The organism is Pseudomonas sp. PS01303 (genome assembly GCF_029959385.1).
GTDB classification, from domain to species: domain Bacteria; phylum Pseudomonadota; class Gammaproteobacteria; order Pseudomonadales; family Pseudomonadaceae; genus Aquipseudomonas; species Aquipseudomonas rustica.
Genome location: NZ_JASCPK010000012.1, coordinates 1 through 57,143, shown reverse-complemented (window position 1 = coordinate 57,143; position 57,143 = coordinate 1). Strand labels below are relative to the sequence as shown.

Sequence of the window (57,143 nt, the reverse complement as noted above, 5' to 3'; positions counted from 1 at the left end):
GCGCGGGCACTTCGCGCGGTTGTTTTGCGAAGGCAGCCTGAGCGCGTTTGGCGCTGAGTTTCATATCCGCCAGATCAACCATTCCTGCACTCGCGAGAAGGGCAGCGTGCGCGGTTTGCATTATCAGAATGCCAACGCGCCGGAAGCCAAACTCATCACTTGCCTGCGCGGTGAAGTGTGGGATGTGGCGGTGGATTTGCGCCCCGATTCAGAAACGTTTTTGCACTGGCACGCCGAGCACCTCAAGGCTGGCGATGGTCGCGGTCTGCTGATTCCTGCCGGGTTCGCCCACGGTTTTCAGACGCTGACTGAGGATGCTGAATTGCTTTACCTGCACAGCGCCGATTACGCGCCGGAGCACGAGGGCGGTTTGTCGGTGAACGACCCACGGCTGGCGATTGCCTGGCCGTTGCCTGTCAATAATTTGTCAGCGCGCGATTCCAGCCATCCTGCGCTCGATCAACACTTCGCTGGAGTGCGTCTATGAACTGCCGTGGGTGCGCCGCACCGCTGAGCCTGCCGTTGATCGACCTCGGCACCTCGCCACCGTCGAACGCTTATGTGCACGCTGATCGCCTGGAACAGGCCGAGCAATGGGTACCGTTGAAGGTCGCCGTGTGTCAGCAATGCTGGCTGGTACAGACCGAGGATTACACCCGCGCCGACAGCCTGTTCGACGCTGAGTACGCCTACTTCAGTTCGTTTTCCAGCACCTGGCTGGCGCACGCCGAGCGTTACGTTGCCGAGATGGTCGAGCGCTTTGGCCTGACCGCTGACAGCCGCGTGGTGGAAATCGCTGCCAACGACGGCTACCTGCTGCAATACGTCGCCGCGCGTGGCATTCCGTGCCTTGGCGTTGAGCCGACCCGCAGCACCGCGCAAGCTGCACGAGAAAAAGCTCTGGAGATTCGCGAACTGTTCTTCGGTCGCGACACCGCTGCGCAGTTGAACAGCGAAGGCTGGGGTGCCGACTTGATGGCGGCCAATAACGTGCTCGCGCACGTGCCGGACATCAATGATTTCCTCGCTGGTTTCGCCACGCTGCTCAAGCCGAGCGGCGTTGCTACCTTCGAATTCCCGCAACTGCTGACGCTGATGGCCGGCGCGCAGTTCGACACGCTGTATCACGAACACTATTCCTACCTGTCGCTGACCGCCGTGCAGACACTGTGCGAGCGCAACGGTCTGCAAGTGTTCGACGTCAGCCAACTGAACACCCACGGCGGATCTCTGCGCGTGTTCGTCCAGCGCAAGGACAGCGAACGTCGCCCCGTACAACCCGCAGTGCAGCAGCAGTTGCAGGCCGAACTCGATGCCGGGGTCAAAACCGCCGAGTACTACGCGACCCTCGCGCCCGCCGCTGAACGCATCAAACATGAACTGCTGCGCTTTCTGTTGCAGGCCAAGGCCGACGGCAAACGCGTGGTTGGTTACGGCGCGGCGGCCAAGGGCAACACGCTGCTCAACTACGCCGGGGTCAAACCCGACTTGCTCGCCTGGGTGGCTGATGCCAATCCGCACAAGCAGGGCAAGTTTTTGCCCGGCAGCCGCATTCCGATTGTTGCGCCGGAACGCATTGAAATCGAGAAGCCGGATTACGTGCTGGTGCTGCCGTGGAACCTGCTGGACGAGATCACCCAGGCGTTTGCCGGCATCCGTGCCTGGGACGGTCGTTTTGTCATTGCCATTCCTGAGTTGATCATCCGATGAGCCGAATTCACTACACCAAACCGAGTGTGGGCGAGCTCGAAGCCCAGTACGTGCTCGACGCCGTGCAGAATGGCTGGGGCGAGCGCTGCTACGAATACATCAACCGTTTCGAAAAAGCCTTCGCCGAGCACATGGGCGTGCCGTATGCGATCGCCACGTCGAGCTGCACCGGCGCCTTGCACATGGGCATGGCCGCGTTGAATGTCGGGGTTGGCGACGAGGTCATCCTCGCGAACACCAACTGGATCGCCTCGGCGGCACCGATCACTTATCTGGGTGCGACCCCGGTGTTCGTCGACGTCTTGCCGGACAGTTGGTGCCTCGACCCAGAACAGGTTCGCCGCGCCATCACCCCGCGCACCAAAGCGATTCTGGCGGTGCACATCTACGGCAACCTTTGCGACATGGACGCGTTACTGGCGATCGGCCGCGAGTTCAACTTGCCGGTCATTGAAGACGCCGCTGAAGCCATCGGCTCGCAATGGCGCGGTGCGCCGGCGGGTTCGCTGGGTGCGTTCGGGGCGTTCTCGTTTCATGGCACCAAGACCATGACCACCGGCGAGGGCGGTATTTTCGTCTGCTCCGATAAAGCCTTGTACGAGCGCGTGCTGACCTTGTCAAACCACGGTCGCGTGGCCGCCAGTACGCGGCAATTCTGGCCGGATTTCGTCGGCTACAAATACAAGATGAGCAATGTGCAAGCCGCCATCGGTTGCGCGCAAATCGAGCGTGTCGACGCATTGATTCAGCGCAAACGCGCGATCTTCGACAACTACGCGCAGGCCCTCGCATCACTGCCGGGCGTGTCGATGAACCCGCAACCGGCGCACGCGCAAAACGGTTACTGGATGCCGACGGTGGTGTTCGACGAAGCCACCGGCATTACCCGGGAAACGCTGATCGCTGCGTTCCAGGCCGCGAATATCGACGCGCGGGTGTTCTTCTGGCCGTTGTCGGAATTGCCGATGTTCTGCGATGTGCCTGTGCATACGCCGGTGGCGTTTTCGTTGCCGGGCCGTGCAATCAACTTGCCGAGCTACCACGACATGACCGACGCCGATCAGCGCCGGGTCATTGATGTGGTGCGCACTGTTCTTGAGGGAAAACTGTGAAGGTCTATCTACTGGGCGCCGCCAATCCGGAAACCCTGCGCATGATTCAGGCCATTCAACGCGCGGTGCCGAATCAGCAGTTTTTCTTCCTCGACAACGATCCTGCGAAGCAAGGCACGCTGTTTTACGGCTTGCCAGTGGTCGGCGGAATTGATCGCGTGGCGGAGCTCAAGGGCGACGACGTGCGCTTCGTCAACCTGATCACCGGCAGCACCACCACGCGCTATCAGACCACCTGCAGCATCGTCGAAGCCGGCGGCCAGTTGGGCAACTTCATCCACCCGTCGATCGACCTGACGATGACGCGTATGGGCGTCGGCAACTACTTGCAGGAAGGCGTGCAGCTACAAGCCGAAGTGAGTATTGGCGACAACAGCAGCATTCACATGGGCGCCCTGATTGCCCATGAAAGCCATGTCGGCAACTCGGTGTTCATTGCTCACGGCGTCAGTGTCTCGGGTTGCTGCGAGATTGGCGACGGCACTTTTATCGGCACCAACGCGAGCATCCTGCCGCGTATCCGCATCGGTCGCTGGGCGACGATCGGCGCTGGCGCGGTGGTGACCAAAGACGTTCCGGATTACGCGGTCGTGGTCGGCAACCCCGGCAAAATCATCAAGACCAACCCTGATTCCTTTCAAGACGGCCGGGTTTTCAAATAATCCGTCGCTCACAAATTCTGGAGTGCGCAATGAATCCTCATGAGCAGTTTCGTGAAGAAGTAAAAGACAACATCGCCGGTCTGCAACAGGACAAGGCGCTGCAAGCCACCTCGCAGGACTGGATCAACGACACCGCCAAACACAAGTACACCTACAACTTCAGCTGGATGGGCCGGCCGATCATTCAGTTCCCGCAGGACATGATCGCCATGCAGGAAATCATCTGGGCGGTGCAGCCGGACATCATCGTCGAAACCGGTATCGCCCACGGCGGCTCGCTGGTGTTTTACGCCTCGATGCTGGAATTGATCGGCAAGGGTGAAGTGCTCGGCGTCGACATCGACATCCGTCAGCACAACCGTGAAGCAATCGAGAATCACCCGATGGCCAAACGCATTCAGATGATTCAGGGTTCGAGTATCGACCCGGCGATCGTTGCGCAAGTGCGTCAGCGGGTCGAAGGCAAGAAGGTTCTGGTGGTGCTCGATTCCAACCACACCCACGAATACGTGCTGGAAGAGTTGCGCGCCTATGCGCCGATGGCGTCGGTCGGCAGCTACTGCGTGGTCATGGACACCGTGGTCGAAGACATGCCGGCGGACGCCTTCCCGGATCGTCCTTGGGGCAAGGGTGACAATCCGAAAACCGCGGTGTGGGCTTACCTGGAAGAGAACCGTGATTTCGAGATTGATCAGGCCGTTCACGGCAAGTTGCTGATCACCGTGGCACCGGACGGCTACCTGCGTCGCGTTCGTTAATCGACAGACATCGTTGAGTTTTTTCGGCTACTCGCCGGTTGGGGAATTTTTATGCAAGGCACGAACACTTCTGAACATGGATTGGCACTCAACGAACAGTTGACTGTTGTGTTGATGACCCACGAGCGCCCGGCGTTTCTGCGACGCGCAGTGAAGTTCTACAGCAGCTTGCCTTGCAGGATTCTCGTCCTGGATTCCTCGGCCGAAGCGCTGGCGGGTCTCGCCGATGCTTACCCGAATGTCGATTACGAACATTTGCCGCAATACGGTTACTGGGGCATTCGCGCGAAGCTGGCCTATGGCGTGGATCAAGTGACGACGCCGCTGATGGTCTTTGCTGCCGACGATGACTTCCATGTGCACGATGCGCTGCACGAAGCCGTCGCGTTCATGCAGGCCAATCCGGACTACAGCTTCTGCCATGGCTACAGCATGATGTACCTGTCGCTGGCCAACAGCGTGAGCTACTACCGTCGCGATAAAAAAGTCTGTGAAGACTACGCGTCGGACACCGCTCAGGAACGCGTGCTCGAGTATCTGTATCAGTACCTGCCACCGTTTTACGCGGTTCAGCGCACCGCCAATCTGCAAGAGTGGTACCGCTTGCTGCCGCACGAAACCTCGTTTCAGTGGCAGGAAATTGGCCACACTTACTACCTTCTGGCGATGGGCAAGGCACGGATTCTGCCGATCCCGTATGTGGTGCGGGAGCTCAACTATGAGCATTCCGATCACAACACCGAGATTTACCATTCGCTGGCGTACACCGACGCGAAAAACGTCGCCGACCGTGAAGCCTTCGCCGGGTTTCTGGCCGGGCTGCCGACCCAGATCAAGCATGAGAATCCGCAACAGGCCAAACAGTCGGTCATGGACAGTTTCGAAGCCTTGGCCGACAGCCTGCGCAACCGCCGCTCACTGACCGCCGAGCTGATCATCGAGTCGAACTGGACTGATATCGAAGCCGGCCCGCAGCGGCGTTTTGGCCCGAAACAGTACGTCGAGATGCCGTTCTACAATCAGCCGTTCTTCGATCAACTGGCCTGGTACGAAATGCTCCTGCATTCGATGCCGGCCGGACGCACTCAATTGCAGAATCTGGAAGGCATCTGGGCGCGTCAGCGCAGCCTGATGCAGGCGCGCAACAACGATACCCCGGAAAGTGTGCTCGACCGTTTGTGGCAGGCGCACGACGCCAACATTTTCAATCGTCAGGTCATCGCTCGACTGATTCCCCAATTGCAATTGCTCGGCGAAGAGGAAGACGCGCAAAAACTGCGTGAGTGGTTCGCTCGCCTCGAAGCGGTGTCGCAGCAAGGCACGGATCAGGTCTTCGACAAGATGCTCACCGGTCGCTTGCTCGACTGGCTGGCGGCGCGTCAACCGAGTGCTGAACAATCGGCGGCCATTGCCCAGCACCTGGCCGCAAATGACGGCGGCCCGCAGTTTGGTATTTTCCTGCTGGATCTGGATAACGACATCGACCAATTGCAGGTCACGCTGGACAGCCTGCTGGAAGGTCACAGCAAAGCGTTCAAAGTCGTGGTGTTCACCACCGGAGAACCGCCGGCGGCGACCACGGCGCAGAACACGCTGCACTTTGTCCGCGTCACGCAAAGCAACTTCGTCGACAAGCTGAACCAAAGCGTCAATCAATCACCGTGTGACTGGCTGTTGCTGGCCGAAGCGGGCGACGAATTCACTTCCGGTGGTCTGCTGCGTGCAGGCCTGGAACTGCTCTCGGCCACTGAAGTGCGCGCCGTCGCTACCGACGAAATTCAGCGTACCGTCAGCGGTGCGTTGGTCGATGTATTCCGCCCGGGCGTCAATCTTGATTTGCTGCAAAGCGTCCCTGCACTGATGGCGCGTCACTGGCTGATCCGCCGCGACGTGCTGATTGAGGTGGGTGGTTACCAGCCTGACTTCAGCAAAGCGCTGGAATTTGATGTGCTGCTGCGCCTCATCGAGCAAGGTGGCCTTGGCGGTCTGGCACACCTCGACGAACCGCTGCTGATTGCGCGGGCGGTGGTGCTGGAAGAAAACGCCGATGAGCGTCAGGCACTGCTGCGCCATCTGGGCAATCGCGGCTATAAGGCCAAAATCGCTTCGGCGCAGCCTGGCACCTACCAGGTCGATTACCGTCACACCGAACAACCGCTGGTGTCGGTCATTCTGCCGGCCGGCGATGATTTGCCCGCGCTGCAACGTTGCCTGGAAGGCGTGCTGCTCAGAACCCGTTACACCCGCTATGAAGTATTGATTGTGGCCAGCAGCGATGTGTCGGCAGCCGTCAGCGACTGGCTGGGCACCCTGACTCACAGCAAAGTGCGCGTGTTGCGTACCGAGCAACACTTGAACGAAGCCGCGTTGTGTAACGCAGCCAGCCAGCAGGCCGCAGGCGAGTTCCTTGTGTTGTTGGCGGCTGATGGTGAAGTCGTCAACCCGAACTGGATCGAATCGTTGCTCAATCATGCGTTGCGTCCGGAAGTCGGCATCGTCGGCGCCAAACTGGTCGACCGCGACGGCAAGATTTCCCAGGCCGGTTTGATTCTTGGACTGAACGGCGGTGTTGACTCAGCCTTTATTGGTGAAAAACACACCGCAGAAGGTTATATGCAGCGTTTGCTCGTCGAGCAGAACTACTCGGCTGTGTCGAAGGCTTGCCTGATGGTGCGCAAAGAATTGTTCAACGCGCTCGATGGGCTGGACGCTGTGAACTTTGCCGACGGTTTCAGCGATGTCGACCTGTGCCTCAAGGCCGGTCAGGCCGGTTACCTCACCGTGTGGACGCCGCTGGTGCAAGTGCTGCACACCGGCGAGCTGCCGCAAGCTGCTGAAGCGCTGCAAGCCTTGCGTGAAAAATGGCACGACGCCTTTGCACAGGACTCGGCTTACAACGCCAACCTGGCCCTGAGCGGCAAGGGTTTTACCTTGGGTGAAAAGGCTTCGATCAACTGGTCGCAGTTAATCGCTTGAGTCGGCCGAACCAGGATCAGGAATCAGCACATGTTCAACGGTAAATCGATTTTCATCTCTGGCGGCACCGGTTCGTTCGGGCGCAAATTCATCGCCCGCCTGCTTGAGCAATACCAGCCCAAGCGCGTGGTGGTGTTCTCCCGCGACGAACTCAAGCAGTACGAGATGCAGCAGACGTTCAACGCGCCGTGCATGCGTTACTTCATTGGTGACGTGCGCGACGCTGACCGTCTGCGCCAGGCCATGCGTGGCATCGATTACGTGGTGCATGCGGCAGCGCTCAAGCAAGTGCCGGCGGCGGAATACAACCCGACCGAGTGCATTCGCACCAACGTCAATGGCGCGGAAAACATCATCGCCGCCGCCATCGACAACGGCGTGAAGAAAGTCGTCGCGCTGTCCACCGACAAAGCGGCCAGCCCGATCAATCTGTACGGCGCGACCAAGTTGCTCTCGGACAAATTGTTCGTGGCTGCCAACAACATTGCCGGTGAGCAGGAAACCCGTTTTGCCGTGGTGCGCTACGGTAACGTCGCCGGTTCGCGCGGTTCCGTGGTGCCGTTTTTCAGCAAGTTGATTGCTGACGGCGCGACTGAGTTGCCGATCACCGACGAGCGCATGACGCGCTTCTGGATCACCCTCGATCACGGCGTGCAGTTTGTCCTCGACAGCTTCGCGCGGATGCATGGCGGCGAAGTGTTTGTGCCGAAAATTCCGTCGATCCGCATCGTCGATCTGGCGTTGGGCATGGCCGAGCATCTGCCGCATAAAAACGTCGGCATTCGTCCGGGCGAAAAACTCCATGAGCTGATGGTGCCGCTGGACGATGCGCGGATGACCCTGGAATTCGCCGATCACTACACGATTCAGCCGTCGATTCGCTTCACCAGTGTCGACGTCGATTTTGCTGTCGACAAACTCGGTGAGCAGGGCCGGGCGGTCGGTGAGGACTTCGAATACCGTTCCGACACCAATCCGCACTTCCTGTCGGTCGGGCAGATCGCCGACTTGCACGCGAAGCTGTCGGCATGATCCCGTACGGTCGGCAGAGTCTCGACCAAGCGGACATCGATGCGGTGGTCGAGGTGTTGCAGTCCGACTGGCTGACCCAGGGCCCGACCATCGCGCGTTTCGAGCAAGCGCTGGCCGAGCGCTGTCAGGCCGATTTCGCCGTGGCGGTGTGCAATGCCACGGCGGCGCTGCACATTGCCTGTCTGGCCGCAGGACTGGGGCCTGGCGATCGTTTGTGGACGACGCCGAACACCTTTCTCGCTTCGGCCAACTGCGGACGCTACTGCGGCGCCGACGTCGATTTCGTCGACATCGATCCGCTGACCTGGAACCTCGATGCCTTCGCGCTCGAAGCGAAACTCGATCAGGCCGAACGCGACGGTACGTTGCCGAAGGTTTTGGTCGCGGTGGCGTTTTCCGGGCAGAGCTGCGACATGCGCCGCATTGCCGAACTGGCCGAGCGCTACAACTTCACCGTGATTGAGGATGCCTCGCACGCGGTGGGCGCGTCGTACGCCGGGCGTCCGGTCGGGTGCGGTGAGTTCGCCGCGATGACGGTGTTCAGTTTCCATCCGGTGAAGATCATCACCAGCGCCGAGGGCGGCATGGTGCTGACCAACCGTCCGGCGCTGGCCGAACGCTTGCAGCGCCTGCGCAGCCACGGCATGACCCGCGATCCGCAGCAGATGAGGGAGGCCAGTCACGGCCCGTGGTACTACGAGCAGATCGAGCTCGGTTTCAATTACCGCATCACCGATCTGCAAGCCGCGTTGGGTCTGTCGCAACTGGCGAAACTCGACGACTTCATCGCCCGCCGGCGTGAGTTGGCCGCCCGCTATGACCGCTTGCTCGCGTACCTGCCGTTGACCTTGCCAAGCCCTCAGCCAGAGGCGGAGTCGGCGTGGCACCTGTACGTGGTGCGCGTGCAGACTGATCGCGTCAATCTTAGCCACCGACAGATCTTCGAAGGGTTGCGCGCGGCCGGGGTCGGGGTGAATCTGCACTATATTCCGCTGCACTTGCAGCCTTACTATCGCGACCTGGGTTTTGCCGAGGGTGACTTTCCCGAGGCCGAACGTTATTACGCGCAAGCAATCAGTCTGCCGCTGTATCCGCTGCTGACTGACGCACAGCAGGACTATGTGGTCGAGCAACTGCGACGGCTGCTTCTTGAGGAGTAAACCCACGTGAGCTGCGTTGCGATCATCCCCGCCCGTGGTGGCAGCAAGCGCATCCCGCGCAAGAACCTGAAACCGTTCGACGGCGTGCCGATGATCGTTCGCTCGATCCGCACGGCGCTGGATTCGGGGTTGTTCGAGCGGGTCGTGGTCAGCACCGACGACGCCGAGATTGCCGACGTGGCGCGGGCTCACGGTGCTGATGTGCCGTTCCTGCGTCCGGCGGAACTGGCCGACGATTTTGCCGGCACTGCGCCGGTGATCGTGCACGCTTTGCAGCAACTGCCGGATTTCGATTACACCTGCTGCGTCTATGCCACGGCGCCGTTGTTGCAGGTGCGTTATCTACGTCAGGGGCTGGAATTGCTTGAGCAGAATCCGGACAAATCCTTTGCCTTCTCTGTGTGCAGTTTTGGCTTTCCGGTGCAGCGTGCATTGACGCTGGACGGGCAGGGCGCTTTACAAGCTTTGTACCCGGAGTTTCGCAACACTCGCTCGCAGGATATGCCTGAGGCCTATCAGGATGCCGGGCAGTTTTACTGGGGCCGCAGCGAAGCCTGGTTGCGCGGCGAAGTGATGTATTCGCCGGCCAGTCTGCCGGTGATTTTGCCCCGACATCTGGTGCAGGACATCGACACGCTGGAAGACTGGAAACGCGCCGAATACCTGTATGCCGCGCTGAAGGCTGGCGGGGAATTATCGTGAGAGTGCTGATCCGTGCCGACGCCTCGCCGACCATCGGCAGCGGCCACATTGCCCGTTGCCTGACGCTGGCGCGAGTACTGCGCGGGCAGGGCAGTCACGTCGCGTTTGCCTGCCGGCGCTTGCCGGGGCATCGGCTCGATGCGCTGAGCGCCGAGGGTTTCGAGACCTTCGCGCTGCCTGAACGCTATCCCGATGAAGACCCGCAGCAAGCCATCGAAGCGATGTTGCCGTGGCAGGCCGACATCGACGCGCTGGCGCAGCTGCTGGACGGTCACACCGCGTTCGACTGGATTATCGCCGATCACTATGGGCTCGATCATCACTGGCAAACCGCTGCCCGGCGCTGGGCGCCACGCATTGCGGCGGTCGATGATCTGGCCACGCGGCGCTACAGCGTCGATCTGTTGCTCAATCAGAATTTGTCCGGCCTCAGCGAAAATTATCAGCCGCTGCTGCCTGCCAATTGCCGCACTTTGCTCGGTCCGCGCTATGCGATGTTGCGCGAGGAATTCAATGCCCCGGCCATCGAGATCAAGCCGCAGGCGCAGCGACTGCTGGTGAATTTTGGCGGTTTCGATGCCGCTCGCCAGACTCATCACGCGATGTTGGCGCTGGCCGATTTTGCCGAGCTTGAAGTGGATTTTGTCGCCGGCGCCGACAACCCGGCCTGGACGCAAATGCAGGCGCTGGCCGAGACGCGGCCGCACTGGCGGCTGCACAGTTTTGTCAGCGATTTTCATCAGCGCATGCTTGCAGCCGATTTGTTTATTGGCGCTGGTGGCGGCACCAGTTGGGAGCGCGCGGCGCTCGGCTTGCCGACGATTTGCATTGCGGTGTCGAACAATCAGCAGGTCAACGGCGAAGTCATGGCGGCGGCGGGTGCGCATGTGTTCATGGGCGCCCGTGAGCAGGTCAGTGTCGAGCAGTTGCGCGACGCGATCGGTTTTGTCGTTGGCAACCACTATTTGCGGCAAAGTCTGGCCGAGCGCTCGCGGCAACTGGTCGACGGTCGTGGTGCGTTGCGCGTAGCGACAGCGCTGGCTGGCGCGGTGCTGAAACTGCGCCCGGTGACGCTGGACGATGCGCAGTTGTTGTTCGACGGGCGCAATGCCGAGGCGGTGCGACGCTGGTCGCAGAAAACCGATGTGATCGACCGCGAGCAGCATCAACACTGGTTGAGCGCGAGCCTGCGCAATCCGCAGCGACTGCTGTTGATTGCCGAAGGCGACGACGGCCCGGTCGGCGTGTTGCGTTACGACTTGCGTGGTTTTGAGGCCGAAGTTTCGCTGTATCTGTTTGAACAGCGTCTGGGCCTCGGTTGGGGCAGGGCGCTGCTCGCTCGCGGTGAGGCATTCGTCACGGCGCACTGGCCGCAACTGACTGCCATCACCGCGCAGGTTGCGCCCGCCAATCGCCCGTCATTGAATGTCTTTCGTGACGCCGGGTATCTGCAAAGTGCCTGTGCGTTCACCCGTGTCTTGAAGGAACACCCGCATGCCTGATTTCAAGATTGGCGATCGCCTGATCGGTGCCGACGCGCCGCCGTTCATCATCGCCGAGATGAGCGGCAACCATAACCAGTCGCTGGACGTGGCCCTGCAAATCGTCGAAGCGGCGGCGAAGGCTGGCGCGCATGCCTTGAAGCTGCAAACCTACACCGCCGAGACCATGACGCTGGATATCGCCGAGGGTGAGTTTTTCATCAAGGATCCGGGCAGCCTCTGGGCCGGCACGTCTTTGTATGACCTGTATGAGAAGGCGCATACACCATGGGAATGGCACGCGCCGATTTTCGCTCGGGCTAAAGAGTTGGGCATGCTTGCGTTCTCGACACCGTTCGACGACAGCGCTGTGGATTTTCTCGAAAGCCTCGACGTACCGGCCTACAAGATCGCCAGTTTTGAAAACACCGATTTGCCGCTGATCCGTCGCGTCGCGGCCACCGGCAAACCGCTGATCATCTCCACCGGCATGGCGAGCATCGCCGAACTCGACGAAACCGTGCGCGCTGCGCGGGAGGCGGGGTGCAAGGATCTGGTGCTGCTCAAATGCACCAGCACCTACCCGGCGACACCGGCAAACAGCCACGTGCGTACGATTCCACATCTGCGGGAATTGTTCGGCTGCGAAGTGGGGCTGTCTGATCATTCGATGGGCGTTGGTGTATCGGTGGCAGCGGTGGCGCTGGGCGCGACGGTGGTGGAAAAACATTTCACCCTCGACCGCGCGGCCGGTGGCGTCGACGCCAGTTTCTCGCTGGAACCGGCGGAGATGGCCAGTCTGGTGGTGGAAACCGAACGCGCCTGGCAGGCGCTGGGTCAGGTGCATTACGGCGTGACCGAGGCTGAGCGCAAGTCAGTGGTCTATCGCCGTTCGCTGTACGTCACCGCTGATATGGCCGCTGGTGAGCCTTTCACCACCGCCAATCTGCGCGCCATTCGTCCGGGTCTCGGGCTGCCGCCCAAGCACACCGACGCCGTTCTCGGCCGCTGCGCGCGCACGCCGATCAAGCGCGGTACGCCGCTGGACTGGTCGCTGATCGAATAGACCGATCTGCAATCGATTCGGCATTTATCGTGACTTGCGAGTCATAACGCGCATCTTCACTGTATTGTATTAATCGGTGAGATGGCGCCTGACCCGTTATCGGTGGCAGTGATAGCCCTTTGCGCTCCCCGTGGCTGCCCGTTGTGGCGGCCGTTTTCTGTTTGTCAGCGCCCCTCGAAATCCTTGCGAGCGGTGGTCTTGGGCTGTTTTTTATTGGGAAGCCGTAATGATTGGCATAAAAAGCATTGCGAGCTACGTTCCTGTAGCCGGCGTGGACAATTACGCACAAGGTGCAAAATTCGAAAAGGATGAAGAATTCATCCTTGGCAAAATCGGTTCGGCGTTTCTGCCGCGCAAAGACGCTGATCAAGAAACTTCCGATCTGTGCGTGGAAGCAGCCAATGCGCTGTTTGCCAGCAACCCTGAACTGAAGCGTGAATCGATCGACGCGCTGATTGTCGTCACCCAGAACGGTGACGAAGAAGGCCTGCCGCACACTGCCGCGATCGTCCAGGACAAACTCGGCCTGCCGACCAATGTCGCTGCGTTCGATATTTCCCTGGGTTGCTCCGGTTACGTCTACGGCATCTACGCGATCAAGGGCTTTATGGAAGCCGCCGGCCTGAAGAACGGTCTGCTGATCACCGCTGATCCGTACTCGAAAATCGTCGACCCGGAAGACCGCAACACCACCATGCTGTTTGGCGATGCCGCCACCGCCACATGGATGGGCGAAGATCCGACCTGGGCGCTGGGCAAGGCCAAGTTCGGCACCGACGGTTCCGGTGCGCCGCACTTGAAAGTCACCGATGGCGTGTTCTTCATGAACGGTCGTCAGGTATTCAACTTTGCGCTGCTGAAAGTCCCGGCGCACTTGCACGAGTTGCTCGACGATTCTGGCCTCAAGGCTGATGACATCGACGCGTTCTGCATTCACCAGGGCAGCGCGGCAATCGTTGATGCCGTGGCGCGACGCTTCGAAGGCGAGCCGGAGAAGTTCATCAAGGACATGGTCGAGACCGGCAACACCGTGTCGTCGAGCATTCCGCTGCTGCTGGAAAAACACGTGATCGATTCCGACTGGCAGCGCATTGCGCTCAGCGGTTTCGGTGTGGGTCTGTCGTGGGGCTCGGCGATTATTTATCGTCCTTGAGCCACACAACGGCCGATACAAAAATAGCGCTCAAGGGTTAACCTTGAGCGCTATTTTTTTGCCTGAAACGGAGTGCGAGGCGTCATGAGCGAGTTTTTCCAGGCCAATGCCGAAGTCCTGCAACGACGCTGGCCGGCGCTGTTCGAGCGCTTGATGGCTGAGGACAGTTCGGCCATCGAGGCTGAGCTGACGCAAGGGCTGGGTTCGACGCTGAGCGTCAACGGCATCCAGCTCACCAGCCGCCATGACCGCACGCATGAGGCGTGGATTCAGGCCGCCAGTCTTCCGGACAAAGCGCAACTGCACGTCTACGGCACCGGCCTCGGCGATCTGCCGGGCGTGTTGCTGGAGCGCTCAAACCTTGATCGTCTGTACGTGCATATCCTCAATGGCGCGTTGTTTGCGCTGGTGCTGCAACTGATTGATCAACGGCAGTGGCTGGAAGATCCGCGCGTGGAGCTGTTTTACGCGGGCGATCTTTCCGATATCTGTACGCCGTTTTTTGCCCTGCCGGCCGAGATGCTGCTGGCGGATGACTTCAACGCGAAGATCCGTGATCGGCTGGTCAATGAAGTTCATCTGACTTTCAACAACCGCGAATTCGACGTGCAGTCGCCGATTATTCAACAGCGGTTGCAGGATTGTTTGCCGGTACTGCTGGGCGATGAGGATGTGGCGCAATTGTTCGGCACCTGCGCCGGCCGCGAGGTGTTTGTGATCGGTACTGGCCCGACGCTTGAGAGCCATTTCGAACGGTTGGCGGTGATTCGTCAGCAGGCTGATCGTCCATTGTTTATTGCCGTGGATACCGCTTATCGGCCGTTGCGCGAACATGGGATCGTCCCGGACATGGTGGTGAGCATTGATCATCGCATAGGCTTCCGCCATTTGCCGGTGGAGGAATCGGCCGGGATTACTTTGGCGTACCTGCCGATGAGCGATCCCGAAGTTCTGACGGCCTGGAAGGGCAAGCGCTACGGCGGTTATTCGGCAAGTCCGGTGTACGCCGGTTTGCGCGAGCAACATCCGCGGGCGCTGCTGCATGTCGGTGGCAGCGTGATTCATCCCGCCGTCGATCTGGCGGTGAAGATGGGCGCCGCGCGCATCACGCTGTTCGGCGCTGACTTCGCGTTTCCGAATAACAAAACCCACGCCGGCTGGAACGACGGCGATCTGGGGCCGGGCGTGAGTCAGTCACGGCACTGGGTGCTGGACGGGAATGGCCAGCGCGTCGCCACGCAGCTCAACTTTCGCGGTTATCTGTGTGTGCTGGAGCGCTACATCGCCGCGCATCCGCACGTGCAGTTCTATAACAGCAGTCGTGCGGGCGCCTTTATTGCCGGCACGCAGTTCGATCCGGAGTTCGTGCAATGACCGCTATCGATAAATGCATGGACGAGTGCCGCCAGTGCGCCGGACTGTTTCGCCTGGGCCGTGATGTCGAGGCCGCGCTGGTCATGGTTGACGTGTTCGAAGGCGCGCAGCAGGCGCTCATGTCGGCATCGACCGATGTCCAGCAAACCTGGGCGAGCTTGCTGACGCAAATCCTTGAATGCCAAGAGCGTCAGGACTGGTTGGGCCTCGCCGATTTCATGGAGTACGAACTGATCGAATTGCTGCAAAGCACGCAGCGCTGAAGGCGACCAACGGCGCTGGCCCGCTGCTTTGCGCCGCAGTCGATTTTATGACGTCATTTTTTCGTGGATGGGGCGCGGCTAAGCCCTTGTTTTCTCGGGGGTGGCAGGGTGATGGCAAATTTTTTTCAAAAAGCCCTCAAGCAACCTGCAAACCCGACGATAACTATTACGAAGGTTCTCTAGGCCATACCCGGCGGTTGCCAGGGCCGGAAGCCGCAGTACCCAACCAACGAGGAATTCGTCATGGCTTTAACAGTAAACACCAACACCACATCGTTGAACGTTCAGAAAAATCTGAACCGCGCTTCCGACGCTCTGTCGACTTCGATGCAACGTCTGTCTTCCGGCCTGAAAATCAACAGCGCTAAAGATGACGCCGCTGGCCTGCAGATCGCTACCCGCATGTCCTCGCAGATCCGTGGTAACACCCAGGCCATCCAGAACGCCAACGACGGTATCTCCGTTGCTCAGACCGCTGAAGGCGCTCTGCAAGCTTCGACTGACATTCTGCAGCGTATGCGTGAACTGGCTGTTAAAGCACGTAACGGTACCAACGGCACTGCTGACCAGACCGCTACCAACGCTGAATTCGCTCAGATGTCTGACGAAATCACCCGTATCTCGGCTTCGACCAACCTGAACGGCAAAAACCTGCTGGACGGTTCGGCTGGTACTGTGACCCTGCAAGTGGGCGCAAACACTGGTTCGGCTAACCACATCGACCTGGTACTGAGCGGCAAGTTTGACGCTGCAAGCCTGTCGGTAGGTAGCGGTACTGTTGTTCTGACCGGTGCTACTTCCGCAGCCGCCGCTTCGAACATCGACAACGCGATCACCGCAATCGACGCTGCAATTGCAACCATCAACAGCACGCGTGCTGCGCTGGGTGCTTCGCAAAACCGTCTGACCAGCACCATCTCCAACCTGCAGAACATCACTGAAAACACCACCGCTGCTCAGGGTCGTGTACAGGACACCGACTTCGCCGCAGAAACTGCTAACCTGACCAAGCAGCAAACTCTGCAGCAAGCTTCGACTTCCGTACTGGCTCAAGCCAACCAACTGCCTTCCGCTGTACTGAAGCTGCTTCAGTAATTCCGGATCGAGTTTAAGCGGGGGAGTGCGCTTGTCGTGCTCTCTCGCTTTTTTACGTTAAGAGGTGATGGGCATGGACATGAGCGTAAAGCTTAGCGTGTCTTATCCGGCTCCCAAGCCCGCAGCCCCGGTCTCTGACAAGCCGTCAGAAGTACCTAAAGTTGCCAAGGCTGACGCGCCGGTCGCTGACAAGCACCAGGACACGGACGATGCCAAGTTGAAGCTGGCGGTGCAGGAGATCGAAAAGTTCGTACAGTCGATCAAGCGCAATCTGGAGTTCTCGATCGATGAGCATTCTGGAAAGGTTATCGTCAAAGTGATCGCAAGCGAGACGGGTGAAGTCGTTCGACAGATTCCCTCCGCCGAAGCTCTAAAGCTGGCAGACAGCCTGGCCAACGCCAGTCACGTGTTGTTCGACGCCAAAGTCTGATAGCTGGCATGAATCGTGTTTGTTCGTTCTCAGGACGCCGGTAGCGGTCAAAAGAATGGCAACAATCTGAAGGGAGATGCACATGGCAAGTCCAATTTTACCGGGTTCCGGACTGGGTTCCGGCCTGGACATCGGCGCGATCGTGACTGCGCTGGTTAACGCCGACAAGTCTGCCAAACAGACGCAGATCGACACTCAGACGAAAACCAACTCGCTGAAGATCTCCGGTGTCGGTTCGCTGAAGAGCGCACTGGCGGCTTACCAGAAGTCGATGGCCGACCTGAATAAAGCGTCGAGCCCGGCCTTTGCCGGTTTTACGGCAACCTCGGATACACCTGCAGTACTGGGTGCAACGTCCGACAAGACCGCCGTACCGGGTACTTACAGTGTTGTCGTGAAGAACCTGGCCACCGGCTCGAAAGTTGCCAGCGCCGCATTTGCCGGCGGTGCCGCCAGTGCCATTCCGAGTGGTACTCTGAAAATCAGTCAGAATGGCACTGATTACCCTGTCACGATTCCAGCCAATGCCACGCTGCAAAGCACTCGCGATGCAATCAACACCGCGCAGGCAGCCAACGGTATTTCTGCCAACATCGTCACCGACAGTACCGGTTCCTCGCGTCTTGTGATCAGTTCGAACAAGACTGGCGCGGGCATGGATCTGAGCACCAGCGGCATTGCCGGTCTGGAAATCGATGGCACCCAGGTGATGGGTTCCACGCCTGCTGCGGGCGCGTCGGGCGCCGTTAGTGCGCGGTCGATGGATGCCACCCTGACCATCGACGGCTTGACCGTGACCAGCAAGACCAACACCGTCACCGGCGCCATCAGTGGTCTGACGCTGAACCTCAACACAGTGAGCCCGGGTACACCTGGGTCGCAAACCCCGGCGACCGTTTCCGTGGCGACCAACACGGCGGGTATCCAGACGTCGCTGCAGACCTTCATCGACGCCTACAACACGCTGAAGAAAACCGTCGATACCTTGTCCAAGGCGACACCGGACGCGGACGGCAATCTAACCGTTTCAGCCGCTTTTACCGGTGACTCGCTGCCGCGTTCGCTGATGGCGGATGTGCGTGCGCAGTTGACGGATAACGGCGCTGGCGGGCAATTGGCCGTGCTGTCGCAGATGGGTGTTCTGACCGACAATAAAACCGGTTTGTTGACCCTCGACACCTCGGTGTTCAACAAGCGTATGGAAACACCGGGCATGGCGGGCCAGGTGCAGCAACTGTTCAGCGGTACCGACGACAAGAACGGTCTGTTGGCGCGTATGACCGCTGCAGTCGACCCGTACGTCAAAACCGGCGGCCTGCTCGATCAGCGCAGCTCCAACCTGACGAGCCTGTCGTCGAGTCTGCAGAAACAGCAGACCGCCCTCGACTTGCACGTGACCAGTCTGACGGCAACATTGACGGCCAAGTACAACGCCATGGACTTGTTGGTAGGGCAGATGAAGGCAACGGCGAGCAACATCACGTCGTTCTTCAGCTCGCTCAATGCTCAGCAATCCGCGAAGTAACAGGTAAGAACGACAAAAACCCGGCTACGCTTTATCGGCGTGCGCCGGGTTTTTGTCTTTTCATCTAAAGTTTTCAGACTCGTTGGCGATACATTGGTTATACGAGTCATTGTGGCAATGAGGTAAAACATGAACCCGATGTTAGCCCTTCGGCAGTACCAGAAAGTCGGTGCGCACGCACAGACCTCCGAAGCGAGCCCGCACCGCCTGGTGCAAATGTTGATGGAAGGTGGCCTGGCCCGTATCGCTCAGGCCAAGGGTGCCATCGAGCGCAAGGACATTCCCGGCAAGTGCACCTCGATCAGCAAAGCGATCGGTATTGTCAGCGGCCTGCGCGAAGGTCTGGATCTGGAAAACAGTGCCGAGGCGCTGGCCGATCTGGACGGTCTGTACATCTACATGATGAAACGCCTGGCCGAGGCGAACATCAGTAGCGATCCACGCATTCTTGATGAAGTCGCCGGGCTGCTGACGACGGTAAAAGAGGGCTGGGATGCCATCGCGCCTACGCCTGCTCCGCAGTTCTAAAGGAGAGCACCATGAGTCTTGTATTGCAGCGAATTGCAAACACCCGGGAATCGTTGATCAGTGCGCTGGCAGATCGCAACTGGGAAGCCATTGGTGAGCTGGATCTGGCTTGCCGTTCCTGCATGGAAGACGTCATGGCGGAAGCTTCGCTGGACGAGGAGGCGTTGCGCGATAATCTGGAAGAGTTGCTGCATGTTTATCGGCAGCTGCTTGAAGTGGCCATGGGCGAACGCCAGGCGATAGTCGATGAGATGTCGCAGATCACCCAAGCGCGGAACGCGGCAAAGGTTTACCATCTGTTTGGTTAATTAACCTTCAGTTAATCCAGAGATGTGCGCCATAAATTTGACTGTGCACGGTTTTTTGACTTAACTAGTGGCTGTTTTCAGATTTCGGGCGTCTACAGGCACAGAGTGTCCTGCAAGCGTCTCGCTTGCCCCCATTTTCGGGCATTGAGTTGACCAGGGAAGTTGCTATTGCATGTGGCGTGAAACCAAAATTCTGCTGATCGATGACGATAGCGTCCGCCGCCGCGACCTGGCGGTGATTTTAAATTTTCTCGGCGAAGAAAATTTACCCTGCGGCAGCCATGACTGGCAGCAGGCAGTCGGCTCTTTGTCGTCTAGTCGTGAAGTCATTTGCGTACTGATCGGGACGGTTAATGCTCCTGGCGCGCTTTTGGGCTTGTTAAAGACACTCTCAAGCTGGGATGAGTTCCTTCCCGTTTTGCTGATGGGCGATAATTCTTCCGTCGACTTGCCGGAAGACCAGCGCCGCCGGGTGTTGTCGACCCTGGAAATGCCGCCGAGCTACAGCAAATTGCTCGACTCCCTGCACCGCGCCCAGGTCTATCGCGAGATGTACGACCAGGCTCGCGAGCGCGGTCGCCATCGCGAACCCAACCTGTTCCGCAGCCTCGTCGGCACCAGCCGTGCGATTCAGCACGTGCGCCAGATGATGCAGCAAGTCGCCGATACCGACGCCAGCGTGCTGATCCTTGGCGAGTCCGGCACTGGCAAGGAAGTGGTTGCGCGTAACCTGCATTACCATTCCAAGCGTCGCGACGCGCCGTTCGTACCCGTCAACTGCGGGGCGATCCCGGCAGAGCTGCTCGAAAGCGAACTGTTCGGCCACGAGAAAGGCGCCTTCACTGGCGCGATCACCAGCCGTGCCGGCCGTTTTGAACTGGCCAACGGCGGGACGCTGTTCCTCGACGAAATCGGCGACATGCCGCTGCCGATGCAGGTCAAACTGTTGCGCGTCCTGCAGGAACGCACCTTCGAGCGCGTGGGCAGCAACAAGACCCAGAGCGTCGACGTGCGCATCATCGCCGCGACCCACAAGAATCTCGAAAGCATGATCGAGATCGGCACCTTCCGCGAAGATCTCTACTATCGCCTGAACGTGTTCCCGATCGAGATGGCGCCGCTGCGTGAGCGCGTCGAAGACATCCCGCTGCTGATGAACGAACTGATCTCGCGCATGGAACACGAAAAGCGCGGCTCGATCCGTTTCAACTCGGCGGCGATCATGTCGCTGTGCCGTCACGGCTGGCCGGGCAACGTCCGCGAACTCGCCAACCTCGTTGAGCGCATGGCGATCATGCACCCGTACGGGGTGATCGGCGTGGTCGAATTGCCGAAGAAATTCCGCTATGTCGACGACGAAGACGAACAGCTGGTCGACAGCCTGCGCAGTGATCTCGAAGAGCGCGTGGCCATCAACGGTCATACCCCGGACTTCACCGCCAACGCCTTGCTGCCGCCGGAAGGCCTGGATCTGAAGGACTACCTCGGTGGTCTCGAACAAGGCCTTATTCAGCAAGCGCTGGACGACGCCAATGGCATCGTGGCGCGTGCGGCCGAGCGTCTGCGTATTCGCCGCACCACGCTGGTGGAGAAGATGCGCAAGTACGGCATGAGCCGTCGCGACGGAGACGAACAGGCGGAGGATTGACGCCTGTTTTTCAACTGCTTCATTTATAAGCAGTTTTTTTTAGGCACGGGTATTGCTACATCCCTCGCAACGTTCCGTTTAACTGACGGTCAGCCACGCGAGAGACCACAATGCCCCACGCCGCCCCGATCTCTTCTGCCTCCCGATCCGAGGCATCATCCTCGTCCGTAGAGCAGGCCAGCCGGCAGGGTCTTGAGCAGTCGTTCGCGCTGTTCAATCAGATGTCGAGCCAACTGACCGACTCTTACAGCATGCTTGAAGCGCGGGTCACCGAGCTCAAGGGTGAACTGGCCGTGGTCAGCGCTCAGCGCATGCAGGAACTGGCGGAAAAAGAACGCCTGGCCAACCGTCTGCAAAATCTCCTTGATCTGTTGCCCGGTGGCGTCATCGTCATTGATGGTCACGGCATTGTCGTCGAAGCCAATCCGGCCGCGATCGAGTTGCTCGGCCTGCCGCTGGAAGGCGAATTGTGGCGCCACGTCATCGCCCGCTGCTTCGCGCCGCGTGAAGACGATGGCCATGAAATCTCTCTGAAAAACGGTCGACGCTTGTCGATTGCCACCCGCTCGCTGGATGCCGAGCCGGGGCAATTGGTGCTGCTCAACGATTTGACGGAAACCCGTCATCTGCAAGATCAACTGGCGCGCCACGAGCGTCTGTCGTCGCTGGGGCGCATGGTTGCTTCGCTGGCTCATCAGATCCGTACGCCGTTGTCTGCGGCTTTGCTGTACGCCAGTCATTTGACAGAGCAGGAACTGCCGGTCGCCACTCAACAGCGTTTCGCCGGGCGCCTGAAAGAACGCCTGCACGAGCTGGAGCATCAGGTGCGCGACATGCTGGTGTTCGCCCGTGGCGAGCTGCCGCTGACCGATCGCCTGACGCCGAATGCCCTGATGCAAGCGCTGCAAGCCGCCGCGCTGACCCATGTGCAGGATCTGCCGATCCGCTGGCAGTGCGACAGCCATGCCGGCGAGTTGCTGTGCAACCGCGACACGCTGGTCGGCGCGCTGCTGAATTTGATCGAAAACGCCATTCAGGCCAGTCCCGGTGACGTGCGCCTGAAAGTGCATTGCTACGCCCGCGACAACACGTTGCGCATCAGCGTCAGTGACAGCGGCAGCGGCATCGAACCCGCTGTTCTGGCGCGTCTCGGCGAACCTTTTTTCACGACTAAAGTGACCGGCACTGGCCTCGGCCTGACCGTGGTCAAAGCGGTCGCCCGTGCGCATCAGGGAGAATTGCAGCTGCGTTCGCGAGTCGGGCGCGGCACGTGCGCGCAGGTGATCCTGCCGCTGTTTTCCGCTGTACAAGGAGCTGAGTGATCGCCATGGGCATCAAGGTTTTGCTGGTCGAGGACGACCGCTCGTTGCGCGAAGCGCTGACCGACACGCTGTTGCTGGCCGGGCATGATTACCATGCGGTCGGCAGCGCGGAAGAAGCGTTGACGGCGGTGGCGCGTGAGGCGTTCAGTCTGGTGGTCAGCGACGTCAATATGCCTGGTATGGATGGTCATCAGTTGCTCGCGCTGCTGCGCGCTCGCCAGCCGCAATTGCCGGTGTTGCTGATGACTGCCCACGGCGCAGTTGAGCGCGCAGTCGATGCGATGCGTCAGGGCGCGGCGGATTATCTGGTCAAACCGTTTGAGCCCAAGGCCTTGCTCGATCTGGTCGCGCGGCATGCGCTGGGCAATCTCGGCGCGTGCGAAAGCGAAGGGCCGATTGCGGTCGAACCGGCCAGTGCCCAGCTTCTTGAGTTAGCGGCACGCGTCGCCCGCAGCGATTCCACCGTGCTGATCTCCGGTGAGTCCGGCACCGGTAAAGAAGTGCTGGCGCGCTACATTCACCAGCAATCCCATCGCGCCAATCAACCGTTCATTGCGATCAACTGCGCGGCGATTCCGGACAACATGCTCGAAGCGACATTATTCGGGCACGAGAAAGGCTCGTTCACCGGCGCCATTGCCGCTCAGGCCGGCAAGTTTGAACAGGCGGACGGCGGCACCATTCTGCTCGACGAAATATCCGAGATGCCGCTGGGCCTGCAAGCCAAACTGCTGCGCGTCCTGCAAGAGCGCGAAGTCGAGCGCGTTGGCGCGCGCAAGCCGATTACCCTGGATATTCGTGTGGTCGCGACCACTAACCGTGATCTGGCCGGTGAAGTGGCGGCGGGGCGTTTCCGTGAAGACTTGTTCTATCGGTTGTCGGTTTTTCCGCTGGCCTGGCGGCCGTTGCGCGAGCGCACCGCCGACATCCTGCCGCTGGCCGAGCGCCTGCTGGCCAAACACGTCAATAAAATGAAGCACGCGGCGGCAAAACTCTCGCCCGAGGCACAGGCGTGCCTGACCGGGTACCCGTGGCCGGGCAATGTCCGTGAGCTGGATAACGCCATTCAGCGCGCCTTGATTCTGCAGCAGGGCGGTTTGATCCAGCCGCAGGATTTCTGCCTGTCCGGCGCGGTGATGTTTGCCACATTGCCGACGCCAGCGCCCGCTGCGCCGGTGATTCGTGAAGTCGAGATCGAGGCGGATTCCGCCGGTGCCTTGGGCGATGACCTGCGCCGCCGGGAGTTTCAGATGATCATCGACACCCTGCGCAGCGAGCGTGGCCGGCGCAAAGAGGCGGCGGAAAAGCTCGGCATCAGCCCGCGCACCCTGCGCTACAAGCTGGCGCAAATGCGTGACGCCGGGATGGATGTCGAAGGTTATCTGTTCGCCACTTGATCCTGCGCAATGCTGTGAAATAGCTTTTCTGAAAAGGGTGTCCATGAGCTGGCACCCTTGTTGCTAATACCTGTGTACCCGCCGAGTGAGTGTCAAAAAATTGCGGGCCGCCCAAGAGAGTAGACCATGAGCCAAGGTATTGAATTTAATCGGTTGATGATGGACATGAAGGCCATGAAAATGGACGCCATGTCTTCGCCGAAGACCACTTCCGCTGTGCCGGAAATGGCGGGCAGCAGCTTTTCCGACATGCTCGGTCAGGCCATCAACAAAGTCAGCGATACCCAGCAGGCGTCCACTCAGTTGGCCAATGCTTTCGAAGTCGGCAAGACCGGCGTCGACCTGACTGACGTGATGATCGCTTCGCAAAAAGCCAGCGTGTCGTTCCAGGCTCTGACCCAGGTGCGCAACAAACTGGTTCAGGCGTATCAAGACATCATGCAGATGCCGGTTTAAGGACGAGATTGAGTCATGGCAGAAGCAGTCGCCGATAACGTTCCGGCCAAGGCCACCCCGATAGACGGCAAACCGCCGCTGTTCGGCTTGTCCTTCCTGGAAAACCTCTCCGAGATGACCATGCTGCGTCAGGTGGGCCTGTTGGTCGGCCTGGCAGCGAGCGTGGCGATTGGCTTTGCCGTGGTGCTGTGGTCGCAGCAGCCGGATTACCGTCCGTTGTACGGCAGCCTTGCCGGCATGGACGCCAAGCAGGTCATGGACACCCTGGCCGCCGCTGACATTCCTTACAACGTCGAACCGAACTCCGGTGCCTTGCTGGTCAAGGCCGAAGACCTGTCCCGTGCGCGGATGAAACTCGCAGCCGCTGGTGTCACTCCCAGCGACGGCAATATCGGTTTCGAAATCCTCGACAAGGAACAGGGTCTGGGCACCAGCCAGTTCATGGAAGCGACCCGTTATCGTCGCGGCCTCGAAGGCGAACTGGCACGCACCATTTCCAGCCTGAACAACGTCAAGGGTGCCCGCGTGCACCTGGCGATTCCGAAAAGCTCGGTGTTCGTCCGTGATGAACGCAAGCCAAGCGCTTCGGTTCTGGTCGAGCTGTACTCCGGCCGTTCGCTGGAGCCGGGTCAGGTGATTGCGATCATCAATCTGGTGGCGACTTCCGTTCCCGAGTTGAGCAAATCGCAGATCACCGTCGTCGACCAGAAGGGCACCTTGCTCTCTGATCAGGCGGAAAACTCCGAAATGACCATGGCCGGCAAGCAGTTCGATTACAGCCGCCGCATGGAAAGCATGCTCACCCAGCGCGTACACAACATTCTGCAACCGGTGCTGGGCAACGATCGCTACAAGGCTGAAGTCTCGGCCGATATCGATTTCAATGCCGTCGAATCCACCGCCGAGCAGTTCAACCCGGATCAACCGGCGTTGCGCAGCGAGCAGTCGGTCAACGAACAACGCACCGCAAGCAATGGCCCGCAAGGTGTGCCGGGTGCCCTGAGCAATCAGCCGCCGTCGCCAGCCTCGGCGCCGCAGACCACCGCCAACGCCGCTGCTCCGGCTGCGATGGTGCAACCGGGTCAGCCACTGGTGGATGCCAACGGTCAGCAGATCATGGATCCGGCCACCGGCCAGCCAATGCTCGCGCCGTACCCGGCAGACAAGCGTCAACAATCCACCAAGAACTTCGAGCTCGACCGTTCGATCAGCCACACCAAACAGCAGCAGGGTCGCCTGAATCGTCTGTCGGTGTCGGTGGTGGTCGACGATCAGGTCAAGGTCAACGCGGCCAACGGTGAAACCACCCGCGCGCCGTGGACCGCCGACGAATTGGCGCGCTTCACTCGTCTGGTGCAGGACGCCGTCGGTTTCGACGCCAGCCGTGGCGACAGCGTCAGCGTGATCAACATGCCGTTCTCCGCTGAACGCGGTGAAGTGATTGCCGACATTCCGTTCTACTCTCAGCCATGGTTCTGGGACATCGTCAAACAAGTGCTGGGTGTGTTGTTCATCCTCGTGCTGGTGTTCGGCGTGCTGCGTCCGGTGCTCAACAACATCACCAACGGCGGCCGCAGCAAAGAGCTGGCGCTGGGCAGTGATGTCGAGCTCGGTGGCATGGGCGGTCTGGATGGCGAACTGGCCAACGACCGCGTCAGCCTCGGTGGTCCGCAATCCATTCTGCTGCCTAGCCCGAGCGAGGGTTATGACGCGCAGCTGAATGCAATCAAGAGTCTGGTGGCAGAAGACCCGGGTCGCGTGGCCCAGGTCGTGAAAGAGTGGATTAACGCAGATGAGTGATAACCGAGCCGCCAGCGTCAAACTGAACAAGGTCGACAAAGCCGCGATTCTGCTGCTGTCCCTGGGTTCGACCGATGCCGCACAAGTGTTGCGCCACATGGGCCCGAAAGAGGTTCAGCGGGTTGGCGTGGCCATGGCGCAGATGGGCAACGTCCATCGCGAGCAGGTCGAGCAGGTGATGAGCGAGTTCGTCGACATCGTCGGCGACCAGACCAGCCTCGGCGTCGGCTCCGATGACTACGTGCGCAAAATGCTCACGCAAGCCTTGGGCGAAGACAAGGCCAACGGCCTGATCGACCGCATCCTGCTCGGTGGCAACACCAGCGGCCTCGACAGCCTGAAATGGATGGAGCCGCGCGCCGTTGCTGACGTGATCCGCTACGAACACCCGCAGATTCAAGCGATCGTGGTGGCCTACCTCGACCCCGATCAGGCCGGTGAAGTGCTTGGCAACTTCGACCACAAAGTGCGTCTGGACATCATCCTGCGCGTGTCGTCGTTGAACACCGTGCAGCCAGCGGCATTGAAAGAGCTGAACCAGATTCTCGAGAAGCAGTTCTCCGGCAACTCGAATGCCTCGCGCACCACCCTGGGTGGCATCAAGCGTGCGGCGGACATCATGAACTTCCTCGACAGCTCGATCGAAGGCCAGCTCATGGACTCGATCCGCGAAGTCGACGAAGACCTGTCCGGTCAGATCGAAGACCTCATGTTCGTGTTCAACAACCTCGCCGATGTCGACGACCGTGGCATTCAGGCGTTGCTGCGCGAAGTGTCTTCCGACGTGCTGGTGCTGGCCCTCAAGGGTTCGGACGAAGGCGTCAAAGAAAAGATCTTCAAGAACATGTCCAAGCGTGCCGCCGAACTGCTGCGCGACGACCTCGAAGCGAAGGGCCCGGTGCGCGTCAGCGACGTCGAAACCGCGCAGAAGGAAATCCTCACCATCGCCCGCCGTATGGCCGAAGCCGGAGAAATCGTCCTCGGTGGCAAGGGCGGCGAGGAAATGATCTAAGCCCATGGACAAGCATGACGAGTCTGTGACGGATCTGATCCGCGCCCGCGATGTTCGTGGTTTCGAATCCTGGGCGCTGCCGAGCTTCGACCCGCCAAAACCGGAACCTGAGCCAGAGTCCGAGCCTGAACCGCCGGAAATGGAAGAAGTGCCGCTGGACGAAGTCCAGCCACTGACCTTGGAAGAACTCGAAAGCATCCGTCAGGAGGCTTACAACGAGGGCTTTGCCATTGGCGAAAAAGAAGGTTTCCACAGCGCCACCCTAAAGGTGCGTCAGGAAGCCGAGGTCGCTCTGGCGGCCAAACTCGCTAGCCTTGAACAGTTGATGGCCAACCTGTTCGAGCCGATCGCCGAGCAGGACACGCAGATCGAAAAGTCGCTGGTCGACCTCGTGCAACACATCAGCAAACAGGTGATCCAGCGCGAACTGGCCATCGATTCGACTCAGATCGAACACGTCATGCGCGACGCCCTCAAGCTGTTGCCGCTGGGCGTCGACAATGTGCGTCTGTACGTCAATCCGCAGGACTTCGAGCAGGCCAAAGCCCTGCGCGAACGTCATGAAGAAACCTGGCGCATCGTTGAAGACGAAGCGCTGCTGCCGGGCGGTTGCCGGGTCGAAACCGCGCACAGCCGCATCGACGCGAGCATCGAAACCCGCGTCGGTCAGGTCATGGCCAAACTGTTCGATCAGTTGCACGAACAGGCGTTGCACCCGGCAGACGCGGATCTGAGTCTGGATATTCCCGAAGACGTAAAACCGGCGGCCACTGCTGAAGAGCCGCTTGCGGACGCCAACGATGCGCCTTGAACGCACCAGTTTCGCCAAGCGCTTGAGCAGCTATGCCGAGGCCGTCGAAATTGCCGGGGCGCCGATTCTCGAAGGTCGCCTGCTGCGCATGGTTGGCCTCACCCTCGAAGCCGAAGGCCTGCGTGCTGCCATGGGCACGCGCTGCCTGGTGATCAACGACGACAGCTATCACCCCTCGCAGGTGGAAGCGGAAGTCATGGGTTTCTCCGGCAGCAAAGTCTTTCTGATGCCGGTCGGCAGTGTCGCCGGCATCGCCCCGGGCGCCCGCGTGGTGCCGCTCGCCGACACCGGACGTTTGCCGATGGGCATGAGCATGCTCGGTCGCGTGCTGGATGGCGCCGGTCGTGCGCTGGACGGCAAGGGCGGGATGAAAGCCGAAGACTGGGTGCCGATGGACGGCCCGACGATCAACCCGCTCAACCGTGACCCGATCAGCGAGCCGCTGGACGTCGGCATCCGTTGCATCAACGGTTTGCTGACGGTGGGGCGTGGTCAGCGTCTCGGTCTGTTCGCCGGTACTGGCGTTGGTAAATCCGTGCTGTTGGGCATGATGACCCGCTTCACCGAGGCCGACATTATCGTCGTCGGGCTGATCGGTGAGCGCGGTCGAGAAGTTAAGGAATTCATCGAGCACAGCCTCGGTGAAGAAGGTCTCAAGCGCTCGGTGGTCGTCGCCTCTCCGGCGGACGATGCGCCGCTGATGCGTCTGCGCGCAGCGATGTACTGCACGCGCATCGCCGAGTATTTCCGCGACAAGGGTAAGAACGTCCTGCTGCTGATGGATTCGCTGACGCGTTTCGCTCAGGCCCAGCGGGAAATCGCTCTGGCCATTGGCGAGCCGCCAGCGACCAAGGGTTATCCGCCATCGGTGTTCGCCAAGTTGCCGAAACTGGTGGAGCGCGCCGGTAATGCGGAGAAGGGCGGTGGCTCGATTACCGCGTTCTACACCGTGTTGTCCGAAGGCGATGACCAGCAGGATCCGATTGCCGACTCGGCGCGAGGCGTGCTCGACGGCCACATCGTATTGTCGCGGCGTCTGGCCGAGGAAGGTCATTACCCGGCCATCGATATCGAAGCGTCGATCAGCCGGGTGATGCCGGCCGTGGTCTCGGTTGAGCACATGCAGCGTGCGCAGTATTTCAAGCAGTTGTGGTCGCGCTATCAGCAGAGCCGCGACTTGATCAGCGTCGGCGCTTACGTGGCCGGTGGCGATCGCGAAACCGATCTGGCGATCTCGCTGCACCCGCAGTTGGTGCGCTACCAGCGTCAGGGGCTCAACGACAAAATCAACATGGGCGAAAGCCAGGCTTATCTGGAAACCCTGTTCGCCCCAGCGGCGGGCGGGTAACCCGTCATGGCTGCCGTCAGTCGAGCCGCGCGTCTGGCGCCGGTGGTGGACATGGCTGAAAAAGCCGAGAAAACCGCCGTGCAGCGCCTCGGTTACTTTCAGGGCCAGGTGAAGGTGGCCGAAAGTAAACTCGCCGACCTTAATGCCTTTCGTCTGGATTATTCCGAGCAGTGGATCGTGCGCGGCAGCACCGGCGTGACCGGGCAGTGGCTGCTGGGTTTTCAGGGGTTTCTGGCGCAACTCGATACGGCTGTTGATCAGCAGCGGCAGAGTTTGAATTGGCACCAGAACAATCTCGATAAAGCGCGCGAGGCCTGGCAACAGGCGTTTGCCAAGGTCGAAGGCTTGCGCAAACTGGTGCAGCGCTACCGCGAAGAAGCCCAGCGGCTTGAAGACAAACGCGAGCAGAAATTGCTCGACGAATTGTCGCAGCGCCTGCCACGGCATGAACCCTTCTGAAAATGCACTTATCCTCCTTGTGGGAGCGATCCTGCTCGCGAATGCAGTCGGTCAGTTAACTCAAATGTTGAATGACCCGGCGCCTTCGCGAGCAGGCTCGCTCCCACACTGGTTCTATGTAGTTCCTTGCCCCGAGGTCAGTCAGATGCTAAACCTTGTACACGTTCGTCAATGACAAGGAAGCCAGTCAATGTCAGTCGTTGCAGAAGTCTCACCGGATGGGAAAAAGCTCAAAATCTCGGTCAAAGGCCGATTCGATTTCGGCAAACATCAGGAATTTCGCAATTCCTATGAACGGGTCGACCCCGAGCCAAACTCCTATGAGCTGGATCTGAAAGAGACCACTTATCTGGACAGTTCCGCGCTCGGGATGCTGCTGCTCCTGCGTGACCACGCGGGCGGTGATGATTCGGATATCCGGGTGGTTAACCCCAACTCCGACGTGCGCAAAATCCTCGCCATCTCCAATTTCGACAAACTCTTCGACATCACGTGACGGCCATGCAGGCGCAAGAGCCGCTGACCATCCTGATCGCCGAAGACAGTGCCGCCGATCGCCTGCTGTTATCGACCATCGTCCGCCGTCAAGGCCACGAAGTGCTGGCGGCTGCCAATGGTGCCGAAGCGGTCGAGTTGTTCCGTCAGCAGCAGCCACAACTGGTGCTGATGGACGCGATGATGCCGGTGATGGACGGCTTCGAAGCGGCGCGGCAGATCAAACTGCTGGCCGGCGAAACGCTGGTGCCGATCATCTTCCTGACCTCGCTCAGCGAAAGTGAAGCACTGGTGCGTTGTCTGGAGGCGGGCGGCGACGACTTTCTGGCGAAGCCCTACAACCAGATCATCCTTGCCGCCAAAATCAAGGCGATGGATCGCTTGCGCCGCCTGCAAGACACCGTGCTGCAGCAACGCGACCTGATCGCCAAACACCACGATTACCTGCTCAACGAGCAGCGCGTGGCCAAAGCGGTGTTCGACAAGGTCGCGCACTCCGGTTGCCTCAGCGCGCCGAACATTCGCTACCTGCAATCGCCTTACGCGCTGTTCAACGGCGACCTGCTGTTGGCGGCGTACACCCCGGCGGGTGATATGCATGTGCTGCTCGGCGATTTCACCGGCCATGGGTTGCCGGCAGCGGTGGGCGCCATGCCGCTTGCCGAAGTGTTTTATGGGATGACCGCCAAAGGTTACGGCCTGGCGGAAACCCTGCGCGAGATGAACGCGAAGCTCAAACGCATCCTGCCGGTCGACATGTTCTGTTGCGCCACGTTGCTGTGCCTGAGTTCGCTGCGGCGCTCGGTGGAAGTGTGGAACGGCGGCATGCCCGACGGTTATCTGCACCGGCTCGCGACGGGTGAGCGGGTTCCGCTGAAAGCACGGCATTTACCGCTCGGCGTGTTGAGCGCGCAAGCCTTTGATGACAGCACCGAAGTGCATGCGATGGCCGTCGATGATCGGGTGTTTCTGCTGTCCGACGGCGTCATCGATACCAGCGATGCCAATGATCAGCTGTTCGGTGTCGAGCGCTTGCAGCAGGTGTTTGCTGCCAATCTCGAGCCTGACCGGTTGTTCGAGGACATCGAGCAGGCGCTGCGGGATTTTCGTGGCGAGGCGCGCGACGATGTCAGCATGGTCGAAGTCAGCCTGCTCGCGCCGGCGCAGCTCAAACCAACGGCGCCGGTGTATTCCGACAGTGGCCAGTCATGCCCGCTCGATTGGTCGGTGAGTTTCGAGTTTCGCGGTGCCACGCTCAAGCGCTTCAACCCTTTGCCGTACCTGTTGCAGTTGCTGCTGGAAGTGCATGGCCTGCGCGGGCAGAGCGGCGCGTTGTACAGCGTGCTCGCCGAGTTGTACTCCAATGCGCTGGAACATGGCGTGCTCGGTCTCGATTCCAGTCTCAAGCGCGATGCGGCGGGGTTCGCGCGTTATTACGAACAACGCAACACGCGGCTGGAAGCGTTGCAGGACGGCTACGTGCGCGTGCATTTGCAGGTCACGCCGCAAGAGCAGGGCGGTTGTCTGGTGATTCGCGTTGAAGACAGCGGCAAGGGTTTTGATGTGGCGCGGGTGATGGAGCGGCCGCTGGAAAATGTCCGTTTGTCGGGACGTGGGGTCAGCCTGGTGCGGCAACTGGGGCGCAACGCCAGTTGGTCGGACGAAGGTCGTAGTGCCCGCGTGGAGTTTTTCTGGGAGGTTCAGGCATAATCCGCGCAATTCTTGATCAAGGAGTGAACAAGTGACTGACCCACATGTGGATCGCGACGTACTCGATACCTTGCGTGACGTCATGGAGGAGAACTATCCGGATTTGCTGGATACCTTTCTGACGGATTCCGAAAGTCGCTTGCAGGAGCTGCAAGGGACCGCCGATGCCGAAAAGCTGTCGGAGGTCGCTCACAGCTTGAAGGGCAGCGCGAGCAACATGGGCGCTGTTCGCCTGGCCGAGTTGTGCCAGGCACTGGAGTCGGACGCCAGACACAAAAGTCCCGCTGAAATCGTCAAACTGGTCGCTGAAATCAGCCTCGAATTTGATGGCGTTCGCCCGGTTTACGAAAGCGAACGGCAGCACACGCATACTCATTGAACCGGCCGCCGGACGCTTTTATCAAGCGTTCGGCGAAACTGGCCCGGCACTTGCAATCAACTTTCTCAACTGTACTTACGAGCCCCGTGCAGCGGAGACCGTTTCATGCCTGCGACCCCCAATATCCTTCTTCAGAATGCCGCTCAGGCCAAGGCGCAAGCTGCCTCGGCTAAATCGTCGGCGATGGCCGCAGAGCCCGTAGATAAAGCCTCCAGCTTCGCCAAAGTGTTCGCCGATCAAGGTGCGAACAAGCCTGTTGTCAGCACCGATAACCCGGCGAAAACCGCGCGCGATAAAGCCGCCGACAGCGCTGGCAAGAAAGACCTCGCCAAGGATCAATCTGCCGCCCCGGCTCCGGCGGTTGCCGATAGCGGCAATGCCTTGCCTGCCGACAAATCTGCTGCGACCGATGACACCGCTGCCAGCGATGACACTACCGATCCTGCGCAAACGCCGGTCGCCGACGCCAGCGTGACTGATCCTGCGCTTGATCCGGCATTGGCCGTCGCCGTGCAACCGGTGGCTGCGCCTGTGGTGCCAGCCCCGGTTGCCGCTGCACCGGCGCAACCTGAAGCCGAAACACCAGCAGTCGCCATGTTGCCAGCAGTCAAAGACCCGGCGGCCTCGACCGATAGCGATTTCGACCCGGCAGCCGATCCGCTCGATTCGATGCCGGCGGTGCGTTTGGCGATGGAGCAGGGCGGGCATATTTCCGCTGCCAGCCAGGCGCAACCGAAAACCACCAGCGCACAGGCTCAGGCTGACGGCGAATTAACCTCGGCTCAAAACTTCGCCGCCGGCATGGCCAGCATGCTCGACGTGCAAGCCGACAAGGACAGCACCAGTCAGGGCGGCGACAAAGCGTTCAGCGGCCTGATCGATGACGGCCTCAAAGACCTCAAGACTGCGACCAGCGATACCCGCGTTGATGATTTCGCCAACCGTCTCGCTGCGTTGACGCAGGCTGCCACACCAAAAACCGCGAACGCCGTGCCGGTGAATCAACCGATCGCCATGCATCAGAGCGGCTGGACTGAAGAAGTGGTCAACCGCGTCATGTACCTGTCCAGCGCCAATCTGAAGGCGGCGGATATTCAGTTGCAACCGGCCGAGCTGGGGCGCCTGGATATCCGCGTGAATCTGGTGCCGGATCAGCAGACCCAGGTGACGTTCATGAGTGCGCATCCGAGCGTGCGAGAGGCGCTCGACAGCCAGATGCATCGCCTGCGCGAGATGTTCACGCAGCAGGGCATGGGCCAGGTTGACGTTAATGTGTCCGACCAGAGCCGTGGCTGGCAGGGCCAGCAAGGTCAGGAACAGGCGCAGCAGGGGCAGAGCGGGCGCACCAGCGCGGCGGGTGGTCGTCTGGATTCGGCGGATGAAGAAATTGCCCCGGTCAGCGCGGCCGAGGTTGCTGCCAACACCACCAGCGTCATCGGCAGCAGCGCCGTCGACTATTACGCCTGATTGATCGCTGAACCAATCAAAAGCCCCTCACCCTAGCCCTCTCCCGGAGGGAGAGGGGACTGATTGGGGGATGCTGGCGAAGTACGCCGACCTGATGCTTTTGCTGTGAATCTGTAATCGACTCGGTCTTTCAGGTCGATGTTTGATCACAAAGCCCCTCACCCTAGCCCTCTCCCGGAGGGAGAGGGGACTGATTGGGGGATGCTGGCGAAGTACGCCGACCTGATGCTTTGCTGTGAATCTGTAATCGACCCGGTCTTTCAGGTCGATGTTTGATCACAAAGCCCCTCACCCTAACCCTCTCCCGGAGGGAGAGGGGACTGATTGGGGGATGCTGGCGAAGTTCGCCGACCTGATGTTTTTTGCTGTGAATCTGTAATCGACCCGGTCTTTCAGGTCGATGTTTGATCACAAAGCCTCTCACCCTAGCCCTCTCCCGGAGGGAGAGGGGACTGAGTGGGGATGCTGGCGATGTACGCCGACCTGATGTTTTTGCTGTGAATCTGTAATCGACCCGGTCTTTCAGGTCGATGTTTGACGCCCGACACCTCGGTCGGCCCCCTCTCCCTCCGGGAGAGGGCTGGGGTGAGGGTGCTTTTGACTTTGTCGTTCTCTCCGCAACCACCGACACTTCTGGCATAACACTTGCTCTTGCCTTGCCGTGCGACTGTGAAAACCTGATTAGTGACGGATTATTGGCATGGCGAAGAGCGAAGCTGCAGCAGTAAAAGACCCCGCGACCAAAGGCAAACTCAAGCTGATCATCATGATCGTGCTCGCGTTGCTGTTGGCCATTGGTGCATCCGTGGGGGCGACCTGGTTCTTCATGCACAGTGCCCAGAGCAAACCAGAGGCTGCGGCTGAAACCGCCCCGACCGGCAAACAACCGGCGATTTTCGAACCGATGGCGCCGGCCTTCGTTGCCAACTACAACCAGAACGGCCGTCAGCGCTACATGCAGGTGAGCATCACCATGCTCGGGCGCAATCAGGCCGATCTGGAAGCGCTGAAAGTGCACATGCCGGTTATCCGCAACAACCTGGTGATGCTCTTCTCCGGTCAGGATTTCGCCACACTGGCGACGCCGGTCGGCCAAGAGATGTTGCGCCAGAAGGCCACCGCCAGCGTCCAGGAAGTGGCGCAGAAAGAACTCGGCAAAGTGGTCATCGAACAGTTGCTTTTCACTAATTTCGTACTGCAGTAGGAACACGACATGGCCGTGCAGGATCTGCTGTCCCAGGATGAAATCGACGCGCTGTTGCACGGCGTCGACGATGGTCTGGTACAGACCGATGACGCTGCCGTACCCGGCAGTGTCAAAAGCTACGACCTGACCAGCCAGGATCGCATCGTCCGTGGACGCATGCCGACTCTGGAAATGATCAACGAGCGTTTTGCCCGCTACACCCGCATCAGCATGTTCAACATGCTGCGCCGCTCGGCGGACGTTGCCGTCGGTGGCGTGCAGGTGATGAAGTTCGGCGAATACGTGCACTCGCTGTACGTACCGACCAGCCTCAACCTGGTCAAGATCAAACCGTTGCGCGGCACCGCGCTGTTCATCCTTGACGCCAAACTGGTGTTCAAACTGGTGGACAACTTCTTCGGCGGCGACGGCCGTCACGCCAAGATCGAAGGGCGTGAATTCACCCCGACCGAACTGCGCGTGGTGCGCATGGTGCTGGAGCAGGCCTTCGTCGATTTGAAGGAAGCCTGGCAGGCGATCATGGAAGTCAATTTCGAGTACATCAACTCGGAAGTGAACCCGGCCATGGCCAACATCGTCGGCCCGAGCGAAGCGATCGTGGTCTCCACGTTTCACATCGAACTGGACGGCGGCGGCGGCGATCTGCACGTGACCATGCCGTACTCGATGATCGAGCCGGTGCGCGAAATGCTCGACGCCGGTTTCCAGTCGGATCTCGACGATCAGGACGAGCGCTGGGTCAACGCCCTGCGTCAGGACGTGCTCGATGTCGACGTGCCGATCGGTGCCACCGTGGCTCGCCGTCAGTTGAAACTGCGCGACATCCTGCACATGCAGCCCGGCGATGTGATCCCGGTCGAGATGCCGGACGAAATGATCATGCGCGCCAATGGCGTGCCGGCCTTCAAGGTCAAGATGGGCTCGCACAAAGGCAACCTCGCGTTGCAAGTGATCGAGCCAATCGAGCGCCGTTGAAACGGCGCCACACCCCTTTTTTGCACTAACTGAATTGTTGCCCGCCGAGGACACATGATGAACGACGATATGAACGCCCAGGACGATCAGGCACTGGCTGATGAATGGGCCGCCGCCCTCGAAGAAACCGGTGATGCCGGCCAGGCTGACATCGACGCCCTGCTGGCCGCCGACGCTGGCGCCGCAAGCTCCAACCGTCTGCCGATGGAAGAGTTCGGCAGCGTGCCGAAAAACAACGATCCGGTGACGCTGGACGGTCCGAACCTGGACGTGATTCTCGACATCCCGGTGTCGATTTCCATGGAAGTCGGCAGCACCGACATCAACATCCGCAACCTGCTGCAACTCAACCAGGGTTCGGTGATCGAGCTCGATCGTCTGGCCGGTGAGCCACTCGACGTGCTGGTCAACGGCACGCTGATTGCGCACGGTGAAGTGGTGGTGGTCAACGAGAAGTTCGGCATCCGCCTGACCGACGTGATCAGCCCAAGCGAACGCATCAAGAAGCTGCGCTGAGTGAAAAGGGTTCTCTGGGCGCTGCTGGCGCTGCCAATCAGCGTAATGGCCGCCGAACCTGTGGCGACCACGGCCGCCGTCGCCGCGCCGGTGGTCAACAGCGGCATTGCCGGGCAATTGACGCAACTGGTATTCGGTTTGCTGCTGGTGCTGGGGATTATCTTTTTCCTCGCCTGGCTGCTGCGCCGGGTGCAGCAGGCTGGGCCAGCAGGCAAGGGCCAAGTGATCGAGTTGATCGGTTCGCGCGCCCTCGGCCCACGTGACCGTTTGATGCTGGTGCAGGTCGGCAACGAGCAGATTCTGCTCGGTTTGAGCCCCGGCACCATCACCGCGCTGCACGTGCTCAAAGAGCCGGTGCCGGTGCCGAGCACCAGTGAAAAAGCCACTCCGGATTTTGCCCAGCAGTTGCTGAAGATACTCGGCAAGGATCAGAAGGATACGAAGTAATGGGTGCGCTACGCATCGTCTTGACGCTGGCCCTGATGCTGGCGGCGCCGCTGGCGTTCGCCGCCGATCCGTTGTCGATCCCGGCGATCACGCTGGGCACCAACGCCGATGGCGCGCAGGAATATTCGGTCAGTCTGCAGATTCTGCTGATCATGACCGCGCTGAGCTTTATTCCGGCGGCGGTCATTCTGATGACCAGTTTCACCCGGATCATCATCGTCTTCTCGATCCTGCGTCAGGCCCTCGGCCTGCAACAGACGCCGTCGAACCAGATCCTCACCGGCATGGCGCTGTTCCTGACCATGTTCATCATGGCGCCGGTGTTCGATCGCGTGAACAAAGATGCCTTGCAGCCGTATCTGGCGGAGACACTCACCGCGCAGCAAGCGGTGGAAAAAGCTCAGGTGCCGATCAAGGACTTCATGCTCGCGCAAACCCGCAGCAGCGATCTTGAGCTGTTCATGCGCCTGTCCAAACGCACCGACATCCCGACGCCAGACGCAGCGCCGCTGACCATTCTGGTGCCGGCGTTCGTCACCTCCGAGCTGAAGACCGCGTTCCAGATCGGCTTCATGATCTTCATTCCGTTCCTGATCATCGACCTCGTCGTCGCCAGTGTGCTGATGGCGATGGGTATGATGATGCTGTCGCCGCTGATCATTTCCTTGCCGTTCAAGATCATGCTGTTTGTGCTGGTGGATGGCTGGGCGCTGATCATCGGCACCTTGGCCAGCAGTTTTGGAGGTGTCTCGCCATGACGCCGGAAGTCGCGGTCGATATCTTTCGTGAAGCGCTGTGGCTGACCACGCTGATGGTCGCGATTCTGGTGATCCCGAGCCTGTTGGTCGGTTTGCTGGTGGCGATGTTCCAGGCCGCGACGCAGATCAACGAACAGACCCTGAGCTTCCTGCCGCGTCTGCTGGTGATGCTGGTGACGTTGATCGTCGCCGGCCCATGGATCGTGCAAACGTTCATGGAATACATCATCCAGTTGTACAAAAACATCCCGATGGTCATCGGCTAAGCCATGCAGTCGCTGCTTCAGCTGACCGACACCCAGATCAGTTCCTGGGTGGCATCGTTCATGTTGCCGCTGTTTCGCGTCGCCTCGATGTTGATGGTCATGCCGGTGTTCGGCACCACGCTGATACCGCGCCGTGTGCGCCTGTATTTTGCCGTGGCGATCACCGTGGTGATCACGCCGGGGCTGCCGCCGATGCCGGCAGTGAGTCCGCTGGATCTGAGTGGGCTGATGCTGATCGCCGAGCAGATCCTGGTCGGCGCCGTGCTCGGGTTTTCCTTGCAGCTGTTCTTCCAGGCGTTTGCGGTGGCCGGGCAGATCGTCGCGATCCAGATGGGCATGGGCTTCGCCTCGATGATCGACCCGGCCAACGGCGTGTCGGTGGCGGTGATCGGGCAGTTCTTCACCATGCTCGTGACGCTGCTGTTCCTGTCGATGAACGGCCACTTGGTAGTGTTCGAAGTCCTGACTGAAAGCTTCACCACGCTGCCGGTCGGCAGTGGCTTGATGACCGCGCATTACTGGGAACTGGCCGGCAAACTCGGCTGGGTACTTGGCGCGGCGTTGCTGCTGGTGTTGCCGGCGGTGACCGCGTTGCTGGTGGTCAACATCGCGTTCGGCGTGATGACCCGCGCGGCGCCGCAACTGAACATTTTCTCCATCGGTTTCCCGCTGACCCTCGTACTCGGTCTGTTTATTGTCTGGGTCGGGTTGGCGGATATCCTCAATCAGTATCAGCCGCTGGCCACCGAGGCCTTGCAGTTGCTACGCGAACTGGCACGGGCGCGCTGAGTCATGGCTGAGAGCGAAAGCGGTCAGGACAAAACAGAAGACCCCACGGAGAAACGGAAAAAGGACTCCCGTGAGAAGGGTGAGATTGCCCGTTCCAAAGAGCTCAACACCCTTGCCGTGATGATGGCCGGCGCCGGCGCCCTGCTGATCTTCGGTGGCATGCTCGCCGAAGACCTGATGGAACTGATGCGCCTGAACTTCACGCTGACGCGCGAGGTGATCATGGATCAGGGCTCCATGGGCGCCTTTATGATGCAGTCGGGCAAAATGGCGCTGGTGGCGATTCAGCCGATCATGATCACCCTGTTGATTGCCGCGCTGGTCGGGCCGATCTCCCTTGGCGGCTGGCTGTTCGCGGCCAGTTCCATGGCGCCGAAGTTCAGCCGGATGAACCCGGCCGCCGGCCTCAAGCGCATGTTTTCCTTCAAGGCTGTGGTGGAGTTGCTCAAGGCGCTGGCCAAGTTTGTGATCACCTTGTTTGTGGCGCTGATGGTGTTGATGTCCGACGTCGACGATTTGCTGCGCATCGCCCACGAACCGCTTGAGTCGGCGATCATTCACAGCGTGACGCTGGTCGGCTGGAGCACCTTGTGGCTGGCCTGCGGCTTGATCATCATCGCCGCCGTCGACGTGCCGGTGCAGCTCTGGGAAGCGCACAAAAAACTGCTGATGACCAAGCAGGAAGTGCGCGACGAGCATAAAGATCAGGAAGGTCGGCCGGAGGTCAAACAGCGCATCCGCCAGACCCAGCGCGAAATGTCCCAGCGACGGATGATGGCGGCGATTCCCGACGCCGACGTGGTCATCACCAACCCGACGCACTACGCCGTCGCGCTCAAATACGACTCGGAAAAGGGTGGCGCGCCGTTGCTGCTGGCCAAGGGTAGCGATTTCCTGGCGTTGAAGATTCGTGAGATTGCCGTGGCAAATAACGTGATGTTGCTTGAGTCGCCGGGGTTGGCGCGGTCGATCTACTACTCGACTGAGCTCGACGAGGAAATCCCTGGCGGGTTGTATCTGGCGGTGGCGCAGGTGTTGGCGTACGTCTACCAGATCCGCCAATACCGCGCGGGCAAAGGCAAACGGCCGGATCCGCTTAAGGATGACCTGCCGATTCCGCCGGATCTGCGCCGCGATTCTTGACGTTACTGCGATGAAACTCTAGGCCTTACAGAGATCATTGTGGCGAGGGGATTTATCCCCGTTGGGCTGCGCAGCAGCCCCAAAACCTGTGACTTCAATCTTTCAGGAATACCGCGTGCTCAGGATTTACGACTGCTGCGCAGCCGAGCGGGGCGGTGCGACGTTTCGCTAAATCCCCTCGCCACAGGTTCTTGCCTGACTTCTTGATCATTCCCACGCTCCGCGTGGGAATGCATCCCGGGACGCTCCGCGTCCCTTCTAGAACCGAACGCGGAGCGTCCGTTGAGGCATTCCCACGCAGAGCGTGGGAACGATCACCGGGGTGCTGTTACTGCGGCAACTCCAGATTATCCAGCACCCGATTCACCGCCAGTTCGCCGAGCATGATCAGTTGCGCAATGCCCTGCAGCGTCCTCCGCTGCGAGGCGGGTATGAGGTTGGCGAAGTCATTGGCGATGGTTCTTGCCGAGGCGAGGGTTTCGCAGGCGTTGGCCAATAGCTCTTCGTTTTTGAAGTCGGCGGTGACGGCGTACATCGTGCGGTTTCGGCGTGGCGGTGGCGTGGCGCCCGGGAAGAGGTAGTGATCGAGGGCGCGGTCGGCGGCTTCGTGGAGCTTTGTTGAATCGAGGGATTCGTAGGGGGAGGTGGGATCGGTTTCGGGTGGGTTTGGTGTTGGTTTGATCATCGTGAAGCTCCTTGAGAAATGGAGCCGTCAACCGTCGCTGCTAAACGAAATGGGTGGCGGCTTGTACGCGGGTTAGCAGACCAGGCTCAAGAATCCCGGCGCACCGAAGTGCCCCACGCAAAGCCGCCATAACGTAATGGCGGGACTCGCGTGTCTTGAGATTTGCCGAGCTGCTAAACCCGATCACTGAACAATCAGCGACCGACCCACGATAGAACCCGTCCCCAAGGCGCACAAGCCGGCCGATTCTGGCTTAGCTGTAGGCAAAGGCGCAAGGATGTGTAGCCTTTGAGGCGTGTCTGGAGGTGTCTTTTAAACATAGCCGTTTAAAAACAGAAATCTGGCGCAGGCAATGACGGCCCCTTCGCGAGCAAGCTCTGCTCCTACGGTTTTGTGGTGATCACATATTTTGTGGCTTGCCCCAATTGATCGTTCCCACGCTCCGCGTGGCAATGCATCCCGGGACGCTCCGCGTCCCTTCCAGAACCGAACGCGGAGCGTCCGTTGAGGCATTCCCACGCAGAGCGTGGGAACGATCACCGGGGGGCTGCTACTGCGGCAACTCCAGATTATCCAGCGCCCGATTCACGGCAGTTCGCCGAGCATGATCAGTTGCGCAATGCCCTGCAGTGTTCTGCGTTGTGATGCGGGAATGAGGTTGGCGAAGTCATTGGCGATGGTTCTGGCGGAGGCGAGGGTTTCGCAGGCGTTGGCCAATAATTCTTCGTTTTTGAAGTCGGCGGTGACGGCGTACATCGTGCGGTTTCTGCAGGTAATGACGCCCCTTCGCGAGCAAGCTCTGCTCCTACGGTTTTGTGGTGATCACATATTTTGCGGCTTGCCCCAATTTGTAGGAGCAAAGCTTGCTCGCGAAGGCACCGGCATATTCAACGCTTTCGTCGGTTGACACACCGCTTTCGCGAGCAAGCTTTGCTCCTACAGAGGGTGGAGTGAACCTTCCGTCTGAAAACCTGTGATACCTGACATTTCTGACAGTAGACGGCTTTCCATTTCAGGCGCACTCATAGCGCCGGGAATGTTCCCGTTGGAGGTCTCGCCGTGGATGCGCTTGGGCAAGGGCCTGACAGCGTTCGAGATGCTCGGATCTGTTGAGGGAGAGTCATCATGGTAGAGCGCGTATACAAACATCTTCCGGGGATGAAGCTGGAGTACGTCTCCGCTCGGCTGGAGGAAAACGTCAGCGAAAGAGCGATTGGCTACTCGGCCAAATTCAAACTGAGTCTCGATTTTCTTAACTTCAAAGTTGCCGCGAATCAGCACATTCCCAACTTTCTGGATAACCCGCTCAATGCGATCCGGCCCGAGCTGGACGGCTTGGCCTATCACTACGCGTACAACTATTTATTGGGTGCGGCGGGCAAGATCTCCACGAATGAGGCGCTGTTCGAGGTTTTCACTCGCACGGAGTACTACATGTCGGAGTGGTCGGCCGGAGGCCTGGAGATTCGTTACGGCGTGCCGGTGTTCGAAGTGGTTGACGGGCAGTTGCACGTCACTGCACGGGTAGACTATCGATTGGACGGTGGTCGACAGATTCAGATCCGCGATCTGCCGGTCATCCCTTTTCAGTGGCAACTGAATTTGCTGTTAGGTGAGCCGATTTTGTCAGGGCTCAAGTCACCCGAGACCAAAGTCGTGCTGATGTATGGCAAGGAGCCGTTGGTGTCGGTGGAGGGGAAACCGATGTATACCGGCACGCAGTATGTGATTGGGCGCGAGTTAGCGTTTGGTGATATTGGCGCGGAGCTGATTCACGAGGCTGGTTGAATCCGGCATTTCCGTAAGCTGGCACCGTGACGAAATAAAAAACCGCCGCCCCCGATTGAACGGGGTGACGGTTTTTTTGTGCCTGAAATTGAATGCCTTCCTGTAGGAGCTGCCGAAGGCTGCGATCTTTTGACTTTCAAAAAGCCAGATCAAAAGATCGCAGCCTTCGGCAGCTCCTACAGGGAGCGCGTCGGACTGCGATCTTTTTTGTCTGCGCAAAAGTTGGAAGGCTTCTTGCAATAGCCGCCGTGCGCCTGCTCTGGGCGTCAAAAGTTTGCTTTAAAGGAACGGGGAAAACCGGTGGATCGCTCTCAGTTAATCAACAGTGCCCGCACAAACCTGAATGACCTCTCGCGAGGCAATCTGGGCGTGCCGTTGTTGCTGCTGGTCATGTTGGCAATGATGATGTTGCCGATCCCGCCGTTCCTGCTCGACGTGTTTTTCACGTTCAACATTGCGTTGTCGATTGTCGTGCTGCTGGTCTGCGTGTACGCGCTGCGGCCGCTGGATTTCGCGGTGTTCCCGACGATTCTGCTGGTCGCGACGTTGATGCGACTGGCGTTGAACGTCGCCTCGACACGGGTGGTGATGCTCCACGGTCAGGACGGCCACGCCGCGGCCGGTAAGGTGATTCAGGCCTTCGGTGAGGTGGTGATCGGCGGTAACTACGTGGTCGGTATCGTGGTGTTTGCGATCCTGATGATCATCAACTTCGTCGTGGTGACCAAGGGTGCCGGGCGGATCTCCGAGGTGAGCGCGCGCTTCACCCTCGACGCGATGCCCGGCAAACAAATGGCGATCGACGCCGACCTCAACGCCGGTCTGATCGACCAGAACCAGGCAAAGATGCGCCGCCAGGAAGTCGCCCAGGAGGCTGAGTTCTACGGTTCGATGGACGGTGCCAGCAAGTTCGTGCGCGGTGACGCCATCGCCGGCCTGTTGATTCTGTTCATCAACCTCATCGGCGGCATGGCCGTGGGTATCTTCCAGCACAACATGAGCTTCGGCGATGCCGGCCGGGTTTACGCCTTGCTGACCATCGGTGACGGTTTAGTGGCGCAATTGCCATCACTGTTGTTATCTACAGCTGCGGCGATCATGGTGACCCGTGCTTCCGGTTCGGAAGACATGGGCAAACAGATCAATCGCCAGATGTTCGCCTCGCCAAAAGCGCTGGCGGTGGCGGCCGGTTTGATGGCGGTGATGGGCCTGGTGCCGGGCATGCCGCACTTCTCGTTCCTCAGCATGGCGGCACTGGCTGCTGGCGGCGCGTACCTGTTCTGGAAGAAGCAGAACGTCGCCAAGGTTGAAGCGCTGCAAGAGGTCAAACGCCAGCAGGAGCTGCTGCCGTCGCCGGCCCGCGCCATGGAAACCAAAGAGCTGGGCTGGGATGACGTGACGCCGATCGACATGATTGGTCTGGAAGTCGGCTACCGCTTGATCCCGTTGGTGGATCGCAATCAGGGTGGGCAATTGCTGGCGCGGATCAAGGGCGTGCGCAAGAAGCTCTCGCAGGATCTGGGCTTCCTGATGCCGACCGTGCATATCCGCGACAACCTCGACCTGGCGCCAAGCGCCTACCGTTTGACCCTGATGGGCGTGATCCTCGCCGAAGCCGAGATCTACCCGGATCGCGAGCTGGCGATCAACCCGGGGCAGGTATACGGCACGCTTAACGGCATAAACGCCAAAGATCCGGCTTTCGGGCTGGAAGCGGTGTGGATCGAAATCAGCCAGCGTGCGCAGGCACAGTCCCTCGGATACACCGTGGTGGACGCCAGCACCGTGGTTGCGACGCACTTGAACCAGATTCTGTACAAACACTCCAGTGAGCTGATCGGCCACGAGGAAGTGCAGCAACTCATGCAATTGCTGGCCAAAAGCTCGCCGAAACTGGCTGAAGAGCTGGTGCCGGGCGTGGTCTCGTTGTCGCAACTGCTTAAAGTATTGCAGGCGCTGTTGGCCGAACACGTGCCTGTGCGTGACATCCGCAGTATTGCCGAAGCCATCGCCAACAACGCTGCCAAGAGTCAAGATACCGCCGCGCTGGTGGCTGCGGTGCGGGTTGGCGTATCGCGCGCCATCGTCCAAAGCATTGTAGGCACTGAGTCCGAGCTGCCTGTGATCACCCTGGAACCAAGGTTGGAACAGATATTGCTCAATAGTCTGCAGAAGGCAGGACAAGGCTCGGAAGAGGGCGTTCTGCTGGAGCCAAGCATGGCCGAGAAGCTGCAACGTTCGCTCATCGAAGCGGCGCAGCGTCAGGAGATGCAAGGTCAGCCGGTGATCCTGTTGGTAGCAGGCCCGGTGCGCGCGATGCTCTCGCGCTTTGGCCGCCTCGCAGTCCCTGGATTGCACGTGCTGGCCTACCAGGAAATACCGGACAACAAGCAAGTGACAATTGTTGCGACAGTAGGGCCCAACGGCTGAGGTAGTGGTTCATGCAAGTTAAGCGTTTTTTCGCCGCCGATATGCGTCAGGCCATGAAGCTGGTTCGTGATGAGCTGGGCGCTGATGCCGCCATCATTGGCAACCGCCGCATTGCCGGCGGTGTCGAGCTGACGGCTGCGCTCGATTACAAATTGTCGGCGCTGGCGCCACGGGTTCCGAACATGGAACTCGAAGACGAGCTGCGCAAGACCCAGTCGCGCATCGTCACCGCCCAGGCCGAACTGAGCCTGCGTGGCGAAGCCGATGGCAATAGCAATCGCCAGATCTTTGCCGGCCTGCCACTCACCGCTGGCCTGCCGTTGACCGCCGCTGAACCGCTGACCGAGCCGACTTACGCCGCGCCAGCGCGTCCAGCCCCGGCACCGGCGCAGTCCTCCGGCGGCGTCGATCCACGCGCACTGGATTCGATGCGTTTTGAATTGAACAGCCTGCGCGAGCTGATGGAAGTGCAGCTCGGCACGCTGGCCTGGAATCAACTGCAGGGCAGCCGTCCGGCGCAAGCCAATCTGTATCGCCGTCTGCAACGTATCGGTCTGTCTGGCCCGCTGTCGCGTGATCTGCTGTCGATGATCAGCGATATCGAAGAGCCGCGTCAGGCCTGGCGCATGCTGCTCGCGCATCTGGCGCGAATGATTGCCGTACCGGAAGTCGAGCCGCTGGAAGAGGGCGGTGTGATCGCCATGGTCGGCCCCGCCGGCATGGGCAAGACCACCACGCTGGCGAAACTGGCCGCACGTTATGTGCTGAAATACGGCGCGCAGAATGTCGCGCTGGTGAGCATGGACAGTTTCCGCATCGGCGCGCAGGAACAACTGAAGACCCTGGGCCGCATTCTCAATGTGCCGGTGACCCACGTTGATCCGGGCCAGTCGCTGGTGCAGGCGCTGGATCCATTGCTGCGCAAACGCGTGGTGCTGATCGATACCGCCGGCCTGCAAGCCAGCGATCCGGCCCTGCGCATGCAGCTCGAAAGCCTCGCCGGGCGTGGCATCCGTTCAAAAAATTATCTGGTCTTGGCAACCACCAGCCAGAAACAGGTTCTAACCGCCGCTTATCACAGTTACAAGCGTTGCGGGCTCGCCGGGTGCATCCTGACTAAACTGGATGAAACGGCCAGCCTTGGCGAAGTGTTAAGCCTGGCGATCAGTCATGAATTGCCGGTCGCGTACCTGACCGATGGCCCACGGATTCCGGATGATTTGCATCTGCCGCGCCGTCATCAACTGGTCAGCCGCGCCGTCAGCGTGCAAATGCAGGAAGAACCCAGCGAAGAAGCCATGGCTGACATGTTCGCTGATATCTACCACAGCCCCACCAAGCAGGTAGGCTGAGGTATTCATGAACAGTTTTTGTACCTACATCGATGGTCTGCCATGCATTGTTCCGTTTGTGAACGCGCAGCCAGTAATGTGGCCTCCGTCTATGCAAGACAAGGTAAAGAAATAACATGGGCAGCATGCATCCCGTACAGGTGATCGCGGTGACCGGCGGCAAAGGTGGCGTCGGCAAAACTAACGTGTCAGTGAACTTGTCTCTGGCGCTGGCAGAGCTTGGCCGTCGGGTCATGCTGCTGGACGCCGATCTGGGACTGGCGAACGTCGACGTTCTGCTGGGCCTGACACCCAAACGCACTCTGGCCGATGTCATCGAAGGCCGCTGTGAGCTGCGCGACGTACTGTTGCAGGGTCCCGGCGGGATCCGCATCGTACCGGCCGCGTCCGGCACGCAGAGCATGGTTCATCTGAGCCCGGCGCAACACGCCGGCCTGATTCAGGCCTTCAGTGACATCGGCGACAATCTCGACGTTCTGGTGATCGACACCGCTGCAGGTATTGGTGACTCGGTAGTCAGTTTCGTTCGCGCAGCGCAGGAAGTGTTGCTGGTGGTCTGCGATGAGCCGACTTCGATCACTGACGCTTACGCACTGATCAAACTGCTCAATCGCGATTACGGCATGAACCGCTTCCGCGTCCTCGCCAACATGGCGCAGAGCCCGCAAGAAGGTCGCAACCTGTTCGCCAAGTTGACCAAGGTCACGGATCGCTTCCTCGACGTCGCCTTACAATACGTCGGCGCCGTGCCTTACGACGAAAGCGTGCGCAAAGCGGTGCAGAAGCAGCGCGCTGTCTATGAAGCCTTCCCGCGTTCCAAGTGCGCGCTGGCGTTCAAGGCCATCGCGCAAAAGGTCGACACCTGGCCGCTGCCCGCCAACCCGCGCGGCCACCTTGAGTTTTTTGTCGAGCGCCTCGTGCAGCAAACGGCAGGGCCCGTGCTATGACCGCTAGCGGTATGAATTACTACAAGAAGTCGGCACGCGACGCTCAGTACGAGCTGATCGAGCGTTACGCGCCGCTGGTCAAACGCATTGCCTATCACTTGCTGGCGCGGTTGCCGGCAAGTGTGCAGGTTGAAGACCTGATCCAGGCCGGGATGATCGGCCTGCTTGAAGTCTCGACCAAATACGACGCCAGCAAAGGCGCCAGTTTCGAAACGTACGCGGGCATTCGAATCCGCGGCGCGATGCTCGACGAAGTGCGCAAAGGGGACTGGGCGCCACGCTCGGTTCACCGCAATACCCGGATGGTCAGCGACGCAATTCGCTCAATTGAAGCTAAAACCGGCCGTGATGCTAAAGATCACGAAGTTGCGGCCGAACTCCAATTGAGTCTCGACGATTACTACGGGATTTTGAATGACACCTTGGGCAGTCGCCTGTTCAGTTTCGACGATCTGTTGCAGGACGGCGAACACGAAGGGCTGCACGAGGATGGCGCGAGTGCTCATCTTGAGCCGTCACGCGATCTGGAAGATGAACGCTTCCAGGCGGCGCTGGCGGACGCGATTGCCAATTTGCCGGAGCGTGAGCGACTGGTGTTGGCGCTGTACTACGACGAAGAGCTGAACCTCAAGGAAATCGGTGAAGTCCTTGGCGTCAGTGAATCGCGGGTCAGCCAGTTACACAGCCAGTGCGCGGCCCGTTTGCGGGGGCGTTTGGGGGAGTGGCGAGCGCGCTGAAGGCAGTGTGGGGACACTGCGAACGAGGCTGGTGCGGTGATGAACGGCACCGGTCTTGCTCTGTTGTGCTCCAGACAGTCTTCGAGTGCTGCGCCGATTGATTGAAGTGGCGCGTCCAGGTGCTGGGCGCGTTTAAGACTGCTTGGAGGTCGAATTGAACAAAGACATGAAAATCCTCATCGTTGATGACTTCTCAACGATGCGGCGGATCATCAAGAACCTGCTGCGTGATCTTGGGTTCACCAACACCGTCGAGGCTGACGATGGCACCACTGCCATTCCAGTGCTCAACAGCGGAAGCATCGACTTTCTGGTAACGGACTGGAACATGCCGGGCATGACCGGTATCGACCTGCTGCGTCACGTGCGTGCCGACGAAAAACTCAAGCACCTGCCGGTATTGATGGTGACTGCTGAAGCCAAGCGCGAGCAGATCATCGAAGCCGCTCAGGCCGGTGTGAACGGCTACGTCGTCAAACCTTTCACGGCTCAGGCGCTGAAAGACAAAATCGAGAAGATTTTCGAACGCATCGGCTGATGAACGCGCGGGGGAGCTATGGAGCATAAAGAATTTTCACAGGGCGATTTCGAGTCGACCCTGAAAAAACACGCGGTCGAACTGGTCGAGAGCCTTGAAAAAGGCAAGTTCGGCGACGCTGTGCAACTGATCCATGAGCTCAATCAGACCCGTGACCGCGGCCTGTATCAGGAAGTGGGCAAGCTCACACGCGAACTGCACAGTGCGATCGTCAATTTCCAGATCGATCCGCACATGCCGCAGGCCGAGGAAGTGTCGCAAATCACCGACGCCACCGAACGTCTGGGCTATGTGGTCAAGCTGACGGAAGCTGCGGCCAACCGCACCATGGATCTGGTGGAAAGCGCCACGCCGGTGGTCAATGGTCTGGCTGAAGAAGCCCAGGCTCTGAGCACGGATTGGGGCCGTTTCATGCGCCGCGAAGTCGGGGCTGAAGAGTTCCGCGAACTGGCGCGCCGGGTCGACGGTTTTCTGTCGCGCAGCCACACGGGCAACCGTGCGGTGTCGAGCAATCTCAACGACATTCTGCTGGCCCAGGATTACCAGGACCTCACCGGTCAGGTGATCAAACGCGTGACCCAACTGGTCACCGAAGTCGAAAGCAATTTGCTCAAACTCGTACTCATGGCCAGTCAGGTGGACCGCTTTGCGGGCATCGAACATGACCGCGCCGCGATGCTTGCAGAAAAAGATCCACAAAAACATCTCTCGCAGGGTGAAGGTCCGCAGATTCATGCCGATAAACGAGAAGACGTTGTGTCCGGTCAGGACGATGTGGACGATTTGTTATCCAGCCTTGGATTTTGAGTTTAGGTTTTTAGACCTGTTAGGAGCACCCCATTAATGAGCTTCGGCGCCGATGAAGAGATCCTTCAGGATTTCCTGGTTGAGGCCGGCGAGATTCTTGAGCAACTGTCCGAGCAACTGGTCGAGCTGGAAAGCCGACCGGATGACGCGGATCTGCTCAATGCAATTTTTCGCGGTTTCCACACTGTAAAAGGGGGCGCCGGCTTCCTTCAGCTCAATGAGCTGGTGGAGTGCTGTCACATCGCCGAAAACGTGTTCGACATCCTGCGCAAGGGTGAGCGTCGCGTTGATGCAGAACTGATGGACGTGGTGCTGGAAGCACTGGACGCGGTGAACAGCATGTTCACCGAGGTGCGTGAACGCGCACCGATCACCGCTGCAACGCCTGAGCTGCTGGCAGCGCTGGCACGTCTGGCCGAGCCGCAATCGGCGGATGCCGTCGCGGTCGAAGAAGTCATTGAAGCGCCGGTCGCGGAAAGCGATTCGGGCGACATCACCGACAACGAATTTGAACAACTGCTGGACTCGCTGAATGCCGTCAAGGCACAAGCCGAAGCCCCGCCAGCGCCGGTGGCCGATAGCGCCGCCAGCGATGAAATCACCGACGCCGAATTCGAGTCGTTGCTGGATCAACTGCACGGCAAAGGCCAGTTCGCGCCGGACGCCGTAGCGGCGACGCCAGCGGCTCCGGTTGCTCCGGCAGCGGGCGACAGCTCGGACATCACCGACGACGAATTTGAAGCGTTGCTCGATCAGTTGCACGGCAAAGGCAACTTCGCCGTCGAAGCGCTGGAGTCGGCGATTGCCTCGGCACCTGCGCCTGCTGCTCCAGCGGCCGCGGCTGCCGGCAGCGATTTGATCAGCGATCATGAATTCGAATCGCTGCTCGACGAATTGCACGGCAAAGGCAAGTTCACCGACGTCGGCGCCGCCTCTGCGGGCAGCGCTTCGACGGTGGCCACGCCAGTCGCCAAGGCTCCAGCCGCAGCGGCGCCGAAACCTGTCGCCAAGCCTGAGCCAAAAGCCGAAGCACCCAAAGCTGCTGCACCGGCTCCGGCCCGTGCACCGGCAACACCGCCACCGGAAAAACCGGCGAGCGAAGCCGAGACCACCGTGCGCGTCGATACCGCACGTCTCGACGAAATCATGAACATGGTCGGCGAACTGGTACTGGTGCGTAACCGCTTGGTGCGCCTGGGCTTGAACAGCGGCGACGAAGCCATGCAAAAGGCTGTGTCGAACCTCGACGTGGTCACGGCTGACCTGCAAACCGCAGTGATGAAAACGCGGATGCAGCCGATCAAGAAAGTCTTCGGGCGCTTCCCGCGTCTGGTTCGTGACCTGGCCCGTCAGCTGAAAAAAGAGATCAACCTGGAGCTGGTCGGCGAAGAAACCGACCTCGACAAAAACCTCGTCGAGGCCCTGGCCGATCCGCTGGTCCACTTGGTGCGCAACGCGGTCGACCACGGCATCGAGTCGCCGGAAGAACGCGAAGCATCGGGTAAGGCCCGTGGCGGTCGTGTGGTGCTGGCCGCCGAGCAAGAAGGCGATCACATCCTGCTGTCGATTTCCGATGACGGCAAAGGTATGGACCCGAACGTGCTGCGCGCCATCGCGGTAAAACGCGGGGTGATGGACAAGGACGCGGCCGATCGCCTCAGCGATACCGAGTGCTACAACCTGATCTTCGCCCCGGGTTTCTCGACCAAGACCGAGATCTCCGACGTCTCCGGCCGCGGTGTCGGCATGGACGTGGTGAAGACCAAGATTTCCCAGCTCAACGGTTCGATCAACATCTACTCGACCAAGGGCCAGGGCTCGAAGATTGTCATCAAGGTGCCGCTGACGCTGGCGATCATGCCGACGTTGATGGTCATGCTCGGCAATCAGGCGTTCGCGTTCCCGCTGGTCAACGTCAACGAAATCTTCCACCTCGACCTGTCGACCACCAACGTCGTCGACGGTCAGGAAGTGGTGATCGTGCGGGACAAGGCGCTGCCATTGTTCTACCTCAAGCGCTGGCTGGTCAGCTCCGCCGCTCACGAAGAGCAGCGCGAAGGCCATGTGGTGATCCTTTCGGTGGGCACTCAGCGGATCGGCTTCGTCGTCGATCAACTGGTCGGCCAGGAAGAAGTGGTCATCAAGCCATTGGGCAAAATGCTGCAGGGCACTCCGGGCATGTCCGGCGCCACCATCACCGGTGACGGCCGCATCGCGCTGATTCTCGATGTTCCAAGCATGCTCAAGCGTTACGCCGCACGGCGTATTTGAATCCGGGGCGGCGGGGCGATCACGCTCCGCTGCACCTAATGGAGTGTTTATGGCAGTCAAAGTCCTGGTGGTGGACGATTCGGGTTTTTTCCGCCGCCGCGTCTCGGAAATTCTTTCAGCGGATCCGAGCATCCAGGTGGTCGGCACCGCCACCAACGGTAAAGAGGCCATCGATCAGGCACTGGCGCTCAAGCCGGACGTGATCACCATGGACTACGAGATGCCCATGATGGACGGCATCACGGCGGTGCGGCACATCATGCAGCGCTGCCCGACTCCGGTGTTGATGTTCTCCTCGCTGACCCACGAAGGCGCTCGGGTCACCCTCGATGCGCTGGACGCCGGCGCGGTGGATTTCCTGCCGAAGAATTTCGAAGACATCTCGCGCAATCCCGAGAAGGTCAAACAACTGCTGTGCGAAAAGGTGCACAGCATCTCGCGCAGCAATCGTCGTTTCAGTGCTTACAGTGCGCCGGCTCCAGTGGCTGCGCCTGCACCGACGCCTGCTCCGACTGCATCAAGTTTCAGTAGCCACAGCAGCAGCCACAGCACCAGCGCTGCGGTGCGTCCAGCGCCAGTGCATGCTCCGGTTGCAACCCGTGCACCGGCCGCCAGCGCTTCGTCGCCGGCACCGAAACGCAAGGCTTACAAACTGGTTGCCATCGGCACCTCGACGGGCGGTCCGGTTGCGCTGCAACGGGTGTTGACTCAGTTGCCAGCGAACTTCCCGGCACCGATCGTGTTGATCCAGCACATGCCGGCGGCGTTCACCAAAGCGTTTGCCGAGCGTCTCGACAAACTCTGCCGCATCACCGTCAAGGAAGCCGAGGATGGCGACATCCTGCGTCCGGGGCTGGCATTGCTGGCGCCGGGTGGCAAGCAAATGATGATCGACGGCCGTGGCGCGGTGAAGATTCTGCCGGGCGACGAGCGTCTGAATTACAAGCCGTGCGTGGACATCACCTTCGGCTCTGCGGCCAAGTCCTACGGTGACAAAGTTCTGGCGGTGGTGCTCACCGGCATGGGCGCTGACGGCCGTGAAGGCGCGCGTTTGCTCAAGCAGGGCGGCAGCTCGATCTGGGCGCAGGACGAAGCCAGTTGCGTGATCTACGGCATGCCGATGGCCATCGTCAAAGCTGACCTCGCCGACGCGGTGTACAGCCTGGACGAGATCGGCAAGCACATCGTCGAGGCGTGTATCTGATGGATGTTCTAAGCCTTATCGGGATCATCATGGCGTTCGTCGCCATCATCGGCGGCAACTACCTTGAAGGCGGCCACATCGGTGCGCTGGCCAACGGTCCTGCGGCGTTGATCGTGCTTGGTGGCACCATCGGCGCGGCGTTGCTGCAATCGCCGATGAGCGCGTTCAAACGCGCCATGCAGATTCTGGCGTGGATTCTGTTTCCGCCCCGGGTTGATCTGGCCGGCGGCATTGACCGTGTCGTCAACTGGAGCCTCACCGCGCGCAAGGAAGGCCTGTTGGGTCTGGAAGGCGTGGCCGATGCTGAACCGGATAATTACTCGCGCAAAGGCCTGCAACTGCTGGTCGATGGCGCCGAGCCGGAAGCGATTCGCAGCATCCTCGAAGTGGATTTCTACACCCAGGAAGCGCGCGATATCGAAGCCGCGAAAGTCTTCGAAAGCATGGGCGGTTACGCGCCCACCATCGGCATCATCGGTGCGGTGATGGGCCTGATCCACGTGATGGGCAATCTGGCCGATCCGACGCAACTGGGCAGCGGTATCGCCGTGGCATTCGTCGCCACCATTTACGGTGTCGCCAGTGCCAACCTGGTGTTGTTGCCGGTGGCGGCCAAGTTGAAGGCAATCGCGTTGCGGCAGTCGCGTTATCGCGAAATGTTGTTGGAAGGGATCCTGTCGATCGCCGAAGGTGAAAACCCTCGCTCCATTGAGTTGAAGCTGCAAGGCTTCATGGATTAAGGGAATAACCTCATGGCTCGTCGTCGCCACCAGGAAGAACACGTCAACCACGAGCGCTGGCTGGTGTCCTACGCGGATTTCATCACCTTACTGTTCGCGTTCTTCGTGGTGATGTACTCGATTTCGTCGATCAACGAAGGCAAGTACAAAGAAATTTCCGAGGCGCTGGTCGGTGTTTTCAAAGACTCCGACCGCGCGCTCAAACCGATTCCGATCGGTGATGAGCGACCGAAAACCACCACTCCGGCCAAGCCGCTGGTCAAGGATGCCGAGCAGATTGATGCCGGTATCGCCGGGGCCAGCGATCCGCTGAAAAGCATCTCCGATGACATCAGCGCCGCGTTCGGCGACTTGATCGCGTCCAACCAGATGACCGTGCGCGGCAACGAGTTGTGGGTCGAGATCGAACTCAATTCCAGCCTGTTGTTCGGCAGTGGCGACGCCATGCCGAGTGACATCGCGTTCAACATCATCGACAAGGTCGCGGCGATTCTTAAACCGTTCGATAACCCGATTCACGTCGAAGGCTTCACCGATGATCAGCCGATCCGCACCGCGCAGTACCCGACCAACTGGGAACTGTCCTCGGCGCGTTCGGCGAGCATCGTGCGCATGCTGGCGATGCAGGGTGTGAACCCTGGCCGGTTGGCGTCGGTGGGTTACGGCGAATTTCAACCGGTGGCGAACAACGCCACCGTTGAGGGCCGCGCGAAGAATCGTCGGGTGGTGTTGGTGGTGTCGCGCAATCTCGATGTCCGCCGCAGCCTGACGGGCACCGGGACGGCCAATGCGCAACCGGACGCCGCGTTGAAGCGCGCTGGCACACAAACTGCACCGACCCCGGTCAAGACGCCGGGACGCGAGAGTGCCGTCAATTCTCCGTCACCCGCATTAACACGCTGAGCTATGTCTCGGTCGAGCATATCGGCCGGGAGGAACGAACCGAATGAGAGTCTGGGCAGTCGCCAATCAAAAGGGTGGTGTCGGTAAAACCACATCTTCCATCGCTTTAGCCGGATTGCTGGCCGAGGCGGGCAAGCGCGTGGTTGTGGTCGATCTCGACCCGCACGGCTCGATGACCAGCTATTTCGGCTACGACCCCGACAGCCTGGAACACAGCAACTACGACCTGTTTCTGCACAAGGGCAGCGTGCCGCAAGGCCTGCCGGGGCAGTTGCTGTTGTCGACCAGTGACGAACGTATTTCACTGTTGCCGTCGAGCACCGCACTGGCGACCCTTGAGCGGCAGTCGCCGGGGCAGAGTGGCCTCGGTCTGGTGATCGCCAAGAGTCTGGCGCAACTGTGGCAGGACTTCGATTACGCGATCATCGACAGCCCGCCGTTGCTCGGTGTGCTGATGGTCAACGCGCTGGCCGCGAGCCAGCAACTGGTGATCCCGGTGCAGACCGAACACCTCGCCGTCAAAGGCCTGGAGCGCATGGTCAACACGCTGGCGATGATCAACCGTTCACGCAAGCAGGCGCTGCCGTTCAGCATTGTGCCGACGCTGTTTGATCGCCGTACGCAGGCGTCGCTGGGTACTTTGCGCGTGCTGCGCGACAAATTTCCGGAAGAGATCTGGCAAGGTTACATCCCGGTCGATACGCGTCTGCGTGACGCCAGCCGTGCCGGTGTCACGCCTTCGCAATTCGACGGCAAGAGCCGTGGCGTTCTCGCTTACCGCGCGCTGCTCAAGCATCTGCTGGCGCAGCAACTCGTCGCGCAGGTGGCCTGAATGACTTTGACTTGTGTAGGAGCTGGCGCAGGTTGCGATCTTTTGATCTCGCTGTGTGGCCTCCTTGAAAAGAGCAAAAGATCGCAGCCTGCGGCAGCTCCTACAGGGGGCTGCGCATGAATCGGCCGGTGAAGCTGACTTCGCGTCCGCAGTTGGCGTTGCAGTCTTATCTGGAGGATTTACTCAATGATCTTCCGGAAGAATTGCCGGCGGTAGTTGAAGCGCAGCCTGAGGCGCTGGATGAGTTTCAGGCAGCCGTGCTGGAAGAGCAGGCGCGTGATGCGCAAAAGGCTGCCGCACCGGTTGCCGCACCTGCCGCAGCGCCTGTCGCCAAGGCCCCTGTGGCGTTGATTGAAGAAACGCGTGCGCCGGTTTCAACATTGGCGCCGTTGCTGCGAACACAACTGCTGACAGTGCCGGAACCCCCGGCGCCTGAGCCTGAGCCTGAAATTGAAGCGCCGGCGCCACAGGCACTGATTCCGCCCGTGGTGGAAGTGCATCTGCCGCCAAGCAACACGCCGCCACCGGTGGAAACCGATGGCCGCCCGGCGTGGGCCGCTGATGCGTTCGAATGCCTGCTGTTCGACGTTGCCGGGCTGACCCTGGCGGTGCCGCTGGTGTGCCTCGGTTCGATCTATTCGCTGGCCGGGCAAGAGCTGACGCCGCTGTTCGGTCAGCCGGAGTGGTTCCTCGGCATTCTGCCGAGCCAGGCCGGCAATTTGAAAGTCCTGGACACCGCGCGCTGGGTCATGCCGGATCGCTATCGCGATGACTTCCGTCAGGGCTTGCAGTACGTGATTTCGGTACAAGGTTACGAGTGGGGGCTGGCGGTGCATCAGGTCAGCCGCTCGTTGCGTCTGGATCCGAATGAAATCAAATGGAGAAGTCACCGGGGTCAGCGGCCATGGCTCGCCGGCACCGTGATTGAACACATGTGCGCCTTGCTCGATGTCGCTGCACTGGCCGAGTTGATCGCCAGCGGCGGGGCGAAGCACATGTCCGGCAGTAAGCCGAACCACAAACCGACATAACAGACAGTACCGGCGTACAAATGCCGGCGACGAAACATAAACCGCCACACGCGGTACTTCGAGGGGCTAGGGTATGAACGACAAGGCGACGGCGGCAAAGGGTTCTGAAGATCCGATCCTGCAATGGGTAACCTTCAAGCTGGACAACGAAACCTACGGCATCAACGTGATGCGCGTTCAGGAAGTGCTGCGCTACACCGAGATCGCTCCGGTGCCGGGCGCGCCGAGCTACGTGCTGGGCATCATCAACCTGCGCGGTAATGTCGTCACCGTGATCGACACCCGCCAGCGCTTCGGCCTGATGAATGCCGAGATCAGCGACAACACCCGCATCGTCATCATCGAAGCCGACAAGCAAGTCGTCGGCATCATGGTCGACAGCGTGGCCGAAGTGGTTTACCTGCGTCAGTCGGAAATCGAGACGGCGCCGAACGTCGGCAACGAAGAGTCGGCCAAGTTTATCCAGGGCGTGTGCAACAAGAACGGCGAGCTGCTGATTCTGGTCGAACTGGACAAGATGATGAGCGAAGAAGAATGGTCGGATCTGGAGAACATCTGATTGATTCTTGAAGTCGCGGTCATTGTCCTGTTCCTCTTCTGGGCAGGCACGCTGGCAATGTTTCTGGCCTACATCAAGGCGCAGAAACTAATCGCTGCGCAACAGGCCCAGGGCGATGCGCTGCGTGATCAGCGCATCAAAGACCTGGCCAAACGCGTCGACGACTACCAGAACGGCAACGTGCGCATGGGCGAAGCCCTGCACGAGCTGCGCTCGGTCGTTGCGCCGTTGCCGGACAAGCTTGTTGCGCTGGAACAACGCGACCCCTCGAGCCTGTCATTCGCCCAAGCGGCGAAACTGGTGGGGATGGGCGCGAGCGTTGATGAACTGACTCAGTCGTGCGGGTTGACCCAGGCTGAGGCGGAGTTGATGCGCAAACTGCACAAGAACTGATTGTCGTACCGGGATCGTTCCCACGCTCTGCGTGGGAATGCATCTTGGGACGCTCTGCGTTCCGCCTGTGAAATGTGACGCAGAGCGTCACGGGCGGCGTTCCCACGCAGAGCGTGGGAACGATCAGTAATCATCCCCGCGCTCGGTGATGTCCTTCTCCACCATCGGCGCCTCCAGATCCTGTCC

At 60.0% G+C, this 57,143-nt stretch carries 56 protein-coding genes and 1 pseudogene (1 of these 57 running past the window's edge); 55 read left to right on the top strand and 2 right to left on the bottom strand.

Annotated elements, in window-relative coordinates; all coding sequences use genetic code 11:
- From rfbC to flhB, 40 genes are all read left to right on the top strand, one after another.
- Positions 1-487, top strand: partial view of a dTDP-4-dehydrorhamnose 3,5-epimerase gene (gene rfbC, locus QMX93_RS06760; protein WP_282353915.1) — the 3' portion only. The gene continues 74 nt to the left of window position 1, outside the view; the window shows 487 of its 561 coding nt (coding positions 75-561); the start codon falls outside the window, past its left edge; its stop codon occupies positions 485-487.
- Entirely contained in the window at positions 484-1,710 is a 1,227-nt protein-coding gene (locus tag QMX93_RS06755; RefSeq protein WP_282353912.1) for a class I SAM-dependent methyltransferase, read from the top strand. Before rfbC ends, QMX93_RS06755 begins: the two co-directional genes overlap by 4 nt.
- The gene (locus tag QMX93_RS06750; RefSeq protein ID WP_282353910.1) at positions 1,707-2,822 is read left to right on the top strand and encodes a DegT/DnrJ/EryC1/StrS family aminotransferase; all 1,116 of its coding nucleotides are present in this window, start codon (positions 1,707-1,709) and stop codon (positions 2,820-2,822) included. Before QMX93_RS06755 ends, QMX93_RS06750 begins: the two co-directional genes overlap by 4 nt.
- Positions 2,819-3,484 (top strand): NeuD/PglB/VioB family sugar acetyltransferase, encoded by a 666-nt coding sequence (locus QMX93_RS06745; RefSeq protein WP_282353907.1) that lies wholly within the window; start codon positions 2,819-2,821, stop codon positions 3,482-3,484. The genes QMX93_RS06750 and QMX93_RS06745 overlap by 4 nt, the downstream gene beginning before the upstream one ends.
- A 29-nt stretch (positions 3,485-3,513) precedes the next feature.
- Positions 3,514-4,242 (top strand): cephalosporin hydroxylase family protein, encoded by a 729-nt coding sequence (locus QMX93_RS06740; RefSeq protein WP_282353905.1) that lies wholly within the window; start codon positions 3,514-3,516, stop codon positions 4,240-4,242.
- Positions 4,243-4,293: 51 nt separating this feature from the next.
- Positions 4,294-7,218, top strand: coding sequence for a TIGR00180 family glycosyltransferase (locus QMX93_RS06735; RefSeq protein ID WP_282353902.1), 2,925 nt, complete (start codon positions 4,294-4,296; stop codon positions 7,216-7,218).
- Between the two features lie 30 nt (positions 7,219-7,248).
- Positions 7,249-8,250, top strand: coding sequence for a UDP-N-acetylglucosamine 4,6-dehydratase (inverting) (pseB, locus tag QMX93_RS06730; protein WP_053118323.1), 1,002 nt, complete (start codon positions 7,249-7,251; stop codon positions 8,248-8,250).
- Positions 8,247-9,410 carry a UDP-4-amino-4,6-dideoxy-N-acetyl-beta-L-altrosamine transaminase gene (gene pseC, locus QMX93_RS06725; RefSeq protein ID WP_282353898.1) on the top strand — a complete coding sequence of 388 codons (1,164 nt, stop codon included), beginning with the start codon at positions 8,247-8,249 and terminating at the stop codon, positions 9,408-9,410. Before pseB ends, pseC begins: the two co-directional genes overlap by 4 nt.
- A gap of 6 nt (positions 9,411-9,416) precedes the next feature.
- Positions 9,417-10,112 carry a pseudaminic acid cytidylyltransferase gene (gene pseF / locus QMX93_RS06720; RefSeq protein ID WP_282353896.1) on the top strand — a complete coding sequence of 232 codons (696 nt, stop codon included), beginning with the start codon at positions 9,417-9,419 and terminating at the stop codon, positions 10,110-10,112.
- Positions 10,109-11,614 carry a UDP-2,4-diacetamido-2,4,6-trideoxy-beta-L-altropyranose hydrolase gene (gene pseG, locus QMX93_RS06715; protein WP_282353894.1) on the top strand — a complete coding sequence of 502 codons (1,506 nt, stop codon included), beginning with the start codon at positions 10,109-10,111 and terminating at the stop codon, positions 11,612-11,614. Before pseF ends, pseG begins: the two co-directional genes overlap by 4 nt.
- Positions 11,607-12,659, top strand: a complete 1,053-nt coding sequence (gene pseI, locus QMX93_RS06710) for a pseudaminic acid synthase (protein WP_159812626.1) — start codon at positions 11,607-11,609, stop codon at positions 12,657-12,659. The genes pseG and pseI overlap by 8 nt, the downstream gene beginning before the upstream one ends.
- Before the next feature lie 226 nt (positions 12,660-12,885).
- Positions 12,886-13,812 (top strand): ketoacyl-ACP synthase III, encoded by a 927-nt coding sequence (locus QMX93_RS06705; RefSeq protein WP_053118335.1) that lies wholly within the window; start codon positions 12,886-12,888, stop codon positions 13,810-13,812.
- Between the two features lie 84 nt (positions 13,813-13,896).
- On the top strand, positions 13,897-15,186 hold the full coding sequence (locus QMX93_RS06700; protein ID WP_282353886.1) for a 6-hydroxymethylpterin diphosphokinase MptE-like protein: 1,290 nt from the start codon (positions 13,897-13,899) through the stop codon (positions 15,184-15,186).
- Complete coding sequence (locus QMX93_RS06695) at positions 15,183-15,449, top strand: hypothetical protein (RefSeq protein WP_282353884.1); 267 nt, start codon at positions 15,183-15,185, stop codon at positions 15,447-15,449. The genes QMX93_RS06700 and QMX93_RS06695 overlap by 4 nt, the downstream gene beginning before the upstream one ends.
- A 243-nt stretch (positions 15,450-15,692) precedes the next feature.
- A complete protein-coding gene (locus tag QMX93_RS06690; protein WP_282353882.1) occupies positions 15,693-16,544 on the top strand; it encodes a flagellin domain-containing protein in 852 nt (283 codons plus the stop codon).
- A gap of 73 nt (positions 16,545-16,617) precedes the next feature.
- On the top strand, positions 16,618-16,974 hold the full coding sequence (locus tag QMX93_RS06685) for a flagellar protein FlaG (protein ID WP_282353879.1): 357 nt from the start codon (positions 16,618-16,620) through the stop codon (positions 16,972-16,974).
- An 82-nt stretch (positions 16,975-17,056) separates the two neighbouring features.
- The gene (fliD, locus tag QMX93_RS06680) at positions 17,057-18,499 is read left to right on the top strand and encodes a flagellar filament capping protein FliD (RefSeq protein WP_282353877.1); all 1,443 of its coding nucleotides are present in this window, start codon (positions 17,057-17,059) and stop codon (positions 18,497-18,499) included.
- Between the two features lie 129 nt (positions 18,500-18,628).
- A complete protein-coding gene (fliS, locus tag QMX93_RS06675) occupies positions 18,629-19,027 on the top strand; it encodes a flagellar export chaperone FliS (RefSeq protein ID WP_282353876.1) in 399 nt (132 codons plus the stop codon).
- A gap of 11 nt (positions 19,028-19,038) precedes the next feature.
- Positions 19,039-19,335: a flagellar protein FliT gene (locus QMX93_RS06670; RefSeq protein ID WP_282353874.1), complete on the top strand. Its 297-nt coding sequence runs from the start codon at positions 19,039-19,041 to the stop codon at positions 19,333-19,335.
- A 172-nt stretch (positions 19,336-19,507) separates the two neighbouring features.
- Entirely contained in the window at positions 19,508-20,983 is a 1,476-nt protein-coding gene (locus QMX93_RS06665; RefSeq protein WP_053118349.1) for a sigma-54 dependent transcriptional regulator, read from the top strand.
- A gap of 110 nt (positions 20,984-21,093) precedes the next feature.
- The gene (locus QMX93_RS06660; RefSeq protein WP_282353870.1) at positions 21,094-22,305 is read left to right on the top strand and encodes an ATP-binding protein; all 1,212 of its coding nucleotides are present in this window, start codon (positions 21,094-21,096) and stop codon (positions 22,303-22,305) included.
- Between the two features lie 5 nt (positions 22,306-22,310).
- Positions 22,311-23,702 (top strand): sigma-54 dependent transcriptional regulator, encoded by a 1,392-nt coding sequence (locus tag QMX93_RS06655; protein WP_282353934.1) that lies wholly within the window; start codon positions 22,311-22,313, stop codon positions 23,700-23,702.
- Positions 23,703-23,828: 126 nt separating this feature from the next.
- Positions 23,829-24,158: a flagellar hook-basal body complex protein FliE gene (gene fliE, locus QMX93_RS06650; RefSeq protein ID WP_053118352.1), complete on the top strand. Its 330-nt coding sequence runs from the start codon at positions 23,829-23,831 to the stop codon at positions 24,156-24,158.
- A gap of 15 nt (positions 24,159-24,173) precedes the next feature.
- Positions 24,174-25,958: a flagellar basal-body MS-ring/collar protein FliF gene (fliF, locus tag QMX93_RS06645; protein WP_053118354.1), complete on the top strand. Its 1,785-nt coding sequence runs from the start codon at positions 24,174-24,176 to the stop codon at positions 25,956-25,958.
- Positions 25,951-26,970, top strand: coding sequence for a flagellar motor switch protein FliG (fliG, locus tag QMX93_RS06640; protein ID WP_053118356.1), 1,020 nt, complete (start codon positions 25,951-25,953; stop codon positions 26,968-26,970). The genes fliF and fliG overlap by 8 nt, the downstream gene beginning before the upstream one ends.
- A gap of 4 nt (positions 26,971-26,974) precedes the next feature.
- Complete coding sequence (gene fliH, locus QMX93_RS06635; protein WP_282353860.1) at positions 26,975-27,781, top strand: flagellar assembly protein FliH; 807 nt, start codon at positions 26,975-26,977, stop codon at positions 27,779-27,781.
- The gene (gene fliI / locus QMX93_RS06630; RefSeq protein WP_212544229.1) at positions 27,771-29,129 is read left to right on the top strand and encodes a flagellar protein export ATPase FliI; all 1,359 of its coding nucleotides are present in this window, start codon (positions 27,771-27,773) and stop codon (positions 29,127-29,129) included. The genes fliH and fliI overlap by 11 nt, the downstream gene beginning before the upstream one ends.
- A 6-nt stretch (positions 29,130-29,135) precedes the next feature.
- Complete coding sequence (gene fliJ / locus QMX93_RS06625; protein ID WP_053118362.1) at positions 29,136-29,588, top strand: flagellar export protein FliJ; 453 nt, start codon at positions 29,136-29,138, stop codon at positions 29,586-29,588.
- Positions 29,589-29,778: 190 nt separating this feature from the next.
- On the top strand, positions 29,779-30,084 hold the full coding sequence (locus tag QMX93_RS06620; RefSeq protein ID WP_053118364.1) for an STAS domain-containing protein: 306 nt from the start codon (positions 29,779-29,781) through the stop codon (positions 30,082-30,084).
- Between the two features lie 5 nt (positions 30,085-30,089).
- Positions 30,090-31,793 carry a fused response regulator/phosphatase gene (locus tag QMX93_RS06615; RefSeq protein ID WP_282353851.1) on the top strand — a complete coding sequence of 568 codons (1,704 nt, stop codon included), beginning with the start codon at positions 30,090-30,092 and terminating at the stop codon, positions 31,791-31,793.
- Positions 31,794-31,824: 31 nt separating this feature from the next.
- Positions 31,825-32,172, top strand: a complete 348-nt coding sequence (locus QMX93_RS06610) for an Hpt domain-containing protein (RefSeq protein WP_159812650.1) — start codon at positions 31,825-31,827, stop codon at positions 32,170-32,172.
- A gap of 105 nt (positions 32,173-32,277) precedes the next feature.
- Positions 32,278-33,639: a flagellar hook-length control protein FliK gene (locus QMX93_RS06605; protein WP_282353847.1), complete on the top strand. Its 1,362-nt coding sequence runs from the start codon at positions 32,278-32,280 to the stop codon at positions 33,637-33,639.
- Positions 33,640-34,339: 700 nt separating this feature from the next.
- Positions 34,340-34,843: a flagellar basal body-associated protein FliL gene (fliL, locus tag QMX93_RS06600; protein WP_053118371.1), complete on the top strand. Its 504-nt coding sequence runs from the start codon at positions 34,340-34,342 to the stop codon at positions 34,841-34,843.
- 9 nt (positions 34,844-34,852) lie between these two features.
- Positions 34,853-35,821, top strand: coding sequence for a flagellar motor switch protein FliM (gene fliM / locus QMX93_RS06595; RefSeq protein WP_053118375.1), 969 nt, complete (start codon positions 34,853-34,855; stop codon positions 35,819-35,821).
- Positions 35,822-35,875: 54 nt separating this feature from the next.
- Positions 35,876-36,337 (top strand): flagellar motor switch protein FliN, encoded by a 462-nt coding sequence (gene fliN / locus QMX93_RS06590; protein WP_167394864.1) that lies wholly within the window; start codon positions 35,876-35,878, stop codon positions 36,335-36,337.
- Positions 36,338-36,784: a flagellar biosynthetic protein FliO gene (fliO, locus tag QMX93_RS06585; RefSeq protein WP_212544232.1), complete on the top strand. Its 447-nt coding sequence runs from the start codon at positions 36,338-36,340 to the stop codon at positions 36,782-36,784.
- Complete coding sequence (gene fliP, locus QMX93_RS06580; RefSeq protein ID WP_053118381.1) at positions 36,784-37,542, top strand: flagellar type III secretion system pore protein FliP; 759 nt, start codon at positions 36,784-36,786, stop codon at positions 37,540-37,542. The genes fliO and fliP overlap by 1 nt, the downstream gene beginning before the upstream one ends.
- Positions 37,539-37,808, top strand: a complete 270-nt coding sequence (fliQ, locus tag QMX93_RS06575) for a flagellar biosynthesis protein FliQ (protein WP_053118383.1) — start codon at positions 37,539-37,541, stop codon at positions 37,806-37,808. Before fliP ends, fliQ begins: the two co-directional genes overlap by 4 nt.
- A 3-nt stretch (positions 37,809-37,811) precedes the next feature.
- Positions 37,812-38,597 (top strand): flagellar biosynthetic protein FliR, encoded by a 786-nt coding sequence (gene fliR, locus QMX93_RS06570; protein WP_053118386.1) that lies wholly within the window; start codon positions 37,812-37,814, stop codon positions 38,595-38,597.
- 3 nt (positions 38,598-38,600) lie between these two features.
- Positions 38,601-39,740: a flagellar biosynthesis protein FlhB gene (flhB, locus tag QMX93_RS06565; RefSeq protein WP_282353835.1), complete on the top strand. Its 1,140-nt coding sequence runs from the start codon at positions 38,601-38,603 to the stop codon at positions 39,738-39,740.
- A 328-nt stretch (positions 39,741-40,068) separates the two neighbouring features.
- On the opposite strand, the gene QMX93_RS06560 is transcribed toward flhB, so the two are convergent.
- Complete coding sequence (locus QMX93_RS06560; RefSeq protein WP_282353833.1) at positions 40,069-40,425, bottom strand: hypothetical protein; 357 nt, start codon at positions 40,423-40,425, stop codon at positions 40,069-40,071.
- A gap of 550 nt (positions 40,426-40,975) precedes the next feature.
- Positions 40,976-41,181 (bottom strand): annotated as a pseudogene (locus QMX93_RS06555) (hypothetical protein); the annotation flags it as partial.
- A gap of 369 nt (positions 41,182-41,550) precedes the next feature.
- Between QMX93_RS06555 and QMX93_RS06550 the strand changes: the two are divergent.
- The 15 genes from QMX93_RS06550 (at position 41,551) to QMX93_RS06480 (ending at position 56,957) form a co-directional block, all read left to right on the top strand.
- Positions 41,551-42,213: a hypothetical protein gene (locus QMX93_RS06550; protein WP_282353830.1), complete on the top strand. Its 663-nt coding sequence runs from the start codon at positions 41,551-41,553 to the stop codon at positions 42,211-42,213.
- Between the two features lie 300 nt (positions 42,214-42,513).
- A complete protein-coding gene (flhA, locus tag QMX93_RS06545) occupies positions 42,514-44,643 on the top strand; it encodes a flagellar biosynthesis protein FlhA (protein ID WP_282353828.1) in 2,130 nt (709 codons plus the stop codon).
- Positions 44,644-44,654: 11 nt separating this feature from the next.
- Positions 44,655-45,995 (top strand): flagellar biosynthesis protein FlhF, encoded by a 1,341-nt coding sequence (flhF, locus tag QMX93_RS06540; RefSeq protein WP_053118396.1) that lies wholly within the window; start codon positions 44,655-44,657, stop codon positions 45,993-45,995.
- A 116-nt stretch (positions 45,996-46,111) separates the two neighbouring features.
- Entirely contained in the window at positions 46,112-46,942 is an 831-nt protein-coding gene (fleN, locus tag QMX93_RS06535; RefSeq protein ID WP_003222917.1) for a flagellar synthesis regulator FleN, read from the top strand.
- Positions 46,939-47,679 carry an RNA polymerase sigma factor FliA gene (gene fliA / locus QMX93_RS06530; RefSeq protein WP_007920004.1) on the top strand — a complete coding sequence of 247 codons (741 nt, stop codon included), beginning with the start codon at positions 46,939-46,941 and terminating at the stop codon, positions 47,677-47,679. Before fleN ends, fliA begins: the two co-directional genes overlap by 4 nt.
- Positions 47,680-47,845: 166 nt before the next feature.
- Positions 47,846-48,217, top strand: coding sequence for a chemotaxis response regulator CheY (locus tag QMX93_RS06525; RefSeq protein ID WP_024012118.1), 372 nt, complete (start codon positions 47,846-47,848; stop codon positions 48,215-48,217).
- A gap of 18 nt (positions 48,218-48,235) precedes the next feature.
- A complete protein-coding gene (locus tag QMX93_RS06520; protein ID WP_053118398.1) occupies positions 48,236-49,024 on the top strand; it encodes a protein phosphatase CheZ in 789 nt (262 codons plus the stop codon).
- Positions 49,025-49,060: 36 nt separating this feature from the next.
- The gene (locus QMX93_RS06515; RefSeq protein ID WP_282353824.1) at positions 49,061-51,295 is read left to right on the top strand and encodes a chemotaxis protein CheA; all 2,235 of its coding nucleotides are present in this window, start codon (positions 49,061-49,063) and stop codon (positions 51,293-51,295) included.
- Positions 51,296-51,344: 49 nt separating this feature from the next.
- Positions 51,345-52,499, top strand: a complete 1,155-nt coding sequence (locus QMX93_RS06510; protein WP_282353822.1) for a chemotaxis response regulator protein-glutamate methylesterase — start codon at positions 51,345-51,347, stop codon at positions 52,497-52,499.
- The gene (locus tag QMX93_RS06505; RefSeq protein WP_053118405.1) at positions 52,499-53,239 is read left to right on the top strand and encodes a flagellar motor protein; all 741 of its coding nucleotides are present in this window, start codon (positions 52,499-52,501) and stop codon (positions 53,237-53,239) included. Before QMX93_RS06510 ends, QMX93_RS06505 begins: the two co-directional genes overlap by 1 nt.
- 12 nt (positions 53,240-53,251) lie before the next feature.
- A complete protein-coding gene (gene motD / locus QMX93_RS06500; protein WP_053118407.1) occupies positions 53,252-54,142 on the top strand; it encodes a flagellar motor protein MotD in 891 nt (296 codons plus the stop codon).
- 43 nt (positions 54,143-54,185) lie between these two features.
- Positions 54,186-54,974, top strand: a complete 789-nt coding sequence (locus QMX93_RS06495) for a ParA family protein (RefSeq protein WP_053118409.1) — start codon at positions 54,186-54,188, stop codon at positions 54,972-54,974.
- A gap of 116 nt (positions 54,975-55,090) precedes the next feature.
- Positions 55,091-56,005, top strand: a complete 915-nt coding sequence (locus QMX93_RS06490) for a CheW domain-containing protein (RefSeq protein ID WP_282353811.1) — start codon at positions 55,091-55,093, stop codon at positions 56,003-56,005.
- Positions 56,006-56,078: 73 nt separating this feature from the next.
- Positions 56,079-56,564, top strand: a complete 486-nt coding sequence (locus tag QMX93_RS06485; RefSeq protein WP_053118413.1) for a chemotaxis protein CheW — start codon at positions 56,079-56,081, stop codon at positions 56,562-56,564.
- Positions 56,565-56,957, top strand: a complete 393-nt coding sequence (locus QMX93_RS06480) for a DUF2802 domain-containing protein (RefSeq protein ID WP_159812664.1) — start codon at positions 56,565-56,567, stop codon at positions 56,955-56,957.
- Positions 56,958-57,143 lie beyond the last annotated feature (186 nt).

Coding starts and splice junctions, on each gene's coding strand:
- fliS (WP_282353876.1), top strand. CDS start 18,629: ATGAACCCGATGTTAGCCCTTCGGCAGTACCAGAAAGTCGGTGCGCAC.
- QMX93_RS06685 (WP_282353879.1), top strand. CDS start 16,618: ATGGACATGAGCGTAAAGCTTAGCGTGTCTTATCCGGCTCCCAAGCCC.
- fliI (WP_212544229.1), top strand. CDS start 27,771: ATGCGCCTTGAACGCACCAGTTTCGCCAAGCGCTTGAGCAGCTATGCC.
- flhF (WP_053118396.1), top strand. CDS start 44,655: ATGCAAGTTAAGCGTTTTTTCGCCGCCGATATGCGTCAGGCCATGAAG.
- QMX93_RS06670 (WP_282353874.1), top strand. CDS start 19,039: ATGAGTCTTGTATTGCAGCGAATTGCAAACACCCGGGAATCGTTGATC.
- fliL (WP_053118371.1), top strand. CDS start 34,340: ATGGCGAAGAGCGAAGCTGCAGCAGTAAAAGACCCCGCGACCAAAGGC.
- QMX93_RS06560 (WP_282353833.1), bottom strand. CDS start 40,425: ATGATCAAACCAACACCAAACCCACCCGAAACCGATCCCACCTCCCCC.
- flhB (WP_282353835.1), top strand. CDS start 38,601: ATGGCTGAGAGCGAAAGCGGTCAGGACAAAACAGAAGACCCCACGGAG.
- fliP (WP_053118381.1), top strand. CDS start 36,784: ATGGGTGCGCTACGCATCGTCTTGACGCTGGCCCTGATGCTGGCGGCG.
- QMX93_RS06750 (WP_282353910.1), top strand. CDS start 1,707: ATGAGCCGAATTCACTACACCAAACCGAGTGTGGGCGAGCTCGAAGCC.
- fliR (WP_053118386.1), top strand. CDS start 37,812: ATGCAGTCGCTGCTTCAGCTGACCGACACCCAGATCAGTTCCTGGGTG.
- fliM (WP_053118375.1), top strand. CDS start 34,853: ATGGCCGTGCAGGATCTGCTGTCCCAGGATGAAATCGACGCGCTGTTG.
- fliJ (WP_053118362.1), top strand. CDS start 29,136: ATGGCTGCCGTCAGTCGAGCCGCGCGTCTGGCGCCGGTGGTGGACATG.
- fliG (WP_053118356.1), top strand. CDS start 25,951: ATGAGTGATAACCGAGCCGCCAGCGTCAAACTGAACAAGGTCGACAAA.
- QMX93_RS06520 (WP_053118398.1), top strand. CDS start 48,236: ATGGAGCATAAAGAATTTTCACAGGGCGATTTCGAGTCGACCCTGAAA.
- QMX93_RS06550 (WP_282353830.1), top strand. CDS start 41,551: ATGGTAGAGCGCGTATACAAACATCTTCCGGGGATGAAGCTGGAGTAC.
- QMX93_RS06515 (WP_282353824.1), top strand. CDS start 49,061: ATGAGCTTCGGCGCCGATGAAGAGATCCTTCAGGATTTCCTGGTTGAG.
- QMX93_RS06700 (WP_282353886.1), top strand. CDS start 13,897: ATGAGCGAGTTTTTCCAGGCCAATGCCGAAGTCCTGCAACGACGCTGG.
- fliQ (WP_053118383.1), top strand. CDS start 37,539: ATGACGCCGGAAGTCGCGGTCGATATCTTTCGTGAAGCGCTGTGGCTG.
- QMX93_RS06690 (WP_282353882.1), top strand. CDS start 15,693: ATGGCTTTAACAGTAAACACCAACACCACATCGTTGAACGTTCAGAAA.
- fliD (WP_282353877.1), top strand. CDS start 17,057: ATGGCAAGTCCAATTTTACCGGGTTCCGGACTGGGTTCCGGCCTGGAC.
- QMX93_RS06705 (WP_053118335.1), top strand. CDS start 12,886: ATGATTGGCATAAAAAGCATTGCGAGCTACGTTCCTGTAGCCGGCGTG.
- pseB (WP_053118323.1), top strand. CDS start 7,249: ATGTTCAACGGTAAATCGATTTTCATCTCTGGCGGCACCGGTTCGTTC.
- pseC (WP_282353898.1), top strand. CDS start 8,247: ATGATCCCGTACGGTCGGCAGAGTCTCGACCAAGCGGACATCGATGCG.
- QMX93_RS06605 (WP_282353847.1), top strand. CDS start 32,278: ATGCCTGCGACCCCCAATATCCTTCTTCAGAATGCCGCTCAGGCCAAG.
- QMX93_RS06665 (WP_053118349.1), top strand. CDS start 19,508: ATGTGGCGTGAAACCAAAATTCTGCTGATCGATGACGATAGCGTCCGC.
- QMX93_RS06620 (WP_053118364.1), top strand. CDS start 29,779: ATGTCAGTCGTTGCAGAAGTCTCACCGGATGGGAAAAAGCTCAAAATC.
- pseI (WP_159812626.1), top strand. CDS start 11,607: ATGCCTGATTTCAAGATTGGCGATCGCCTGATCGGTGCCGACGCGCCG.
- QMX93_RS06755 (WP_282353912.1), top strand. CDS start 484: ATGAACTGCCGTGGGTGCGCCGCACCGCTGAGCCTGCCGTTGATCGAC.
- QMX93_RS06490 (WP_282353811.1), top strand. CDS start 55,091: ATGAATCGGCCGGTGAAGCTGACTTCGCGTCCGCAGTTGGCGTTGCAG.
- QMX93_RS06695 (WP_282353884.1), top strand. CDS start 15,183: ATGACCGCTATCGATAAATGCATGGACGAGTGCCGCCAGTGCGCCGGA.
- fliH (WP_282353860.1), top strand. CDS start 26,975: ATGGACAAGCATGACGAGTCTGTGACGGATCTGATCCGCGCCCGCGAT.
- QMX93_RS06485 (WP_053118413.1), top strand. CDS start 56,079: ATGAACGACAAGGCGACGGCGGCAAAGGGTTCTGAAGATCCGATCCTG.
- QMX93_RS06735 (WP_282353902.1), top strand. CDS start 4,294: ATGCAAGGCACGAACACTTCTGAACATGGATTGGCACTCAACGAACAG.
- fliE (WP_053118352.1), top strand. CDS start 23,829: ATGAGCCAAGGTATTGAATTTAATCGGTTGATGATGGACATGAAGGCC.
- fliF (WP_053118354.1), top strand. CDS start 24,174: ATGGCAGAAGCAGTCGCCGATAACGTTCCGGCCAAGGCCACCCCGATA.
- fleN (WP_003222917.1), top strand. CDS start 46,112: ATGGGCAGCATGCATCCCGTACAGGTGATCGCGGTGACCGGCGGCAAA.
- QMX93_RS06495 (WP_053118409.1), top strand. CDS start 54,186: ATGAGAGTCTGGGCAGTCGCCAATCAAAAGGGTGGTGTCGGTAAAACC.
- QMX93_RS06505 (WP_053118405.1), top strand. CDS start 52,499: ATGGATGTTCTAAGCCTTATCGGGATCATCATGGCGTTCGTCGCCATC.
- QMX93_RS06615 (WP_282353851.1), top strand. CDS start 30,090: ATGCAGGCGCAAGAGCCGCTGACCATCCTGATCGCCGAAGACAGTGCC.
- QMX93_RS06525 (WP_024012118.1), top strand. CDS start 47,846: ATGAAAATCCTCATCGTTGATGACTTCTCAACGATGCGGCGGATCATC.
- motD (WP_053118407.1), top strand. CDS start 53,252: ATGGCTCGTCGTCGCCACCAGGAAGAACACGTCAACCACGAGCGCTGG.
- fliN (WP_167394864.1), top strand. CDS start 35,876: ATGATGAACGACGATATGAACGCCCAGGACGATCAGGCACTGGCTGAT.
- fliA (WP_007920004.1), top strand. CDS start 46,939: ATGACCGCTAGCGGTATGAATTACTACAAGAAGTCGGCACGCGACGCT.
- QMX93_RS06740 (WP_282353905.1), top strand. CDS start 3,514: ATGAATCCTCATGAGCAGTTTCGTGAAGAAGTAAAAGACAACATCGCC.
- QMX93_RS06510 (WP_282353822.1), top strand. CDS start 51,345: ATGGCAGTCAAAGTCCTGGTGGTGGACGATTCGGGTTTTTTCCGCCGC.
- QMX93_RS06660 (WP_282353870.1), top strand. CDS start 21,094: ATGCCCCACGCCGCCCCGATCTCTTCTGCCTCCCGATCCGAGGCATCA.
- QMX93_RS06655 (WP_282353934.1), top strand. CDS start 22,311: ATGGGCATCAAGGTTTTGCTGGTCGAGGACGACCGCTCGTTGCGCGAA.